Genomic DNA, 57,235 nt, shown 5'->3' on the forward strand with positions numbered 1-57,235 from the left:
CGTCAGCACCAGGTTGGTCGTCAGCGTCAGCACCAGGTTGGTCGTCAGCGTCACCATCAGGTTGGTCGTCAGCGTCAGCACCAGGTTGGTCGTCAGCGTCAGCACCAGGTTGGTCGTCAGCGTCACCATCAGGTTGGTCGTCAGCGTCACCATCAGGTTGGTCGTCAGCGTCACCATCAGCTTTCGGTTGGCCGGCAGGCTCATGATTCGGCTGTTGAGCCTTCAGGTCTTCCAAGGAATCTCTGATCGCATCAAGAACCAAATCAGCACTGTCCCAGCAATCATTGAAGTCAGCGGTTATCACTCCCATTTCTGAGATGATTTCAAGCCTCGTCAATAAAGCAACTGGGAAGCGTTGGCGTGCCAGGTCTCTCGTTTGCTCCCATACTGGGGTTAGAGGTTTGTAGTTAAGCAACTCGCAGCCAATGTAGTAAGCAAGGTAGTCTTCCAGCACATTTATGGCTGGAGTATTCGCCCCCGGAACCGGCCTCATCCCCTTGGAGATAAACAGCTGCTCAATGGCTTCATACTCACCACGAAGCCCTGGGTACTCTAGAAGAGCCATCCGATCTATCCGGCCGTCATCGAAGTAGTTCAGGAATGAACGGTGCACCTTACCTTTCGTCTTTAGTGACTTTTCATATTTTACAAAGTCACTGCCATATCGGTGGTGAGCCCCTTCGTGCATGCCAAACCCCATGGCAGCCGCGGCCTGAACGGGATCGCCCGCATCGAAGAACGGCATTAGCACCATTTCTTGAGTTGTACCTGCAGTAGGATAATTTCCCCAGGTCGTCCTCAAACCGAAGTCGTTGGCCATCATGGCTAACCGGAGCTGAATGGTCAGCATTTTACTTTGAGTAGACTGCATTGTGTGTCTCCAAAAATTAAAACCCCAGGGCGAGCCTGGGGTTGGTTGGGGTTGCCTTGGTAAGGCGGATTAGTAAAAACCGGTCACTACGGGAGGTGGGTTATTAGTTGTAGTCGATATTGCAGCCAACATTCCGGTGAGGAAGTCGTCCTTAGAAGCGGTAACAGAACTCGGTGCATCTGTTGGGTCTTCTTCCTCTTCGATCTCTAGCTTGGCAGTCCTTAGGGACGACAAGTAGCTCGGATCGCTCAACAACGTGAGCAAACCCATCATTTTACTCAGCTCAGTAGCATCCAGTTGCGCCGCCCGTCTCTTGGGAAGAGAGCTTTCGAACGCATCAATGCTGTCAATAGCCGGCTGAATAAAACTATCCAGCACCGCCATCTGTATGAGCTTTTCCTTGATGTTCGTCACATACCTCAGTGACTTGCGAGTGAACTTACTACCGTTGGACATCGAATACTGGAAGTCTCGCAAAGAGTTGCGAGCCATTTCAGAGATCGTATCAACTGCAGCATCGCCAAGTGGGTTGTTAACCACATCCTCATTCACGCGATACGAAAATGAAACCTGCTTCCTGACGTAATCCACGTCATAGAGCGAGGCTCGTATGCGAGAGGCGAAATCATGGAGAGACACTGTTGCGGCTGCCTGTTGTATCCAGGAGTCGCATTCTGCGTCGTAGTTGAGTAAGAGCTGATCAAGATTTGCGTAGAAGTTGACTCTCATCAACTCGAGGCCGTCAGTTACCTCATTCAGTAAATGGCGAGGTACAGCCCAAGCTCCAAGGACTTGGAAACCGACTTTGCTAAGCAGGGCGATACCTTCTTGGCGAGCTCGGCCTTGGAATGCGATCTTCTTCTTATCGAAGACCGATTTTGACCCCAAGCGAACCACATCGGCGGCTAACGCCTCATTCTCAAGTCCCAAATCAAGGGGCTTATTGTTCCGGGTCGCAGACCAGGTGGTGACCTTGAAATCCACCAGCACATAGCGCTGGAAGAATTCGACAAAGTTCATTGCGGTAAAGGATGACATGGGTAATTCCTTATCACTGGACAAGGAGCTCCCATAGAGGGAAGACTCCCGTCAGGGTGGTGTTGGCCGATTAGGCCGGGTTGGGGTTGCGATCCGCGGATGCGGTGTGCCTTGAATCGCTAAGCACAAAACGCCACAAAAAGTAGCGCTCTCGGAAATGTTCAACAAACACATCCGACAGCACTCTGATTTGGATTTTTTGCACGGCAAAGACGACTCGACGAGTCACAAAAGGCGAGGTTGGAAGCTACGGCCCAGAAAGGAGTCCGATTAGCCGTTCGGACATGGGCATACTATCTCAGGTGGGGACAAAAAAATCAACGCTGCCTTAGGCAGCGTTGATTTCACTCTCTTTGATTCTTGCGATTGCCATATCAAGCCAGGCACCCAACGTTGGGTGATTTCCTTGCCGGCAGTACCGGGACCAACATGGCCAAAAGTCCGGGTCGTTCTTTGGCCAGGGCGGCTCGTGGGCCTCTAGAGTCCGATTAACCAAGACCCTGGTTACGGCCTTAATGATCGCCTGAGCACCAGCACTAGCACATGGCAGTTTAGGAAGTCGTGACAAGTTATCCTTCAGCCCTTGCACTGTTCTGTACTCGGCCTCCTTCCCTTTGATACACAAAGCATAAAGGGGCCTGCAGTTCTTTGCCCAAGGCATATCAGGTAGTTCGTACCCCATTCGCAGTGGCACGATGTTGACAGTATCCCCAATGATGCCAATGAGAAATTCATTGGCCCCACCAGCTTGTTGCTTGCTCATCACATACTCAACCAGGAGATCCACATCTTTGCTGAGCGTGATACCAAGAATGTCGTGCAAGCATCCTTTCAGCGTATTCATACGAACACCTCAAAGAAAACCCGGCTCTAGGCCGGGTTGGTTGGTGTTAGAAGGTTAGTAAAATTCGAACTCAAACAGACCTTTATGTTTGCTGAGTATCTGCTTTACCGCCTCCTGGAGTTGTTGAACTGGTGCATCTGATATGCTGACAGACTGCAGATGCTCAAGCTGTTCGGATAGACACAGATCGGTAAAATTCCGACTCTGGTCATCGATCATGTCAAAAGCATTGTGCAGTGAGAGCAGCAACAACATTACGACCTGCGCAGCATCGATCCTTTTTGTCACCCCCCGAAAGGGAATGTTGCCAGTCAAGTTGCATCCGTAAAGCACTCCTTCGCCTGGTATTGTAGGTGTGATAAACACCCCCTCCTCCGCTAGTTCCGCCATGATGTTTCGCCACGTTGCGGCTACTTGCTCTGGTTCGGTAATTTTTGCTCGAAAGTACATGTACTTAGTCCTCAACCCAAGACTGGCCAAACACAGCTTTGCAAAGGTGCATCGCCGCTTCGTAAGTCGCCTCATCACCAACTAAACGATGTGCATACGACTCGTGGAAGGTTTTTTTGACCCTGTTACGGACTGATGTTGGACTGGTACGAACCATCTCTCTCACCCAACGAAGCAGGCTGCGAATGGACAAAGGTTTATCCATCGCTACCCCGTTCGTCATCGTGAAATCGTTTTGTTGAGACTTCTCTACAGCAGTATTGATATCGCGCATAACGCGAATCATTTCTGGTAGCAAAGACTCAATTGCATTGATGTGCGAGGGTGGGAATTGCTGTCCGAGTTCTGCTTCCCAATCAGTGAGCTTGAGTGCGATCTTGTTCTTGCAAATCGTTTTCATGTCATCGTCACTCAGCTCACTTGGGGAGAGTGGGATGAAGCGGTCGATAAGAGCATCACTCAACCCAGTAGTGCCTCTGAAGCCCGATAGCCCAGTGATACCACCGTTGTTGAATGTGAACACACAACGGAACAACTTGTGCGGCTCCAACCACTCACCAGTTTCAGCCAGCTCGATGCCATGGGTCATGAGCTCATAGAAAGCCACCAGCTCAGCTGGTTGCATGGCATCGGCCTCGTTAAGCAAGAATATCCCACCATTAAGCAGAGCTTCCCGCAACGGGCCAGAAACGAACTCGCCTGTGGCCGGGTTAACGCGCCCGAGCAAGTCCAGTTGGAAGCTGGTCTCCTGAGTGCCTTCGACCTGGTATATAGGCCACTGAGTTCGGGCTGCAAACTGTATGACCCCGGTTGTCTTGCCAGCACCATACCCGCCATAGGAGACGATAATATCTCCATCTGGATCGGCCATAATCCTGCGCACATCATCAAGGAAGGTTGTTGTGAAAACGTGTGGTTTTATTACCGGCACGCGGGGGTTCATCAGGTGAGTATCGCCATGGGGGCAACGAACCTTGATATTTGCATCCAGGCCAAATTCGCTGCCAGAAATGAATGTGTGCTGAGTCATAACGCTAATCTCCGAAAACCTACTTGAGCAGGTTGTGTGTGTGTTGGGCTGAATGCCCGGGTTGGGGTTGGTCGCGAGTGGCACATTGCGGACCGAGTGCCATAGAGACAGCCAGGGCTGTTTCTGCATGTACGCTGACACCGGAGAAATACCGGTGAACGGACATGCAGAACCAGCCAACGAGGGCTTGAGTGATAGATCACGGGTGAGGAAGTCGGCAGAAAACCGGGATATTGGTGTTGGCGTCAAGCAGTGCGGCTCGCCCCCTGAGATAGACGCCGGGAGCATGGACAGAATAGCCTTCGGCTGGCCTCCTGTAAAGACGGCCACCCCTTACGGGGTGGCCTGGGTTACTTAACAAAAATCAACAGCAAGCATTTCAGCAGCCCCCTGACCGTTGTACTCGATCTGGCTGACTCTGATCGTCTCAATTGATTGTCTTCTATATAACTCCGGGTTGGGTAAAGCGATGTTGGGGTTGCGCTTTTGAACATCTTCTGTCCATTTCGCATAATCGATAACCCCTTGGCGCGGAGAGGAATGCAATCGCACACCAGCATACTCGGCCTTTACATGGTTACCCATCATGGAGCGCAATGCTTTTTTCAGCTCGGCTTCCCGGGCCTTGGCCTCATCAATCTTCACCTTGACTGGAGACATGTCACGCCAGACTTGCTGCAGCTCTGCGGCAATTATGGTCCATGCTTCCTGGTCTTGTTGTGTGCTCGGCTCGAAGTAGTCAAGCTCTGTAATCGGCGGGGCTTCATCCCGTTCGTACAGATCCCACCACCATTTTTGCCTCTCGATCAGCAGTTCGATTAGCTCCTCATCACGTGTGATGCGAAACACAATGAGCTTACGATCATAGGCGCGATAGAAGGCCAAATAGCCAATCTTAGCTCCTGTCGCCAGTAGCTGGTCTTGTACCTGGGGTAGGTACCGTTGGTAGGCCTCCGAGTTCCGGCGTTCTTGCATTACTGACTCGAAGGTTTCCCATGCTGGCACTTTGAGCTCAACCGGAGAGCCATCAGACATTAACCCATCCAGCGAAACGCGAATGAAGGAATAAGTCTCGTGCTGCACACAGGTTGGTATCACCAGGTCAAATATGCCTTGCGACTCCAACCACCGCTCGAACGCCTGTCGCGCCAGCGGCTCCTGTTCATTTCCTCTTCGAACGAAGAAGTTCTTGCTCAAGTCTGTGCCGGGCTTGCGCCCAGTTTTGACCATCCAAAATGCACGCGCACTTTCATGCGCGTATGGCCACTGGATTACAGAAGCAACACTAGATGCTCCTATGCCACCAGCTCGCCATTCATGCCATTCAGGGGTTCCCTGAACTAGGTCGACGTAGATCATGGGTGTGTCCTCTATCGATCAGCCGATGTTGAGCGCCAGGGCGGTCACATCTCGATCGGACATGGATTGCTTGTGGGCTGGAGCCCGGGTTGGTGTTGGTCGCGAGTGGCACATTGCGGACCGAGTGCCATAGAGACAGCCAGGGCTGTTTCTGCATGTGCGCTGACGCCGGAGAAATACCGGTGAACGGACATGCAGAATCAGCCAACGAGAGCTTGAGTGATAGATCAAGGGTGAGAATGCCGGCGTAGGGCTGGGGGGTTGTTGTTGGTGCCAGACCTTATGGCCCGCTCTTATAAGGCACCGAGAGCACTTCGACTGTAACTGTAGTCTATCTAGGTGTTCAATAGCTGTCTAGGCCAATTGACAGTCCTCCACTGGCCGAAAAGGTCATGCTCTATGGGGCAGGCAATGCTGCAGATCTTTTCGATGAACGGCTGACACAGGCATTGACATGTATAGGGCAAAAAAAAAGCCACCGAACTACGGTGGCTTTAGGTTACGTGTTACATGGCAAGCAGAAGCTGCTCACCTGCGACATAGCGTTTCAGTGGCCTCTTTGGCAGCTTAACCACCACATCTGGCAATTGCGCCGTTACTAATCGCCGCCCTGTTTTGACCATCCGAACGAAGCTCAAATAGGTCGCGTTAGGGTATGCTACGTCACTAAAAACTGATGAGGGGGAAACCCCCGCCCCTGTCTCCAACTGACGTTGTAGCCGGGCTAGTTCGGCATCAAGATGCATGCGCACCAATGTACCGACTTTGCCGCAGAGTGGCGATAAGCTGGCAGCAATCTGCCTTTTCCATCGTTTTTCCAGTTGTAGCGATGCTGCGTTGATCGCGCAGGTTGTTAACCGGGCAACCCTCACAGCAATCACAGAGGAAAGCCTGCACTCCAGATCGAACCCAATGCGTTTGGCTTGCTCTCGTGCCTCGGTCTCCTGCTCAACAAACAGGACATGCTCAACATCGGCCCAGAAAGCTGTGTTGTTCTGACGATGGTAGTCCAGCGTGAAGCTGATCCAACATAGCCGGCGCATTTGTCTAGCTAGGGCCAGATGCCTGAGCTCGTGACGGCGGTATTCTGCCTGAACGATTTGCCGATACTCAGGGGTACTCAGAATTTCCAAGTCGCTTCGGCAGTAGATGCCCATCAACGACTGGTCACCAGATAACCCCATTTGCCGCATACGTTGGCCACGCTGAGCCATCATATGCATATCTGCAACCTTGCTTGGCGTGATCTGCACCACACCAAAGCGCAACAGATATAGTACTGCAGCAGTGTTCGTCATTTCACCAGCCTGGGCAGATTCTCTCATCCGGTCATACTCTTCCCAGATGATCCAACTAGCAACATCACCATCGATGGTAAGTTGCTTTGCAGTCTCTACCGGCCCGATAGTGCGATGTCCATCATGAGTGCGTAAATTGGTGGCGGCCCTCCGATCGTCTTGGCCATCAAAGTAGGTGGCCGACAACATCGGATCGGACAGCCCATCGGTCAGCTCATCAGACCCCCATTTAAGATCGGGGATCTTAAGCCAAAACTCTTGCGGAATCTTGGTCGCCGGTACCGGTGTTATTAACTCATCCTCCGTGAGCAGCTCGATGTTTCCATCCTCCCAGACACTGCGATAAATCTCTATCGCTTGGAATGGCGTTGAGTGAAAGCAGTGGAAATCCCACAGCCAACTCACGTGTAACAACTGCTCAGGTGACACAATGCGGAACTGGGGCTTCGACATGCGCTGGTTGTAGTCGTTGTCCTCGACTTCACCAAGAAGCAATTTCATCTCCAGATCCTCTGCCCTTTGCTGCTCCACATAGTCCGCGGAACAGCATAAACGCAGCAGTCGAGCCAAGAAGCTAGGTGAGAACACGTCAGGCTGTACCTTAATGTATCCCCCTGCGTAGATTGTCCTTCCGACAGGATGGCGATCTTCCCAAGACCATTGCTTGACACCTAAAAGCCGTTGGATGTTGTTAAGGTTCACCATGTAGGCGTAGCGGTCAACCAGGGTTCTGACCCCATTGACCTCATGATAAAGCATGTTTTCCATGCTTTTATCTGTCCCACCTCGCAGGCAAGTCCAACATCCAGTTCTTGCGCCGCAGGCATCAGAGACTTTCTTCTCGCTCGCGCTCCAGATACATTCACCTGTTGCGTCTCGATACAGCTCAGCCAATTCTTTGTTGTTGGCTTGGTAGCTTGGTAATGGCAAATGCACTGATGCTTCGTTACCGCAACTCATGAGCAGTTCCCACACATCCCCTTGCGACCAGTGCCGGATGGGGTATAGCTCCCAACCTGCACTTGTTTTGACCGGAGCTGTGGCGTGCCCCCCGCGCTTGGCGATATTGCCAGCTCGAGTTGCGCCCTCTGCATCACGAGAACCCAGCACTAGACAAACCTTCTCACGCATCTCTTTTGGCATGCGCTTGATCATCTGAGCCTTTACTCTGTTACCTGTTGTTACCTTCAGGTCACGCATTGTGGTGAGGAGCTAGTGACATACGTGGGGAGGCCTCGACCAGTCAAAACACGCCCTGTCCAGGACGATGCAAGACTTGGTTTGCCGACTACGATAGACAGTGGCAATCTCTCCTTGTCGATGAGCACTTGTATCGCGGCAAGCTGCCGGTCGGCGAGATTGCGCACTTCAGGGTTCTCAACCTGTGTATCTGTATGACTGATCCAGTGGTAGGCAGAGATCTCGTTGCCGCGACCCTCACGAACCAACCCTATCATCGCAAACAACAGTAGATGAAGAGTACTTGTCGAATCCTTCCCCCCGCTGAGTGCAAGAGAAATGGTAAACCCATCGAGTAACGTGGCTCGGATGGCAAGTACAGCTTCAGTGATCATGCTGGACAGTGGCTGCCCGGTCGTATCACTGATCGCTGCCATCAGATCGTCATTGTTCTGCAAAGTCTCCCTAAGCTGATCCCACTTGTCGCCACGGTAAATTGTGGCCTGAGGCTGCGCGAAGGAGGGTTCCGCTATGCTGATTTCACAAGCTTGCTCATCAAGAAAATCGATGTGTTCGAAGAGATCGAAGTTGTCCATGTGTTGTCCTTTTTTGTTGCCCGAGTAGGGCGGGTTGGGGTTGGTCACTGGTGGCGCGTTACAGACCAAGCGCCATGAATGACCCGAGCACAAAGCTCGGGGGATTGGTTCAACTATCGAGATAGTTAGGATTGTCGAGTAAAAACTGGTGCGGGTTTCCTTGATATCGCAATAGCAGCGAAGCCCATTTCACACCTCGGTTCCACGAAGGAAGGTCAGTTAGTTGATCAAGTCGCCCAGGAGCGTGAGTCCGATATCCTCTTTTGATGGCGTGAAGCACACATTCATCAACAGAGCTGAACACTTCATGCGTGAAGGGACCATTGACATCGTAGAAGCTCACGCGATACCCCCCCCGAGCAGAAGGCTCGGGGAAGACTACGGCTAGAGCCCCTTTCTCATCGCCTAGCTCCAGGGAGAGCCCAGAGCCACCGTTGGCTGCAATCAGGCGCTGACCGATCTGCACCCGGATCGAGTGCAAATAGTCTTGCATGACCTCCATGAGCCGGCCGAAGCAGATCTCTTGATCTTCATGTTCACTGAATTTCTCCAGAAACTCGGTCATCGAAGCGCTCGGTTCTTGGCCGAGCAGATCGTCATTAAAGTGCGGGCACTTCCGCACATGTGCTTTTGATAAGAGCATCTGGTTGTTCCTTAGAGTTGCCTAGAGGCGGATTGGTGTTGGTCGCGAGTGGCACATTGCGGACCGAGTGCCATAGAGACAGCCAGGGCTGTTTCTGCATGTGCGCTGACGCCGGAGAAATACCGGTGAACGGACATGCAGAATCAGCCAACGAGAGCTTGAGTGATAGATCACAGGTAGGGCTCAGGTGAATGATGTGTACCTGGCCGACAGTCTATCGGACGATAGGCTGTAAACGAAAAACCCCCAGCTTGGCCAGGGGTTCATCTTGAGAGTATTGCTCCCGGGTTGATTGAATCACGGTACTAGGGACAGCTGTTGGGATAACCCACCAACACCTTGGCCCTCTCTTTGAATTCGGTCAATTTCCTCCAGCATGATGTTGCGGATTTCCTTTGCCCGATTAACCTCTACCACCAAACTGAAATGGCACTGGTGAAGAGGAACGCCCAACAACGCTGCAAGCTTCGCATAGCCGCGTTTATTGTCGATGCGCCACTGTTCACACAGTTGGTCATAAGCTTGATGTAGTATGCCACGCCAGCGGCGAGCGTCACGGTCGGCCATCAATCCCAAAGGCCATCCATCACCTTTGTGATAGCCACAGCTGCGGCCACAGGTGCAACGGTACATTGGGTAGCGATGGGCTTCCTGCCCTTTTCGGCTAACCAGCCTCCCACAATCACAGGTGATCGTGAAAATAGGGCAATGCGCAGACTTGCGGCCGGCATGATAGTCACAGATGAGCTTGGCAATGTAAGTTGCCTTCACTCGTTGGTCCTCTTTAAAGCCCGATTCTGCAGCAAGCCATGTCACGGCTTCATCGGGCAGGCTCCAGTCTTCAGTCGATCCGTACCGGCGGCAAAGCCACTCACCGATCACTGCATACAGAAGCACATCGACACCATCGATACCGCTTTGCTGGCATTGTTCTGCCAATAGGCGGCGCAGTGCTTTGGGGGGGAGATAATTCACATTGGACATATCCAGTTCCTTAATGGGGGTTGCCTTGATGGGCGGGTTGGGGTTGATCGCGAGTGGCACATTGCAGATCGAGCGCCATGAGACAGCCAGGGCTGTTTCTGCATGTGCGCTGACACCGGAGAAATGCCGGTGAGCGGACATGCAGAATCAGCCAATGAGGGCTTGGGTGATAGATCACAGGTAAGGTAGTCGGCAGAAGATCGGCTGATTGGAAGTTGGTGCCAAGCCTGGCGGCTCGTCCACTACTAGGCACCGAGGACTCTGACAGATTAACCTAGGGACCCGGTAATTGGCAACTAAGTGACCTTCCGGTTAGTTCAAAAAATGTCAGCTATGCCGGCGGGGTTGAACAGTCACGATTTAAAACCTTGCATAGCATCTGCGTGCCGGGGTGACACTTATCGCCAGTGGATAAGCTGCACAGTGGCAGTTTATCCACTTGGCCATAACATCAGGAGCCAGTGGCAGCTCCGGGTAATTCATCAGCTACCAGAGGCATCGGTCTGTAAGGTTTGAGGGGTTTGAGCCGGTTGCTCCGGTTGTTGCAGCTTCTTCCGTTTCTTATACGGCCGGCGCTGGCCTGTACTTGGTCTCCCTTGCGATGCCGCGACTAGATCCTGAATATCGATCCCAGAATCGGCCATTTTCTCGAACAGTTCGGTGATTTTGGCAGCCTTTTGTTGTCGCTCCTCTTCCTGTCTCAGCAGCTCAAGCTCTTCATTCTCGATGTAAGTAGTCAGCAATGCGTGCAGATCTTTACGCTGTTCAAGCGTTCCAAGTTTCTTGGCTAGTGTCATAATGTTGCGCGGGGTATAGTCACGCTTGTTTTCTTGTTGCATCAGGCGTCCTTTAAGAAACCGTTATCCAGTCCTCAGCCCTGAGGTGACTCACGGGCCAGCAATCAAAACGCCTACATAATAGATGGACTGACCGCGGTATGCTAGCCAGCCCGCCCGACACCTATATTAGGAGATTGACCCCAAGCGCACCTCTATCATTTCGAGATGCTTTCCTAGGGGGGCCAGCAAGTCTCGATTAAAACGGAATTTTTGTTTGACTGCCGTAACAAGATTTTTCTCACTGCCCCCCAATGCCATCCCGGTGCGATCTACAACCAACACCGTCTGACTCTCGCGATCAACCAAGCACAACCAGGGGGCTGGAGGCGGACTCAAGATGTCCGATATGCTGAAATAAATCTCCTCTACGAAATCTATTTTCTGCATAACGCGGAGGCGAACCTCTGTGGCCATAATTCGCAACCATGCATCATTAAACTCCCTTACATTTTTGGCGCAAAAATATGGAAAGTCCGGTGATAATATGGTCCCATATTTTCTGAAGTCCGGGGTCCAGCTTGGCGCCTGCATTGTGCCAAGTAATGTCTGCGCATATGCAGCATGGGTTTCCGACGCGAATAATGAAACTCGGTTATCCAGCCACGTTCCAACATCTTCAGGTTGAACCTCTTGGACCATAAATAAATCGTTATTAAAGGATTTTTGAAGAAGGTACATATCTAATCTCTTAGCTTCAGAGGCCGTTACACAGGTCTCATTACGACGCAGACCCAGCCATACGCGCATTGGCCATCATAGGTGCAAAAACCACTGGGCTTGTGCGCGGCAAAAAAACATTCCTGAGACAGGCTGATATAACAGCAATCTTTATTATTAAAAATAAAATATCAGCATTTCTCTGCGCACAGTTTAAGGCGGCAGCGGATAATGCAACCCGACCTTCCTCAGCCATAGGAAATGGCTCAGGAAGGGCTGGTTAGCCCTCTGACGAAAGAAAACAATATGTTATTCCCTGGTACCGCTGACCGGAAATATTAATCTGTGAGCATGCTTGGTGTGGTTTGTAAAATAAAGGGGGCCTGAGCCCCCTGGTTTAGTACAGATAATTGTCTGGCCTGTTGAGTTGTCGCTCATAATGGGCATAGGTGGCTGTTGGGTTGAAATCCCAACCGTCATCCTCATCCGTCATGGCCATCGAAACAACCTCATCTAGCCAGCCCTGCTTTTCAAGCCACAGGAGCAGTTCATGTTCCTTGTGGCTCAGTTTTGAGCAGCGTCGTAGATAGCTCCGCCTAGTGACAACCTGCCGGAAAATCCCGGCAAGCATGCGTTCGGGGTTAACGTCTAACACGATGCAACAATGTCTAAAGCTGAAGGGAGTCAGCTCTTGTTTGAACAACCATTCGATCCCCAACTCCCTCGATTCAGTGCCGCACTTCGGTGAAATCAGCCCATAAATGGCATCATTCAGTACAACACCGCACAGAGTTGCTATACCGTCATCGGACCAAACAAGCGAGCCCTCTTCAGGCCTGTCTTGCAGACCCGGTTGGCCTTCCTGGAATAGCTCCGGGAACAGCAACGGTAACGGCATTGAGCTGTTGTTGGCCAGCGACTCAGGATCACTGACAACGACTTTTGATTTCGTTGAGCTTCTTGGCTTTATTGCCCGTTCTGAGGGGACGAATAGCACATCCTTATCAGAATCAAACATGTCTCGTTGCCAAAGTATCATGGTGCCCTCCATAGAGAAGGAGGGCAGCCCGTAGGGCAGCCTCTCCCCTACGGTTCTTGGTGATGGGCTCTTGCCCGGGTTGGTGTTGGCCGCTAGCGCGATTTGCAGGCCTATTCGCGTGATCGTCTGAGAGCCATTCGTCGATAGTCATCTATCTTCGAATTTCTCTTTCAAGAATGAGAAAGAGGGCCAATGGCCCTCATCCTGTTGTTACAAAGGTCTTAAACCGCGGCGAACCACGAGATCTTCATCCTTACCCATGAGTGACGGCCTCCATCTGATCGAGAGCGGCCAGTACCCACGTGCGATCTTCATCGCTCATTCTGGTTGACTTGAAGTACCCACGAAGAGCACCCCATTGTTTTGTCTGAACTGTCCGGCCAAAGCCGATTCGGACATCCCCACGCAACCGATCTGAAGGTAAGTAACCACCCCACGGGAATTTGATAATTTCCTCGAGCGTGGTTGGCTTTGCTTCGACCTGGGCGGCCGGCGTTTCTGCAGGATCCGCTTCAACCTGGACGACCGGCGTTTCCGCTGGCTTCGCTTCGACCTCGGCGGCCGGCGTTTCCGCTGGCTTCGCTTCGACCTCGGCGGCCGGCGTTTCCGCTGGCTTCGCTTCGACCTGGGTGGCCGGCGTTTCAGCAGGTTTCGCTTCGACTTGGGCGGCCGGCGTTTCCGCTGGCTTCGCTTCGACCTCGGCGGCCAGCGTTTCCGCTGGCTTCGCTTCGACCTCGGCGGCCGGCGTTTCCGCTGGTTTCGCTTCGACCTCGGCGGCCGGCGTTTCCGCTGGCTTCGCTTCGACCTCGGCGGCCGGTCCACTATCTACGACAACAGTAAGACCCCCATCTTTAGGGCTGATACTCGCCTGATTTTCATCAGCTACGTAAACGCCAGTGAATAACCGGATCGTTTGAGCAGTCGATTTATGGCCCAACGACCTATTTGGCATCAAGCACCAGGCTTCTGTATTGAAGAAGTTCTCAGCCAGATACTCTCGGTGCACAAACCGCCCGCCATCAGAAACTAGCAATGTGGTCTCTATCCACTCATGCCCGCGAACATCCCTAGCCATCTCAGCGAAGGTAAGGAATCCGTCGGAATAGGTATGAATGATTTCTTTGACACCAGCCTGTTTTGCCAGTTGCAGCCATCCATCTATACGGAGCCCAATCTCAATCCCTAGGTTGGTGCGACGAGCGAACATCGTTCCATCGAAAGGGTTGAGCTGGGTGCGCTGGATAAACCGAGCTGTCTTCTTGAAATCCAAATCCGTCGGTTTGTAGCCATTGCAGAACACTTCCTGGAACAACAGGTCTCGAAGCATGTCATTAACTTCTTCGGCTGGGACACCAAGGATTTGCTCTACGGTTTGAATAGCCATGTTTCTCTCCAAAAAATAAAGCCTCGTCTATGCGAGGCTGGTTGGTGTTGCCATTTCAGGCTGATTGGTTAAGTGCGGCGACTGTTGTCGTATCGCTGCTGCCGGGGTCCCTGGTGTTGCTGGTCCTGAGGTTGCTGGGGGTGCCCTCGATGTTGCGGAGGTTGCTCCTCCCAATGTTGCGAAGGTTGCTCCTCCCATTGTTGTGGAGGTTGCCCCCATTGTTGCTGTGGGTGTGGGGTTTGTTGAGGCCTTTGAGACTGCTTACTCTGCTGAGGCCGCCCTTGCGGATTATTGGCAAAGCCGGACTGCTTCAAACAAGCTATTGCCGCGGCTGGCATGTGTAAGTTGATACACGTCACCTTAACCTTGATCCCAGAACGGGACTCTCCGCCCTGTTCCCATGATTCAAAGACGAGCTTCCCTGAAATCTCAAGAAAGTCCCCCTTCTTGATTGAAGGGGTTTTTTCCCCGGAAAGCTCCACCCGAATGAACTGGACACGATCTACCCACTGTCCAGATTTGGGATCACGATAACCGTCATCAATTGCGATGGTTGCCGGGCCATACGGTCCATATTGACCATTCCGGATGTCGGCATGGCTCACGTAACCGCCAAGCCACACCTCGTTTGTCTTGTTGTTCATTCTCATAGTCGTAATCCTATGTGGTTGATGTTGGGTGGCTATACGCCTGCGACTTAAAACCCCTATCGCTCTTTGCCAGTTGGCAAATCATCTCAGGAAAACCGTGATTTCCTGAACCGATTCACATGACTAAATGTGATAAGAGGCTGCCCTAGGGCAGCCTCTTTGTCACATTGGACGTGGTTGAGGGAAATCTTGTTCCCGTGAGTATTCAGCAGGCTGGTACGCCAGCTGTTCGTCTCCATTTTCATTTGAGCTTTGCGGATGTAGGTTCATCCCAGCAGCCTGGGCACGCCAGCTAGCCTCTGCCTGAGCAGGTCTAGCGGGTCTAGCTGCGGCGGCCGCGGGATTGGCGGTTTCACCGACGCCCCCTGCTGCACGAAGACGCTCCTCAACAGCAGTCTCTACTGCTGCTTTAAAACGTACCTCTGACAACTCATGACTAAACTCTTGTTTGATGATGTTTGCAGCCATGGTGGCAGCTTCTTCCATCATGGCTTTCTTGCGATGGCCATCCAGTTCGCGCTGGTCAGCTTCAGTGCTTTTGAGTAGTTGTTCCCTCATCCCGCCGGCAAAGGCGAAAACGAGAATAGCTAAAAATCCCAAGACTATGATGGTTTCCATATTGTCTACCTTAAAATCTGGCCTGAGCCTAGTTATGAGTTAACCTGTTGGTTGGGTTTATATACGTGATGCCAAATGGCTGCTAGATGGTTACACGGACTAGCTATTCAGGCATGTTGCCCGAAATTCATCATGCCGATACGACCAAGTATTGGTATGTAAAATCAAGGGAGCCTGCTTGATGCGGGTGTGTAAGGGGCTGGAGTGTGCAAGTCCCGGGCAAGGGGACTTGCGAATCACCAAGAACGAATTTTGGGTTTCGTTGCGTGGGATAGGGTGAGGGATCGCCATACAGCAATCACAGGTTTAGAAATCTGCCACCCGGCGATGCAGCAGGCAGATAAAATGGCGATTTCGCCAGCAAAGGTTATGTCCATGAACTTTCCTATGACGTCGTGGGTACATCAAACCACTCAAAAAGCAGTTTGATGTACCCACGACAAGGAAATTGGACGCTGGGATCTGTCAACAGACAGGGCGACTTGTTTAACCCCTTGGTCGCCAACTACTGCAAGGCAGCAATTACCTTATAATCTCGCACGTTGATGGAAAATTTACAACCCCCGGCGTGCTCACTATCCACGGGCTCCTCCACCATGTTGTCCAGGTGTCGTTCGCTGCAACCTGGCTCAGTGGGGCCCTTTCCCCCCGCCAACCAGAGCTCTCTCAATAATTTACCGCGGTTCTCGAAATCTTAGATCGGGAGGAGGCAATGACACCGGGGCCATCGAACCCTTGCGCTTGCATCCATTCAGGTTGCGATAATATAGAGCGGTAAATCCTTCCGCTGATATGAGACGAGGGGAACCGGAATGAACGACAGGGATCTGGTAAGTGCCAGCAAAATCGGCAAGATGGCATGGTGTCCGCATGGGGGCAGCCTACAAGAACAAGGGGTCATCGCGAGTGTTCAGAGCCGGGCTAAAGCTGAATACGGTACAGCAAGCCACGAGCGATTGACCGCGGCTACAATAGAGCGACAAGCACAGGACCAGCGCTGCTTCGTAGCAAGTTATGCACTGGGGCCGAACCATGCTGTGACACAGCAACTGCGGGATTGGCGAGATAGCCATCTGAGCCGCTATTACGTTGGCACCATTTTCATCAAGGTCTACTATGCGTGGTCCCCCCTCGCCATCAAGCTGGTATCTCGCATCCCGGGTGCACGATCTGCAGCTAGCTCACTGGTTCTGGCGTTTGCGCGGATGGTGGCCGGAAATAAGGATACATGATGATGGCCTTTCTCATTGCCTTCGTGGTCTTTGTCGCACTGTTGTACCTGGCTCGGCGCAGGTCGCACAGGTCTAGCTCACCTCTAGGGGTTGAGGGCAAGATACTCTATGCCGACCAAGGCCGAAAATCGAAGCTGTTCATCAACAGGAAGTACGGAATTACTGCGAAACCTGACTTCATCATCACCACCCCGAACGGTGAAAACGTGATGGTTGAGTACAAGAGCCGCACGGGCCGTGTGTACCAGTCTGACATAGTTCAACTGTTGGCATCCGTACTAGCGGCTCGTTCAGAAATGCCGATCCATCGAGCCATAGTCGTAACTAGGGGTACCCGGCGTGAAGTAGAGCTGGGGAGCGACGAACATATTTTCAGGAGAATCTCAAAATTTGTTTTGTTGGCTCGACGGGCTCAAAAAGGAGAGATCATCAAGATTTTCTCCTCTCATCCAGGAGTGTGCCGAACCTGCTCGGTTGCACATAGCTGCCAACGTTGAAAGGGGGTGATGAAAGTGCTCAATCAGATATGCACCAAAACCTTGACTTGGGTTGAACGAAAATCTAGCAATTTGATGCCTGTTAATGGGCCGCTTGCAATTACCTATGTGGTCTATCAACTCGTAAAGTCCATAGAGCCTGACTACACCGGCAATCAAATTCAATTGGTCTCAGGGCTGTTCACGGTAACAAGTCGCCATGGTGGGTTATCGTTCAGTATCCTGGCCGGCTGTATAATGCTGCTTAGTGTCGTAGCTATTGCAAAAATTTGCCGTAGATTTCGTTGGCCAATGCTCGGCGGCAGGGTGTCCTTAGCTGCAGTTCTCCTACCCGCTCTGGTTGTGTGGTGGTTGTACGACTTGTTCTATTGGCAGACAAGTAGCGGGGATCAGTTCATGCTGTACCCTGCGTTGTTTGGCGTCTGCTTTACGGTTCTGTTTTTGGCATTCAAGGTGCCATTCATTACTATTGTTGTTGGAATTTTCTCGGCCATATACTTGAGAAACTCAAGCACATACTCCGCTGAACATGATGCGGGCAAGACTGAATCAGACAGGGCGGAGGCAGAGCTTGAAAACCAATATGATTGGCATAGACATGGGGTAGATGACTGAGCCACTATCCAGCTAGAATGAAAATGGGGCACTACAGAGCCCCATTTTCATATCGTGATCATTTGTGGTCTTTCAATGTGCCTTCATGAAGGAGGCCCCTACTTTTGTGGCAAGTCCTGCCCCCCCCTTTGCCATTGAAGCCAGTTTTCCGACGTTCCCTGACGTTCCACCGAAATCAGCGCCATGTGATCCAATTCCCGGCATGACAACCTGAATACCGACCAGACCCAGGATGAAGAACCAGACCAATGGCAAATACGTGTAGAGCTGAAGAGCTGCAGCACGAGCGTATGATCCATTCGTGGATACAGTCGCAAATATGACATCAACCAGACTGCCCACCCAGGTTGCCAATGCAACGATGGCAGCAGTGAACTCAATCCCAAAATAGAGACCAGCAAGCAGCAGAGTAACTTTGATGTCGAAGCCTCTGAATACCAAGATGATGGGTATAACAATCAGTAGAATCATCTGCGTAACGGCCATCTGAATCGGGATAGACTGACGAAACACGATCGCGTCTGGAGCGTTGACGGCATTAGCAACCGATGTTGTGAATACGGCGATCATCTGAGCAATCTCGCTATCCTCATTGTTGGTTCTGGTGCCCACACTATCTTCAACAACAATCTTTCCGCCTGGCAATTGGAAGGCATCTCCAATTGCTCTCTTGGTGCTACCAATCATCTCACCAGCAAGCCGATATGCGATCTCCTGCTCGGAGAGATCATGCTTTTCCGCCATCTGTTTTAGCATGACAGGAAAGCCCTCAGTATGATTTAAGCGTTGCAAGCTGCTGCTCATCAAATGAACGAAGGCTTGATTGCATCCCAGAATTGTTTGTCCACCCGAGCTTTCACCGGCCAGCCCCAGGCCGGAGGCAACCTCACTATTAACGAGAACCACACTCCCTTCCTTCTTGTACTGAGCGATGAAGTCAGGATGACCTATCCACCAGGTCCCATCAAACTTAGAGCCCTGAGATACTTTGCCGGAAGCGGGCGCGAGACAACTCTTGCCCCACTGTTGGGCTAGTTCACGATCTTGTGGGTTGGTGAAGTTTGCGGTATTCACGTTCGAATTTATTGCTGCGATATCTTCAGCACATGGTGTTGTAGAGATAACCACGTTCGTGGTGATACTGGAAAAGTCATGCACTGCAGCCCAGAACATTGGTACCTTGGTACTCGAACTATTGAAATTCCCCACCATACTGATGACAGAGTTTGTTGGACTTGGCGCACCAGGATCAATGCACGCATTTGCTGAACGTGTGGTGATATTGCTTGTCACATCAATCACTGGAATGAAGGCCAGAATAAACACAGTAAATATTCCGAGTAAGCGCTTCCTTAGAAATTTCACCGCTAGCTCACCGGCATTTCCTTCATCATCCCCCTGGGTCATGGCTTCAACTATAGATTGGACTATAGCCACAAAGAATGGGGCATATACAAGGCCGCTTACACACAGTGCCTCAACTACGACATCCATCATATGCACCCCCATCAAGAGGGTATACGGATCAACCCAATGGTTCGCAATCATGATGATTTACCGCCCGACTTCATGAATGCCTTGCCGGCAGAGTTCGCCATGCTTCCCGCTTGATGTTGGATGCGCGCGCCTGTATTGAGTCCATTGCTTACACTCTGCTCCACTCCTTGAGAAGCACTTCCTATCATCTGGCTACCACCCTTAATGCCTACGTAAGCCATGAGGGCCATCCACAACTTTGGCAGTAAGTCATAGGAGGTGTAACCAACTCTGGTCAAGATGCTCTCTTGCAGCCCAGATACAAATGTTGCAGAGCCTGCCCCTACACCACCGTTAATGCTTGAATAGAAGAATAGGTTGAGGGTGTTATCCATCCAGGTGGCCAGGTTTACAAAGACCAAGGTGAATTCAAGCCCGAAATATGTCGCGCTAATAGCAAGTGCAGTTTTTATGTTGAAACCAGAGAATACCAACAATATAGGCGTTGCCATAATAAGGGCCATCTGCATTACACAGATCTGGATCGGTGTTGTATTCTTCAGCACGATCGTTCCCGGCGCTTTTAGCAAATTTCCAACCGCAGTCCCTAACCATCCTATCATTTCTTTCATGTAACCAGATGCGCTGTCTGGTGCAGCAGAGTGGTCGGTTTCGCCTGCGAATAGGTTTGTTAATTGGGCGCTTGTTTGTGGTTGAACTTTGGCTACCTTCGACATCGCCAACTTCTTTTCTGTCTCTGAGTCCTGCGAAGCGTTAATCAGTATTTCGAGAGACCCTTGTGACTGGTTCTTTGCAGCCTTTACTGCGGCTGCCTCAATATGCTGGTATGCGACATCGCAATTTAGCCTCACTTCACCGCCTTCAGAGAGGCCCACCGGCAAGCCTGCTGCGATAGCGGACTCTCTGCTTATAAGAACCGTATTTTGCTCCTTCTTATAAAACTCACGCAGTGACTGGGACCCAGCCCAGGTAGAGTCATCAAGGCTTCCTCTACGGGTTGCATCACCAACTGCCGGACTGAGGCATGCACGTTGCCAGCTATCAGCAATGGTCTGGTCATAGCTATTCTCAAGATTAGCTGCCTGAATATTCACAGAAGCCATCTGCAAATCCGCAGCACAAGGAGTATTAGCAATAACTGTGTTAGTAAATGTTGAAGAATAGTCATGAACCGCGAGCCACCAAACCGGTACTTTGGTGTAACCGCCTTGAAAATTACCCATCATCATTTTTTGATTTGTTGTTGGGGGCGCCTGGATCCGCTGATCTCCATCACAAGTGTAGTTGCTTATGTTGACATCAAATCTCATCTGGCTGTTAGCCATTGGAACGAAAGCGAGAATAAATACAGGAAAAATGATCAATAGCTCTTTTCGGAGAAATTTCACCGCTAACTCACCGGCATTACCCTCATCAACGCCCTGAGTCATTGCCTCAACAATTGATTTAACGATAGCAACAAAAAAAGGTGCATAAACCAATCCGCTGGAACAAAGAATTTCAGTGATCACCCCCATTGAGTGCACGCCCATCATAAGCGTGTACGGTTCTATCCACTCATTCACAATCATCAGAGCGCCCCATGCATTATTTCAACAGCCGTGAATGCAACACCCATAAGGATTTGGCTTTGCAACAACAATTTCTTCCCCTCTTTTGTCAATTCCATTTTTGTCACACGCTCTATTATTTTTGGGAGTACAATTATTAAGCTTGGCACAATTATCCATTTTGCCACGGTGGCCCAACGTGAAAACTGTTGCCAAGCCTCGCTCTTGGTATCCACGAGAAGGATCAGCAATATCGAGCAAAACAGAACCGCAAGTATATAGAAGATAAAAAGGAGGTATTTTCTCATTTCAGCTCCAAGGGATTTTAGAGAAAGCAACGGATAGGCCGTTGCTTTCTACAGGGAGTTATTAATTTGCAGTTCCAACCGGTAATTCGTTTGTTGGTGTTCTGAACGAACCAGGTTTGTTCTCCAGATTGGCTCTACGCAGGATGTCTATCTGAGCGCTACCGGCGAGCTCTTTCTTGAAACGAAGTTCACGCTCAAGTAGATCCATCTCCTGGATAAGCAGCGCCCTCTTGTGGAGTGCTTCAGACCGAACAGCCTCGTTGTTCGTCACGCTTTCATCCCGTAGACCAGCGTCCATGATCCGCACAGAGTGAAGAAGTTTTTCATATGTGTTGGCCATAGAGATATCGGTCGCCAGAGCAGCCACATAGGCAGCTTGTTCTGTCGGATGAATTTGCTTAATCGCAAGCAACAGATCCCGGGTCATCTTAATGCTTGATGTTGATACACTCTCGAGATCCTTGGCGATGATGCTAGAACTAGGGCGCCTTGCAAGATCGAGTAGTTTGGTATTGGTTGCTTCGAACTCCTTGGCATATGCAGCTTTGGCACCGATACCTCTGTCCTCTTCACGAGGTGATGCATCACTGTCGGTATACATCCTGGTTTCACCCACAACATCCGAGATGAAGGTGTTTGCCTCCCTAGGTGACTTGAATGCGGCCCCCATTCCCATAGCGCTAGTGGCTGATGTAGACAATGGGGAGCTATCGGTCGCGGCTCGTCCAGCCAGTGCGTTGAACCCGGCATATGAGGTATGTTCTGTTACCTTGATCGGTTTACCAACCATTCCTCTCTTCTCAGCGCCGAACTCAACGCCCTTCTTACCGTCATCATAACTCCGTCCGGCCGAACCATCTTTGAAAACGAGATCCTTTAGCTGATAGTTTCCGTTCGCGTGCTTCTTGATGGCCTCTGCATACTCCTCGCTCACAGTGAGATTCTTGAGAGCCCCTGCCGGCAATGCATCGAAAACCCCTTGCTGCATCTCCTGGCAGGTCATTACGTTGGCATTGAAAGCATCTGTAGCCGTCATACTGCCTGACATCAACATGTCATAGACATCGGGATTTGCTCTTTGAATGGCCATCCCGATTAGGCTAGTGGGATTCACTGCAGCCATCAGTTGGCCGACCAGTGATGACTGCAACTGTTTGAAGGCGCCAGAGTTGAAGCTACCAAGCAACTCACTGTTCAAGCTCATAGCAGAACAGGACAGATCTGCATTCCAGCCGGCAGAAGCTTTGCTAAATGGTTCGGTCGACGATGGTGCATCGATGGGCCGGCCACCACCAATCCGCTGATTTATTACGGCTCGCTCATCAAACTGGGCAGCCCAACTGGCCCCACTAAACAAGGCAAGTAGACAAGCCACTGATAGAATTCGTTTTTGCATCATCATCCCCAAGTTCATGAATCAGCCTATTTTAACTTGCATGACTCAGATAAATGGGGTGCGTAAATGGACGTGGATTATCCGTCTTGCCGGAAGTTGCATTGCTTCGAGGTCGTGATACCGTGGCCCCTGCTAATTGAAGGAGTTGTTTTATGGGTCAAATCAAACTTCCAAAGGCGGTCTACTACGATGACCTGAAGCGTGCAGATACCGGGCACGAATCGTTCAGCTACCTTGTCTTGGCGGCTGATCATTACCAAGTGCCGATGGATTGGGATATGAGCTACCCAGAGATGGCGAAAGCGATCCAGGGGCAATTGCAGGCACTAGAGCTTGATTCAGCCGAAGCGTCTGCCCGGGTTGAAGGGCTTTATTGCATGATGGAGTTAATCGCGCTGATCAACCAGAAGCAGCCAGGGGATCACCAGGCTAAGCAGCGGCATGTTCAGAGAGGTGCATTTAAAAAGTGATGAACCCTGAACTCTGCTTGGACCGTGAGGCTATCATTTTCGCTATTGGCGCATACATCAAGTTGAGAGAAAGCAGTGAGGTGGTGGCGTCGAGTAATCTTGAGAGGATTGTTGCGCGTGTTACCCCATTCATTGATGAACCCGATGCGGTTGCCCTGCTCGAAAAATTCATGTCGATTCGGCACACATCATCAACCCGGATGCTGACCGACATTTACGATCTACTGTCTACGGCATGCTGGCAAGTATCGATGGGTCCCGTGATTTCAGGTTCCCGATAATAGAAAAGGCCCCTCGCTAGGGGCCTTCTTAGTTAAATACGATAGAGGAATTTTCCTCTCCTGGCACAGCACTCATACCGTCGCCAAAGTGTGTATAGGTAGTTATGGGTTGGAGAGAAGTCATCCTCGCTGTACTTGAACTCCTCGCTCGCATCTGCCGGGAACGCTTTGCACTCAGTCTTTCCGCGTGGATAGTTTCTTTGCCATTTGGCAGTTTCACCATCCCCTTCACGGGGTGGGACTGGAGCCCACACTTTGGCAGTCCCAGCTGTGTCAGGTAATTTTTGATAGATGTGGGCACTCCATGATGTGACAATATCCGCGGCCCGTTGAGCAATTACCGTTGAACCGGTATATCGATTAGGATTAACAATTGACCCGATCCTGGGGAATATATGCCCGAATCTCTCACTGGACTGAACTATATCACCATACCCACCGAGTGCACTTCCTATAGCCCCGCTCAGTGCATCGCCCCTCTTTGCAAAGATCTTGCGGTTGAAGTTGGATGGAAGCACCAGTAAAGGGGCTTCCAGAAGTCCCATCCGCCATTCCGGATCAAGAGTCGAAACGAAATATGGGTTGAACGGCATGACATCGCTATTACAGAATCCCGACAAACTCAGCATGCTTCCCACGATGTCCCTAAAACCGAGCAAGGCTGGGTTTCCATAGACATTCGTATCGAAGAAGTTCTTATTCGTTGCAGTACCGGTAGGTGAACCTCGGACACCAGTCCCAACATCAAACCCGTGATTCAAACCCCTTGCAAGTGGATCGGTAACTTGTGACATTGGTTTCGTCAACCAGGTGAGCGGGTAAGCCTCCCTGTTGGATACTGTCTCGACTATGACATCAGGGTTGTAATGGCTGACCACACTAGATGTTCTGACCCGACAGTACGGGCCAGCACAGTGAAGCCAGAAGCACACCCCTTTGATTTTGTAGTCGACACAAGCAAGGTCCATTGTGTCCGTTATTAGGTCGAAGATTTCCACCTTCATATCACCGTCAGGAATGGCACTTTTGACGTCCACGGCCATCACCTTCCCACATATGGCCATTAAACACGATATTGCTATCCGCGAGCCTAGAGATAGTTTATTCACTATTCCCCCTTGTCGAGCCGTTCAACTCTCCGCTGCTCCGAATCTTTTCAAAGACCGAGTAGGCCTGAATTGGATCGAGGCCATACACAATCCATTTTTTATTAAAAACAACTGCAGGTACCTTCTCCACATTTAGAGACCGAGCCAACGTCAAAGACTCTGCAGTAGTCGCATACTTTTCCAGGACACTTTTTTTACTCAGCTTCGCGAACCGTTTGGTGGCGATTGCAGCCGCCTCCGCTTCAGAGGCTGGCAGCCCGGCACTCAATTCCATCTCAAGTTTGTAGATTTCATCAATCTGCCGGACGTGCACTGGTACTATCAACTGTTTGGCCAATCGAGCACTTTCCACGTCATATCGAAGGCCATCCACGGTAAAAACATCTACTTGAGTAACCTGAACTTCAGTAGCCTTGGCTTGCGAGTTCAAATACGGGATCAAGAAGGTGAGAGCCATCAGGCATTGTCTTAGCATCTTCCGTTCCTCCAGGCCCTTCTAACCTTTTCTATGCACATCGATGGGCGGTCCGTTGCGCTGAGCTCACAAGCTGCAGGCTGCCCAGTAGTGTTATTAGCCCCGAGCCCTCCGTTCAGAGTGTCTGTGTGCTTCACCCTAGCTCTCTCCCAGACTGCCCAGGGCCATCTTGCCTGCGTCATCAGGAAGCCTCCTGTAGGCGTTGTAGGCGTTGAGAGCGGCTTACTGCGTCTGGATTGCGAGGCCATATCTTTAGCCCTCGCTTGCGGTTTAGCTCTTGGGCCATCATCTCTGCAGCCTGGTACTGGGATGACAGCCCATACTGTTCCATCATGGAACGCCGTTCGCTCTTTTCGTTCGGGTCTGTCATGGCCAGAGTCAAGAATATTGATGGCGGCACCTGGCGAACCAGCATCTCGCCAACGGTCTTGGGGTTCCCCATCACAACACCCTCTGTGTAGGCCCGCTGCTGCTTAGAGCAGCTCAAGATCATGACTTTCTGCTCAGGGGTTAGATTTCGGTACTTGCTAAGATCTTCCACCTCTTTGAATTCCATATTCAGCAAGAACCACCACTCGAATAGACCAAGCACCTTCTTAATGTCATCACCTTTGGAGAAATCCTCTACGTTCTGAGTGGCCAACAACATCCAAAGCCCAATCTTACGGGCAACTTTTATTGCAAATGCAATCTGGTACCCAAGAAGGGGGTTACCAGTGTAGAGGTGAGCTTCATCCACGATGTTTACGACATCACGGCGTTGGTTCTGTGTCTCTTCTGCCTTGTTAATTACTCTCTGCATGTAGCCAATGTAAGCAAGAGCAAGCTGAGCTGGATACCGGTCCGAACCGTAAACGCCAACATCAAGCACAGTTACATCGGCATCAGGCCAGGGTTCACCAACGGTGTTGAACATGCGAGCATCCAGCTCGCCAGTGCAGTACATCTCGAGAGAGGCCGCCAGCTCTTTTAACCGAGTGCGCTGGTCAGGTTCCAGCTTGGCCTCCCGTTCCGCAATGTCGTGCATTGCGTCTCGAACATCCTGAGTCAGCGTTTTCTTTCCTTCACGAAGACTCTTAATCCCTGCAGCAAGAATGGCTGCACGCATAAGTGCCTTATCCAGCTGGGTGATCCGGGCGAATGCCTCCATGTTACCGCCCGTCACCATGATGTAGAGAGACTGCTCCATTTCACCAAGGGGATCCCGTGGTGCATCATCCTCATCCTCATCCTCATCCTCAGCCGGCGTCTCATGCTGTGCTGCCATTGCTGCCGCCTTAGCTTTCGCCTTGGCTTCTTCGATTTGCTTCACAACTTCGCCGGCATCGAGGAATGGGCAGAGGGAGAACTTGGCAGACTTATTGATCCGCATGTAGTTAACCGTCAGACCGTGCTGGGCGAAATATTCACTCAACAGCTCAAACGACCCCCCCTTATCCAGGATGAATAGCCGCGGCCGGTGCACTGCCATCACCGAGGCAGCCATATAGTTCAACGAGGCTGATTTACCTGAGCCTTGGGGTCCGATAACCACGCCATGAGCAGCCCGCACCCGGTCTTTGCCAAACATATCAAAGGTAAGGGGCTCACCCCCTCGATTCCATACTACGAGCCCTGGATTCCCAGTTCCCTGCTCGCGCCCAAAGATCGGACACATGTTTGCCAAATGCTGGGAGTAGTAGAGCTGCATGTACTGGCGCTTCGTATCCAACTCAGGCTGGAAGCAACCAGGTAAGTGAAGCGGGTAAGATTCCGTGATCAAGGGGTCTGTGGAGGCGTCAAGCGCCATGACTCCATTGGAGAGGAGGTTGTTTTTGAGCGACTTGCATCGGTCCTGCAAATCAACCAAGTTTTCACCACGCACGTATACCCCCTGCGAGGCATAGAATACGTCCTGATCGTTCTGACGTTGAATTTCGACTTCATTAAGGGCCTGCTGTGCTCGTTGCGCCTCCTGAGTCTCCCCTTTTTGGGCCGAACTCAAACTCATGAGGTGAGAGTCAATTTTCGTTGGACTGACAAAAATAATAGTCTGAACAAGCATTGCACCGGCCGGGACAGAATCCATGAGGCAGCTCGAACGCTGATTCTTCCCCGTACCCTTGGAAACCTCACCTGTCAGTTGCCCCATATCCGGAGCCTGAGTTAGCCCCTTAAAACGCATGAATGTATGTGGTATATCATCAAACCACCAACACCCATTATCAGGGTCAGATATAGGCTCAGAAAATAAAACACTTTCAGCAAGATTAAATCCAAATGGCTTGTCCATTTTCCGCTTAGGGTAGCCTACCAACCGATAAAGGGCCTCACGATCACCGTTAGTAATAGGTGGGTTGGGATTAAACCAGTCCGTTAGCCACCGAAAAACAGTCTCGCCGTCTAAGCGGCGGATCTTTACGCCAGAAGATGACAACAGGTGAGAAAAACGATCCGCAACCTCGTTGATGTCATTTATTGGGTCGAAGCTTACCGACTCCATTTCTATCTTCGTGCAGCGCCGGTAGATTACGCAATAAGTGCGCCGCATTTGGCCACGCCATTGCTTGCCCGTAACCTGAACATCCTTAAATATACCTTCTGCTTGGTTAACACCACGGAAATGCTCCTCGAGCACATCAAGAAACTGTTCCGTGAATTCAGTATCACGGACTTCTTCATGGATTGATGAATAAATGTCGTCGACATATCTGTACAGGTCATCGTCCTTCCAAGAATATATCTGAAGAACCCAATCAGAACCTCCATGGGCAATCCCAAATGCTTGCTTGAATGCGGCTTGAAGAGTATTTCTAAGCTCGGCGATTTGATCTTTAGAGCGCCCCTCTGTTGCAATTGGAGATGCAGCAAATACTACTGCTTGAGAATAACAATCCTCAAGCATAAAGGTTTTACTTTCTTCTAGATACTCGGTAATTGAAAGCCTATCGGCAAAGCTATTTGGATTTCGTCGATAATGTGACTCTACCAGTTTCTGCGTGACCGGCCCAAGCTTTCGAGCATAAGATGGCTTACGGGACTCCTCAACATAAATAGACTCTTTGGTTTCGTTGTCAACTTCAGGCCGATAATTGCTGTGCTTCAGACTATCCGTATCAGATGACTTATTAGCCTGTGGAATAAAAATATCTTTAATTTCCTGAAATAAGCTCACGAGTTCACCTTAGTCTTGATATTGCTGATTATCTGTCGCAATCTTGCTCTGATCATACCGAGTATCCATTAACGGATAGAGCTCACCAGGTAGAGCGTACTCGTCACGTTCAAACATTTTTGTTTCCGTGATGTAAGCAGGAACTGGGGAGCGCCCCTTACCAGTCAGGTGAGCAGGAACAAAAATAAACAGCGTTGGGTTAGGGAGGACCTGATAACGTGGTTTTGGTGAGTTATGCAACTCATACACATCAACGTCAGGTTGGACTCCGACCATCTGAGGTGTCGTCATAATTCGATAATCCCGTGCACTAGCACCACCACCCATGGTCTGATCAAACACCATTTCTGCGGTGATGTCAGATTTTGGAATTACATTGTCCTTGCTAGCACAACCAGCAAGAGCGGCGTTAATCAAAACCACGATTGTTGCTATAGTGATTTGTTGGTTGAACATGGGATACCTTGCGTCCTTTTTTATCGTAATCGATGTCAATTTGGCTGGTCAGATGAATTTCAACTCTGGTTCCAGGAGGTACGTAAACAGCGTCATATGCCCCTTGCTGGCGTTCAGCAAGAGCATCAGAACCGGATTGGACTCCCTTTCCGATACCTTTCCCAAGCATGTAGTTTATGCTGTTACTTTCACCAACAACTGAAGAACTAGAACTTCCATCAGTATTCTTCGTAATCTCTGCTTGCCCATTCGCAAATGCCTCAGCCATCCCGGCAAATGTATTAATTCCCATTGTCTGAGCTAAATAGGACGGTAAGTTAGTAATGTACTTGCCTGTTATGCAAGGTACTCCCTGGTAATCCGCCAAATAACCAAGCCCCTCGCCTTCTTCTTTGCCTTTGCTAGAAACAGTGCGAATGGTTCCATCAATAAAGGTGTAGGTGACGCTGTTTATCTGTCCATATAGACACTTCAGGGTGTAATCACCTCTTGCCAATCCGGATACAACCATCCCTTGAAGATTTGGGATTTTGATACCGTTGGTGGCCAAGTTTTTTTGACCGACTACAACTTTGAATGGGAATGGATCAGTTACTTGATTATTCAGCGGCACTCGTCCGATTAGTGCTGTAGCACCTACAGAACCGAGAAAACTGGAGTTCTCAGGAATTGTATAAATCGGAACCAAACTATCCTTTTCCTCATCATCCGAGCGAGTCATCAGATTTGAGTTTGTATTCCTTGATGTGTGCAAATTCCGATACCCGGAACCTTTAAATTTAGGATACTTGATTACGTCTTTCCCGGTCTGTTCATCAGTTACTCGCTGAGCATCTGATGGGATAATCCACTCCACCCCCTCGTCGCCATCTGCAGGGAGTGATGCAGAACCAACAGATTGAGATCCGCTACCATTCGGGTTAAAGAGGTTTGGCACTGTAGGTAAGTCAATGGTTTTCCTTCCATTACCTGCTGGCGCTTCATCTTGTTCCAACCCGAAGTCTTTCCCTGGTTTGGCTCGTTCTGGGTAAGGGTCCACGACAGTCTCAACCGCTGGCTGATATGGTTCTGAATTCTCGCTGGGTGGCAACTTCGACTTCAGAGCGTCTAATTCTTGCTTCAGAGCGATAATAGTCGGGTTTTCGGTCTCAACAGGCGGAGCAACAGGAGGCTGTAAGTTCTTTGAAGTGGTACTCCCCTCTTCCACCTGTACTAGGCGAGAGCTCAAGTCTGTCACCGCTTTAGCTAATGCTTCAACAGATGTTTCCGGGGTATCCGCATCAGCACCAAGGCGTGTGTGCCTACGCTCAATTTTAACCTTACCCTCACCCTCACCCTGCTCTGCTTTAATAGTGTCAGCATGGTTATCCTCTGGAGCAGTGAAGGTCTTGTATCCAACTACGATTGCGCCGACTAACACCACTCCAACACCAATTTTGAGCATTGGGTTTTCCCCTACCATTACACCACTCATCTATTGCTCCCCAGGCGATCATACTGATTCACTTTAGGTTTGGATGACGCCACAGGAGCCCATGGAGCAGGGCTTTCATACCGGGAGTCGCTGAAGGGGCGATCTGAGATTACATAAAGCATGGTAGTGTCTCCAGGAACATTATTCTGATTCAGCTGGATATGTTGTGCCGCTGCATACGCATACTGCATATTCAAATGAAATGGGTTCACTTTGACCGGTGCAGACTTACGGTTAACCAATTTTATAGCGGTCAAATACTGGCCTGAAGTGCTTTGCCAAGCAGCGATTGGAGTCGCATCGAAAATACCATATGAGGTATCGATAAATAGATCTCTCATATCTTCAGCACTATTTAGTGCAGTTCGGTTCAATCTTGGGTCGTTGGTTCGTAAACGTGGAGGGGCATAAAATTCCCTTGCGGCAAACTGAATCATTTCCTCTGGAGAAATGACGCCATCGCTAGATGTATCGAATGGTGTACCAGCGAGGGGGTTTTCAACAACCGGAGCCAACTTCTGTGAGTCGGCACCAGTCCCTGAGTAGGCCTCAGTTACAGCACCTGTTCCGGCCTCAGACCCTGGTACGGAGATCAGTACTTCATCAAGCGGAGCGCCAGCCCGTGGCACTGCAACGAGCTCGAGCAACACAATGTCACCTGAGTCATTCAACTTCACCTTTACTTGTGTCGGAGCAAACTCTTCCTGGGCAGTTAAATATAGCGTTCCCTGCATACTGTCTGCATCAAGTTTACCGGCGAGCGAGCGAGGGCGTCCGAACACAACATGGTCAGGAAAATGTATCAGGCGTTGCTCCCCAACTTGCAGTGGGACCTTGATCGGCTTACTGCGCCATTCAATTGGCTCGACAGCAAAAGCGGAGCAGGACATCACGAGCGCTAGGCTAGACGCAAGGATACTTACTTTCATCACTATTCCCCCCCCTCAAACTCAATCCGCAGAGGTTGATTTATGGAGATGATTCGCATGTTGAATGGGTTGCACACAGATCCAGAATTGTCAGCGGCAACACGAACACGATATCGGAGAGCGTGATCCTTCACCTGCGTTCCCTCTAACGCTTCGATCAGTCGCAAGTCCAAATCAACATCCCAGATTCCCGCACCAACTGAAGAAACTGACCCTTCAACATCCTTTAGATTTGTAATTTCGCTTAAGCGACGAGTTCTATTTGCAGACTGGCCATCGCTAACACGGAGTGCGTGCAAAGCGAGCTGATCACTTTTTACATTCTCTGATATATAGCAAGCGTAGCGGTTAAGATTCTCTGGCATTTCCTTGTCGCCATTTTTTTTCCAATAATTTATTGACCTGACAACTTCACTAGCGAAAAGGTACACATTAGGCTTTGGTATGGTGTTGCTGTCAAACTGTGCACCAGCCGATAAATCAGGTGGGATGTGCACAGTAATTTCATTCTGACGGAGTGCACTTATGAGCATGTGAGCTATCAGGATGAAAAGTAAAACTCCTGATACGAGCTGCCAGTCCTTAACTCTGGCATCGCTTCTATCCAATGCATTTCTCGCCCTACCTTTATTACGACTAAATACATTGTTCATTATCACTTCCTTACCGGGCCAATGTAGTTAATGTTTTTTCGCTTAGACAGACGAGTGTCCCATTTGACTTTTTCTGTCATCATCCCGTCAAATTTCATCCAGCCACGTTTTTGGGTGTATCGCTTTAACTTGAGCCACATCAAGGGACCGTGCATCTTTTTGGCTGATTCAATCTTCCCTGCTATCAAGGGGATTACGCCAAGGCTTACAACCATCCCAATAACAAAGCCTATTAGCCCTATGCTAAAAAGTAGGGAAAATACAATTGCACTTGTACTGCAACAGATAGTAATTGCAGTACATGTGACAATTAGCAACTCATCAATTGTTAGCCCTTTCCATAGTGCCGGCTTTTTATCAAGTCGCTCTAAGGTAGTCTGTATTGTGTGCTCTCGCCCCATTTTAGCAGCCTTAAATAATATTAAGCGCCATAACGCCAAGTGATATCCCAAGTGCAACCAAAAGTGCACCTGCCACGATATTGCTTACCAAATCACGCCAAGTTACCTTGCTACCTTGCTCACCGATCTGGTGATACTTTTGCCATGCGTTCTTCGCAACCGTTAACAGAAGAACTACGATGAGCAGCATGACTAAAAGGTTCACTCCCAGCAGGACAAGACTGATAACAAGATCATGTGGCTGTTCGCCGGCTCCATTTCCATTAGGAGGAGTTATTGTAGGTATCCCTACAGCAACGGCAGGAAATGAAATAACTGTAAGACAACAAGCCTGCGCACTAAGCCTTCTCATTTGCATACTCCCAACTTAATAGGCAGGTAGTACCTGCCTATTATAAAATGTCTAATTAGCTGATAGCGCTCGCACCGAACACACCAACTGCATAGTTGGCCATAGCAACACCAAGACAGATCAGCAAAGCCCCGGCAACCAGGTTGCTGGCCAAATCACGCCAAGTGACCTTACTGTTTTCCTCCCCCAGTTGGTGGTATTTTTGCCAACCGTTTTTTACGACGGTAATGAACATGAGCGCAACCAGTAAAAATGAAATTATCGTAAGCCCCCATTTAAAAAGGTTTACTATCAATGCGAACGGGTCATTGCTAGCCGAACCACCAGGGGCATTTATTGTAGGCAGGCCTACCGCATTAACCTCACCAGCCATGAGAGCAGCCATAATACATACCCCCCTCAATCTATTTCTATTATTTTTCATTGACATCCCTATACTCCTCATTAAAAATTATTAATGCACTATTGCCTGAACAACTAGCAGGACCAAAGCGCTCAATATTACGGCGGTAATAACAGCCTTAAACATCCCATAATATGTTACTTTGTCCGTCCCCAACCCTTGATAACAGGCATAGGCTACGAATAGAATAAATATGAATGCAGCTGCGTACATACTGCCTTGAAGCAGAATTGATGTTTGGGTGAATGTGGAATTAGCTCCGACAGCAGCCATGCATTGAGAGACATTTCCACCTGAACAAGAAGCGCTCATTTCTTATACCCCATTGGTGATGCGCGTTCGCGAGACAAATTTGCGTCCGGCCGGGGTAACGCATGCGCTCTTTGGTAGTCCGTGTAGCCACCATCCAAGGGGACTATGGCGGCAGGATCCATGGGCGCAGCCAGGTATTGCAAGATCCCATCTTCGACGGTGTTTAGGTCAGCACGAATGCTTCGATACTCCATTCGTAACCGACTCTGGTTGTTCACGCCCGCGTTCTCAGCTTCATCAAGTAACTTGTTTACCCGGATCAACTGCTCACGGACACGGCTCAGGATCTCACGTTCTTGCCACGCATCGGCAAACGATGCTGTGGAAAAAAGCGCCAATACCCCAACGCTGATCACCGTCTTAAACAATCTCACTCAACACTCTCCATTTGCTTGGATCCGTGGCACCGTAAAGAGCTAGTTCCCGTAGGTGCGATCTCTGAGGCGTGGCATGTTTGTCAGTCAACAATCCACAATGGGATTCTACCTCGGCGCCTTGGGATAAAATGAGCGCTTAAAATTGGGGGGGTTTTCTAGCAGGGGTGGCAAGAGCTTTGGATGCTTCGCTTCATAAGGTGCTATCAATAAAAAAGGGAGGCCTGGCCTCCCTCATTGCATACTGTCATTTTGAACCAACAGATATCAGGCTGATGGCGCCTCACTTAACTGTGAGACGACGGGCCATTGCCACCAGTGCCAGCCCTATCAGGCCAACTGGACCAGTTGAACCACCGCCACCACCGCCATTTTCTGTAGGTTCCGGAGTCGGGGTCACAGGCGTTGTCTTTTTATTCACCTCAACCGGGTCGCTACCTGTAATGAACAGCTTGCCGCTTCCCTTCACAACAACGGTGCACTCCTCAAGAGGTGCAGCCGTCCCGCTTTTGCAGGTATTCGATTCAATTGAGAGATCACCTTCGGTATAGGGGGCAAAAACTTCCGGGTCCTTGTGGAAGGACTGCACCTTGATCGTAACAGCCCCCTCTCCTTTCACCTCAGCCGGATACGACCATGCAGCGATTGTTTCAAGCATCCATGCCGTGGTTTCTGCTTTATAAAATGCTTGGCACGATTGAATGAAAGTGCCATCCCCTTGACCAGCAGATCCTTGAATTACCCCCCAGACCCCAGTTTCATTATAACAAGGGCCACCGGAGTCCCCAGGCTGCGAGGTGCCGGTACCAATCCCGTTTACAGTGTCATATTTCAGTTCGTATGCATCAGGTGACCATCTTGCGTCTGCTTTGCCTACTGTCTCATTGGACGCACCTTTCAGTATTCCACCAGAGAGGCTTGACCAGCCTGCAATGGATTGACTGGAACCGACCACGGGTTCGGTGTTAATAACTTTTGCTGTCGCTGGCATTATTTTATCAAGCTCCAGCAATGAAACATCATATACACGCGGTACACTACCATCGTGCATTGGATGAATTATAGTGCGCTTAATATTTGCGACAGTAGCATCGATGTTACTTACAGTCTGGCTGGTCAAATCACCACAGTGCGCAGCTGTTATGACCCATTTCCCGGCAATTACTGTACCAGAGCAGGTCCCCCCAACCCGAACAAACTCGGGTTTTTTAATTTCAGCGCCATTATAAATTGCATGCGCAGGGGAAATGGCTGACAAAAGCAGCGCGGCAACAACAGTTTTTTTCATATCATCCCTTTTTTTAAGTTTATATTTCATTGCCAATGACGTTCTCATAATATTATCCAGATTTATTATATTCGTCTCTAATTGAGATGCATCCTGCTGAGAAGCCAGACCATACTTTTTTGCTCTTCGTTCTTGTGTAGATCCATAAAGTATACCAAGTCTGACCACGGTAGCGTAGTTACTTCTTGCAATCTGTTCCCCCCATTTACCTTGCTGATTACTCTAACCCACATGTCGATGCCGCCGAGGAAATCGTCCTAGCTGGCGCCACCATGGCAAGTTTCTTCCTACTCTGGTTAGCCCGTCTATCCAGCTGGGGACAGCATCCTATGTTGCTATTGGATAACGGCCAAACCGCTTATCTGTGCTAATTATCCCATGAGTTGCGCCAATGCAAATTTGGCCACCTTATTAACCCGCGCCACCCAGCAGTCCCAGTTCTACCCCAAGAATTCAGCCGACAACTGTCCGAGGCCAACCGCCAGTACCGAGCTGATCGGCATTCAAGCAGTCGGACAGCCTCCACACCAACTCAACCACACTAATGGTATCCCCTCGGTACAGTACAAACCAGCTGGACAGCGGCACCTAGCTCTTAGCAGGCTCGCCTGATCCCACCCCCCCGCACCGGCCTGGCTCTACACCAAAGCCAGATCCCCACGGGAGCCATCCAGTGCAGCGACCCAAGTCCCGCCAGACCGGCGGCCCGGGACATCGAGAAGATCGCCACCACCTGCAGCACTGGCACGCCCGGCTGTCCACACCAGAACCACCGGCCAGGGGCCCACTAGGTACGGATCCTCATTAATACCTAGCGAAACAAGTGGCTGAATTGGGCGCTAGCCCTTTTCCGAGGCAGGGATCTTGGGGGAAGAGATGGCGTGCACCGCCAATGAGCAACGGCATGCCCAGCAGCTGGCGCCGGTGACGATCCACATGTGTGGGGATTCCAACGGTCGCCAACTGATGGTGAGCGCATCCAGCGGCCAGCAACAACAGGCGGTGACCGGCGGGCAGAAAGAAGCAGCCCTTGCTGATGCAGGTGATCGCGCAAGGCAAGCTGCCAGCAGCAGCACGTAACGAGCAGCGATAAAAATTGGGGCCGCGATTTCCCTTTGCATTGGAGGTTAATAGCCAACGACGCCGGCATAACCAGATACCTTGTTGTGAGTTCCATTTCTCCCACCGCAGGGTTTGTTCAACGCAGTTCCAGCTAACTATTTACTTCTATGATTGCAATTTGCTCATTTGAGCTTGTGGTTAAAGCCACAAGCCCTGTTCTACAGGCTGAACCCCACAACTCGCTTTAACACAGGCGCACCAGTCCAAACCCCTTCGCCCCGCAGTGTCACTACTCCTCCAGACCGGCTCACTCTAATGAGAGCGTCATAGGGCCGGTCAGCATTTTCCCCACCTCGGTTATAGATTCGAACATCCCCTCTACTCACGGCGTCCTGGAGGTCGAACATCAACTGAGTAATTCCTCGACCATCCAGATCAAAGCTCACATAGAGCACATTGACGGTTGTAGGCACTGAGATGTTTACTGCAGTGGACGATCCGCTATACAGATCAACCCGCCCCCCCGAACCAGAAAACGAGGGATTGACAGCGGCAGCATAGGCCTGGGCCCACAGGGTATCGTAAGTCGCCGGAGAGGAAGCCCAAACCTCATCTACACCAGAGAAAGCCTTGCCACAGAAAAGCGACGCGATCGCAACGATTGCCAATTGATTTCGGGAAATGGCATTATTGACATTAGGTTTCATTTGATATTCCTTTTTGGTGTAATTCTGAACCATTTATTTGCTGCATTGTTGCTGAACCAAAACGGATGCGTTTGACGGAGCAGGAATAAACCATGCCTGGGTTCCATCCTGATCAGTCTCCCATATCCGGACGAAAGCTTTCGTCCCATCAAATCGGCCTTCAACAGCTCCCATGTTGTTAAACGGGAAGCCGTTTTTGCTGTATGACAGAGGAATCACGTTTACTTTGCGAGTTCCACGATGAATAGGACAAGAGACAAGAGATACGACTTGGTTATTTTGTTGCACAGTACCCCAGGCCAACCCGGAAAGTACGGTGCGGTTTGTAAGGCCGGAAATAGAAAGATCCTTTACGTTCTCGATGGCATAGCCGGCAGCATTCATGTCACCCTTTAGCGCCCTCGAACCATCAAGCATATAGAAGTTGTCGTGAGAAACCTCGGTTCCTGGTCGACCTATTTCAGCAACTATATTTGTGCCAGAAACGGTAGCAAAAGGCAGTGAGGATAGTAATGCAGCGGCAACTTCATTTCTTTGGTCTGCTGGAACCCTTGCAAGTGGAATCGTCAACTCAAACCGTGGAATTGTTGGGTTGCCAGCTACACCATACGTTCTGACAGAAATAGCATCACCCCAGAGGGTCTCAGTCATTGGCCGGCAGTTACCCGCACTCGCGTCACTTGCGGCACAGTTCCTAATGTATCCTTCATTAATTAGCACCTGGACAGAGGATGGGAAGTTTGTCGGCGTAATAGTATTATTACTCTTTGCCAAAACCTGATATCTTTCCGCTGCTTTTGAAAAAAGATCAGTAATACGATTTCCTTGTTGTTCCGCAGCAGATTCTATTCTTTGCTGTCTCATTTCATTGTAAATGATCATGCCAACGAAAATTAAAACTGGAAGCACCACTGAAAGTTCAATGAGTGTAAATCCACCCTGATTCCTACGCATTACTTGTCCCCAATCCCATGTGCCCAGCAATTTGTTGAACTCCTATACATTTCTCCAAACGAAGATAGTCTCGGAGACTTAATAGGAAACTGATAAGATAATGAACTACCTGACATGTAATCTGCACCAGAATCAGTATATAGCTCGCCAGCAAGAGCGGTATTTCTAACATCTATAGAAACTACGACATAAACAGGCTCTCCCCCGCGATACCCAAAAGCGAAACTTGTCACCCACGGAGCAGGATATACCGATGATTGGGGCACCCCTGTTGTAATTAAATCAGCATGTGAAATACTTATGCCAGTCAGGCAACCACCTGATACCTTAAGTCGAAGCGCTGAATTTACACCAGAATTCACATCAGAGGCTATGCCATGAACCTTTATAGATTGCTCAGCTATGTCTGAAGTATACCAAATAGCAGCCACCCCAAATGAGATAGTGGCAATGACCGCTATAGCCACCGATAACTCAATCAAAGTGTAACCACTACATTTTTTCATAAATTGACCTGTCATATACTAAAACAAGGAGGCGACTAAGCCGCCTCCTTAACAATGATGCTCTACATCGTTCCTTTAACACTGCTGCCGGTGACGGTAATAGTTGTGCACCCTGTAGCCGTCTGACAACGCCCTGTTGTCATCGGAGCTAAGGTATCAGCAAGGTCAGTTATGTAATCTGCCGGCAGGCCCGCCATAGTGATATCTACGAGGCTGGGGTTGGTCGTGTTTGCTACAACAGTGATATCACCACCAAATGCATTTGCAGCCTTACCATCTTTGGCTGTACCACAGACACTGGCATCAAGCAGCTTAGAACCCGTCGCACACAAGACGCTCATACTCACACCATTCTTATTCGGTCTTCCTTTTTTCCAACGTTCCGTCGCAGTTGTGATTTGCTGCATCTGCTTTATGAGAGCCTCTTGCTTGGTTTGATATTTTACGCCTTCAGCAACTTGCAGGACGACCACCAAGAGAACAGCTGCAATAGCCACCACAATGGAAAACTCGATCAGTGTGAAGCCGCCTTGTTTTTTGGAAGCCATGATTTTATTGTTCTGGTTATCGTATTTCATTATTCAACCCTTACAAATTAATATGCAACTCTAGCGGACTGCGCCACTACGAGATATGTACCACCGGCCAATATGGCCATACCGCAACCTGCAGCCATCATCGTCAACAAGTTTGCCAGTTTCCCCAAGCTAACAATCTGTTTTTTAAGCCTCCTTCGTTGTCTAATTGAGCTTTTCATAAGCACTGATGGAATGTCTTCACTATTACTTAATATTTTAATTCTTTGGATTTCAACTTGACTAAGTAGCCCCACATCAAACACATCACCATAATTTTTTTTCCCTGATGCAATTTTCAATTTTATTTTCTGTATTTTTGCTCGAAGCCAACGACTTGAACCATGCCCTATAATACTCAAAGAGTCATTAATCCCGACCCCTGCCCTCATAAGACTGGAGATACTGGCTAATACAGCTATCGCATTGAGATCTCTATATTGTCTAAAAACAATTGAGTTATCAAGTGACTCTCTATTCGGAAAGTTTGGCAACATCCACATCAAACTGATAAGGATAGCAATGCTTAAACACATCAAAAAAAACATCCAGTTATGACTAAACTCCGCAAGACTCCATGCTGCCTGAGATATGCCACCCCATTTGTAAAGCGGTAGTCTATTTTGCATATCCAACATATACTCATATGACGGGCCACCCGCTACGGTCAACAGAGCGACAATCATAAACGCAGGATATTTTACTGCATTCACAATATCCAAAGTCAATCCAGAAGCATCTCTGATGGTGTTTATACCAACATCAAGCCCCATGTCTATGTCACCAGTTTCTTGTCCGGCGGAAACTGTAGATATTATTATTGGTGAGAACCAACCTTGCATACCAGATGTAACCGGCCTACCATTTCTGATAGCCATCAGCATGTCACCGGCAAGCGCCCTGGCAGATGGAGAGCCGAACTCTACCAAGTTAATACAAATATCTTTCTCATCAATGCCAGAGTTGACTAATTCCCTAAAATCTTCAAGGAATTCAATTTGAGCAGTTTTAAAGAATATCAACTGGAGCCATTTTTTTGAAAGGGTATCAATGTTCACAACAACTCCTTAATTTGCTCAGCAGCGGAGTGAATATCGCAAATCCCAGCCCTAACTTTCTTAAGTGCATAGTGCTGGATATTTTTCCACCCGTTTTGCAACAAATGGATTTTCCAAGCCAACGCATCACCTTTAGCAATGAATTTTCTGTCATCATCTGTTAATACAATGACTTCCATTACCAAAGTTCTTCCCTTCTCACCTTCAACACATTTTCTGCAACCATTTATATTTTTCACACGCGCAAGGCCTAGGTCATCACCTAGGGCTAGACGCAATGTGGCCTTCTGCACTTCCGTTGCCTTTTCATGCGGAATAGAACAGTGTGGGCAAAGAACCCTGATTAACCGCTGATGAGCAAAGACTGAGAATACATCAGGGCTGCTTGCAATTACTGATGGAACGCGTAAATGCTCCACTAATTTGGTTGCTATACCGGTCGCGCTAGACGTATGTGTAGTGCCGATTAACAAGTGCCCGGATTCCGAAAGATGAGTAAACTCCGCCGCGCTTTTTTGGTCACGCACCTCACCAAAGTAAATAACATCAGGATCTTGCCTAAGCATGAACTTTCCGTAAAACGCAAAGTCACGTTCTTTACCTTTTTTAGTCAGGCCATAATCAATTCGTGTTTGAGATACCCCGTCCAGTGTCCATTCAGGAGGGTCTTCAAGCGTATTAATGTTACGGCCATCATCAATGGTTGATAACCCAGCCATAGCAACTGTGGTTTTCCCAGAACCGGTAGGCCCAGATAATAGAATGGCCCCTTGAGGCTGCTTGAAGGCAAATTCGATGATTCGAATGTGGTCATCATCCATCCCCATATCTGCGAACGAAGGAATATCGTCCCTAATGGGTGTCAGCAATCTCAGTACGGTTTTGGTACAGTCTTTATCGTCGCTGCTGCTGCTAACAGGTAGCATTGACGTCCGCCAATCCCATGCCTTCTTAACATTATTTACAGCAATAACCTTGCTAAAGCTTCCTGCGTTTGGAATTAACGCTGAATAGCTTTCCTCTGAACCACTGTGCCCATTAAATACATAAGCCGTCAGTTCAGCACCATATTCCTTTGTTTGAGGCGCGGAAATGTCAACCAAGCGACCGTCAATACGGCACTTAATTATTGTTTTTTTCCCTTTAACTAAGATGTGTATGTCAGAACCACCCATTCTAATACACCTTGACAGCAACCCCATCAATCGATCTTCAACCTGTGTTGGTGCAACATCAGTTGCATGCTTAGTGCTTTGGTGGATAGATTCGACATTTTGGGTTGAACCGACCTGCAAAGCATTAAGCACTACTTCGTTATCAGCCAGATTTATTTTAGGTTCCTTGCCATGAAGCAGAACCTTAACCTTTGTAATAATTGTATTTAAGTTGTCGCTCTTTGGATCTGACGTGTAAACAACCCAGTTCTCATCAACAAAGCAGCTTTTATCCTCTCGGCAAAGAGCCAAGATTTCATCATCATCGATTAGAGACACTGTGTTATTAATTGCCATGTTCATATAATCGCCCCATTCCTCAATAGGCCATATTTATGCAGCGAGACAACTTTCCTAGGCTTGCGCATAATTGCCTGTCATTCAGGGAGGAGATCTTGATCCCATCTATAGTCTTTCCTACCTGAGCAGGAATCATTCTTCCAGACTCACCAATAGAAACATACGCGGTGAGCCTCCCATCTACACGGGCAGCATATCGAAGAGTGAGCCGGTCAAGTTTGCTACCAGGCCGGTCCATCTCTTTGGGCTCATTAAATGAGATCCCAGTTCCAACCGGTATTGGAGTGCTTGGGGACACTGTTGCGCCTACAGGCAGTTCGTCCTGAAGCAAGAAAGCCCCTGGAGGTGGGGTGCTTTCCGCAGGCTTATTCGAAGCTACTTTTTTCTTAGCTACATTACTCTCAATCAGCTCTTCCACCGTGCTTGTTGCAAGTAAGGCTTCAGCCTTAGCCCTTCTTTCACCGAGGAGCATCAGCTCTTGGATGTTTTCCGGCAGCTTCTTCAGTTTCACTGCGGCCGGCGGTTCAATCAGGCTTTGGCTTGCGACGTGGCCCTCTCCAACGACCGCGGTTAATGCTGGCGCCCTCTGCTCTGACTGTTCGATAAGTGCATTGAGACGCTCATTCCGTTTAGCCTTTCTATTTTCTTGAGCCTGATATAAATAAACCGCACTTGCACATGCGATGGACAACAGCCCTAAATAGGTGACCAATTTTTTAGTGCTAACTTTTTTAGTTTTTTCATTCATTGTGCGCCACCTCCAAACAGAATTACCGCATTATTTAGGGTGCAATCCCCTTCCTTGCTAATGCTAAACGTTGCTGATTCCAATTTTATTGGCATTCCCTTCATGGCATTACCAAGCTCATTAATAAACCATGGATTAGCTTTAGTGATGTTCAGATTGGCCTTTCTGCTTGCCCATACACCGTTGGCTTCAATGGGTTCATAGCTAGCTTTTAAACCTGAAATCAGTGATAGCTTTGAAAACAAGTCAAACACCTTATCATCAAGTTCCTTGAAACTGGCGTAATGTGAGCTCCAATATGAACTCAGAGGTACAGCTACTCGAATAAATGGCAATGACCCGCTGAATGACATTGCTAGATTATTTTTGTCACTCCATGCATTTATCACTTTTCTATCGATCACAACTTCAGACAACACCATATTGATGCTGCCGGGTTCGATTGTTCCCGCAGGCAAATCCGTAACCACAGGGATGGTTCCAAACTTTGCACACGTCACACCTAACTCACTGATCGCATCACCAGCAAGCTGCACATCGGTCCATGCTGCGCGATAGGCATACCAGGGATCCGTTACTTCCGGTGGCGGCGGCGGTGGCGGTTCAGGCCATAGAAACCACGTAACTGCAGCAATACCTGCTACACAGACAAGCGATGGCTTAACCATTCTCGCCAATGCAGACCCACGAAACTCTATGAGTTCGAAGTCATCAGGCCTCAGATTTAAAGCCTCAATTATCGTTGTCTCTAAGCCATGAACAGGTAATTCGGTGGTAGCAAATATGCGGTCAGATGGGTGTACCTGCAACCATTCAGACAATTCCGTAGCATCGACAACTTCATCGCGACGAATATCCCCGGCCTCCCAGAGAACGCAGCGATAGGCGCGGTCTGAAGCAATAATGCACACCCACTTCCTGGGGATATCTTTCACTTCGTCAATGAGTGCTGCGGCAATGCACTCGCCCCAAGCTATATCAGCCTCATCAGAGGCGACTCGCGTGATCAGGTCACCATTCTCGAATATCCGCTCAAACTTAGCCGGGTACTCCACCCGCCACCGCTTCAGGACTTCCTTTTGCTTACTGCCATGCGGCAGTGTTGTTCTGATAGTTCCCATTGCTCTATATCCGCTTAGGGGTGATCAGAACAATTGTTTCTGTCATGCTGCTTTCGCCTGAATTTCCACCCAAGAATGAATTCTTGAATACAGATGTCTCATCAGACTTATTAGACTTCTGCTTGTATCCATTGAGTACAAGAGTTTCACCATATTTGAGACCAATATCTTGATCAAACTTTATTTCTTGTACTTGCGGTGCACGAATGGTGACGCCGCTCACCTCTGTTTCTTCCCATTTAATGACTTTTGATAGAACTCCTGAAATCTGGAGGTTCACCATATCGTCAGAAATATTTGGCATTACTGACATTGTTAGACCATCACTTACTACAGCATCCTCAACTTCAACGCTTGCGTCAGCATTCTCATTAGGCGTGACTGTTACCCTTGCAATATATGTTAGCTTCTCCGAGTTATCGATTGATGCTACTCTGTTATTTCTAGCAACAGTTCTTGGCTCATATTCGACACCAACATGTCCTTGAGTTTGCAGTGACTTCATAAGGACGGTTGTTCCATCCCATTTTGGATTTGTTGATGTAAATGAAAAGCCATAATTCCCTGTATCTCCCAGGGTTGGCAGTGATGGACCAGCAAACTGCAACTTCCCTTCTGAAACACTGCGTATAACATTCCAATCAATGCCAAACACAGAGCCTTTGCTCCCTTTAAATTGAAGTACCTTAACCTCAATCATTACCTGGCGGGCTATTGCTTGTTTTCTTGATGATATATAGCTCTCAACTAGGCTCATACGATGCGGGGTTGTTCTTACCAGAATGGATGCAGTTGAGGATGTTACAATTACATTCCCTTCTAATGGTTCCTTGTCATCCTTACTTACACCATCACGTCTCAGAATGGACTCTATGGCTGCTAAATAATCATCAAACGGATTTATATCTACCACTTCAGTGGTCGCATAAGTATCTGAATTCCCGAGAGAGCTTGTGACTGTTCGGTTTGCCAATCCCTCACCGCTGTTATTTACCGAGTTAGCCTTGCGACCAAAGAGGAATGAACTTTTTCCCAGCAGTGAATTTAACTCAAACACTTTAGTGACATAACGCTCAAAACTAATTTTGTTCCCATGAACACTAACGGAAATATCAGCTTTTGCAGCGATCTCATTCAGAGCCCCATTAATATCACCTTGATAATCTACTGATATAATTTTGTCTTGGACCACATCAGGTCCATAGTTAACTGCAATCTTCTGATTGGCAGATTGCAGCAGGTTCCTTACTGCAAAGCTAAGCGGTATATCTTGCCCCTGAATTGTCGCAGGCTTTCTGACCCACCAAGGAGCCCCCTCCCCTATTGTCGGGTTCAAGTCCAAAGGTGGCTTATCGATGTAGACACTTTTAGAGGATTCTTTCTTACCCTCATATGTCTTAATTTGGTCCATGGTGTCGTTAGCAGCATTTTTCTGCTCCAAATGATCCATGGCACCACACCCAGAAAGTGCGATAATAACTGCTGTTGCAATAGCACTGCGCGATTTCATGATCAGTTCCCCTGCACAAAATATACGTGTTGTGTTGACTTCAGTAGCTGTGGTTGCACTGGGTATGATTCGATCAACGCATTAAGTGCTGATGCTATATCACCTCTTTCCGTGACGATTGGCCAGCTTGATGCTACGTAATAATCATCCTGGAGTCGCCAGTCTTGTACTGTCGTATTCCACCCATAGGCCTTGGTAAGACGAATTGCATTCGCTTTCAAGCTGCCGGCAGTGACATTAAATGTCTGTACCAACACCCCCGGAACGTGAATTACAGCACTTTTATTCATAGCGTCATAACTAACAATGAATTTTGTATTTGTTTCATTGCCAAATGAACTTTGCGCGTCGGATATGGCCTCTTGGAAATCATAGGCAGAGAAGTGAGTTTTCTTTGGTATGGATGAAAATACAGTAGGTACTCCACCTGGGAAATAGTAGAGAACAGTTTGATACCCGTTCTCCCTGAACCATCTCGATAATGCACGTTCCCAAGTTTCGCCGGCTCGAACAACCAGTGACAGCTTTTCTACTGTGACAGCAGGTTTCATTATTTCATTTATTGGAACGAACATCATTCCACTTGTTACAACAGGTGCCTGGGGTTTCATAAACACTGGTGGCGTGCTTGTCATGGAATTAGATGCTGTTGCAAGCATCGGCTTCTTGGTACTACTTGTCGTTACAGCCGAGATCCATTCGTGCTTAGTAGTTGCCTGCTCAACTTTTTGATTAACAGCTGCAGCCAAATCATTCTGATCCGATCCAACAGGTTTTTGTGCACCGATGTTGGTCTGGGTGCGCGTCGACACGATTTGCGGGGCGCTGTGATCTTTTAGTACGTTGTTCGGCCCGCACCCTCCTACCAAGGCTGCAGCTACCGCCACCGACAGGAGCTTCAGTCGCACTTGATGATCTCCGTTGCCGTGATTGTCGCGGATCGATCCCTTTCATGTATCTGCGGAAGAAGCGGCAATCCAGCCAGGAACGCTTCGAGTGCCTTTATCGGCTCTTTCTTATCAACCTCAAAACCGGCGTCAAACTGCCAGTCGCAGTGAGCCGGGACGGTCTTAGACCAACGGATTGCCTGCAACCCCAACGCAAAGCGGAGGCTCTCCAGCTGTCCACGTAGTGATCCCGTGTGCACGCTGAAGTACCGTTGTTCTCGGTCCCTACGAATGAAATTGATCGCCTGCTTACGGTCATTGATGATGTGACGTAGGCGAGTGATCTGTCCGGTGATCCGCGCGTCATGCTTGGCATATTCGTCACGCAAAAGGGCCAGGTCGTTCTGTAGCAGCTCGATTTCAGTGTTGAGCTCTATGAGCGTTTTGTCGCCATAAGTATCTCGTGCCATCTCCGCCATTGGTGGAGTTCTTCGCTCAGGCCGAGAGTCGCCTGGTGAAGCCTGCACCTGCGATATCCCCAACAGGGCAACGACACTGAATGCCAAAACACTTTTCCTCATAGACGCCACCGTATAGAAAATCCTAGGGGGCGTTATACCGCACCCAAGCGGAAATAATTGCACAGCTAAAATGAGGGGGGTTTTCTGGACGGTCTCGAGATATGAGGAAAAAAAAACCCGCCAATTAACGGCGGGTTCTGGTTTATGTGTTATCCATCTGGCGTTGCCGCTGATGGATGCGGCTAGGCGTGAACTGACCAGACCATGCAAGTCCGGTGTCTACCGTGACCTCTTGGCGTATCCTGATCTTCATGCTCTCACCACTCATGTCTTTGATTGTCTCAAGTAATCGACTCTCAACAGAGTACAGGAACTCGAGATCCTTCATAGCAAGTTTGAGCAAGGCTTTCTGTCGCTCTTCTCGTATTTTCGCCTTGCGATTTCGCATCTCAAAAATGCAAGGGATCGCGACGGCGATTACGGCGAAGAACCCGGAAATCAAGGCCACCGTGATGCTTCCCATGGTGCCCTCCCTTAATATTCATCACTCAAGATGATTGTTGTGTTGCGGCGGTCTGCCTCAGTGATAATCCATATGCTACATCGGCTTTGCCCTGCCGGCATGCTGGATAGGACTCGCTCACAAGTCCTGATAGCATCGAGGTTCTTCAGTCTCTGTGCATGGCTCCACAACAACCCCTCTCGATGTACGTCTAGCAAATCACATGACGCTATACCCAGGCGTTCCAGAGTTTCCATCGCGGCTGGAGTTATAGTGCACGCTCCTAATTTGAACATAATGAGCTCCTGATTCTGTGCCCTGGAGGCTTGATTTGTTAAGCCGCCTTCTCTGCAAGCGCGTAAGCAAGCAGCAAGGGCCACGCAGGATCAACACTGTTTAATGCCTTAATGACTTGATCAGCGTCTAAAACGCTAGATGTGAAAGTTGAATTAAGTTGGTCTATGTCTGCGGCCGGCGCCCTTGCAACAGTTTTTATGAAGTTGCTTCCTTCGCCTGGGTTCACACTTGCATATACGTTGGAGTCCCCTAGCCTTACAAGCTGGCCAGTAGAGATGAGTTGTCCAGTTTTAGTTACTTCGAACATGATTTCGCCTCGTTTAGTTTGGGTTTTACGCCCGGGTTGGTGTTGGTCACGAGTGGCACATTGCGGACCGAGTGCCATGAGACAGCCTTGGGCTGTTTCTGCATGTACGCTGACGCCGTAGAAATACCGGTAAACGGACATGCAGAATCAGCCAACGAGGGCTTGGGTGATAAATCACGGGTAGGGATACCAGCAGAGTGCAGGGGGGATTGAAGTTGGTGCCTGGCCGGGCGGCCTGCCCTCACGTGGGCACCGAGGACTCAGACAGAATAACCTAGAGGACCAATATCTGGCAATCAGGTACAGATTCAAAAATTGGTAGCCATGCCAGAGATGGCATGGCTACCACATTTAGATGAGGAAGTCGTCCAGCGAGCGCCCTTGCGCTATCTGTTCTGCCAGGTACTTCGGGGTTCGCCCCTGCCCTGTCCAAGTTTGTTCCCTTCCATCGACGACATATCGATACTTGGGTGGTCTCGGAGTGCGCTTTTTCTTGGTGCTAGTATCCACTCCTGCAGCATCTCCAACAAGCTCTTTGGGGTCGATGCCGGCCTGGGCAAGCATCTCCTGAAACTCGGCCAGCATATTCATTCGCTCAGATTTAGCTGCCTGCTCTTTGTCAGCTTGCGCCTTACGTTCCAAGTACAGTAACTCGAACTTTTCGTAGGTTTCTTGAACTTGATCAAACGACAGCTCTCGAAGTGCTGCCCGGAGGCTTCGAATATTCAACAGTGTTTTAATAAATTCGTGCATGCAACATTCCTACTCAAAAGAACTAACTGGGAAATGCCAACTATTAGCTCATGGTTTTGATCGTGCTCTGTAAACCCAATCAAGCTGAAGCCCTGAGGATGAGCTTTGCGCTTCAGCTTTCAATCATATCGTTATCACCCCAAAAATAAACGTGCTACTTTTCACATGACGGATAATCGTCTCTGCTCTTCAACCCCATTGTCATAGCTGTCTTGCCACTCCCTACATGGTTCACCACCGAGCAATTCTGGATGGAATGGCCCTTCTCTTCGTTCTCCCATACGCTGACCATTTGCATCGTTCCATCCCTGCCTGCGCCCTTCTGTTCGGCAGTAACGGGTGATCTGCTCTTTTTGCTCGGAGGAGAGTTGTTTCACGTGGACCCCACTCCAACTCTCATCACCGAAAGCATTTGAGGATATCTGCGGCAACACCATTGGATCGCCGGAATTGATAATCAGTATTCCCATGTCACCCTCATACTTTGAAATCTGGGTCCACAATCCAAGTCACACCTTTGCTCACTACGGCTACTGGTTTAACTCGCAATGTATATATGGCACTTCGAATTGTTAATCTTCCAGTCACGAGATACCTAACAACTCTCAGTAAATATTTCATAGTACCTCCTGGTGAAAATAAAATGTTGGCCTTCAGCTGCCGTAGCTACATGTTCAGTCAGCTAGCGTTCTTGTAAGGAGCCCCTGGCCATCCTTTTCACATATCTTAAAGATTGCTGGTTCTTTATGAAGAAGCACCCTCTGCTGGCACCGGAATTATGTAGTTTTTTTCACAACAACCAAACAGTTTATCAGCGCTAGTACTCCCTTTGGTTTTTCGAATGCAAGGCGGCGGCCGCTTCAACCCCAGGTATTCAGGGCACCGGCCCGTGGGCCCGTCAGCTACGTCACGCCGGCAGGGGCCATCCAGGGGCAGCCGCGAGCTCCTGCATGGCCCTCACCATGGCCAGCACACCAGCGGGGGCCGCCCAGAGCACCGAGCGAACATTAATTCTCATTCTGGATAGTCCTACAAGGGACCTATTGCCGATGGCCATGCTACCAGCAGAGGTTGACTGCCGGTTCAGATCCAGGGATTCAGGTAGCTGACCTTGCAAATATCACTGCCACTGTCCGTCTTGTATTCACCCTGCAGTTCAACTGATCGATGCCACTGTTGCGGCCATAGCAGGTTGTAACCAGCTTGGCGCAGAGCGCTACAGTTCGGGGCCTGCCGGACACCGCATACCAGATCACCGGTACTGACGCGGGCCACCCCCTGAACATCGAACCGGCCAGCGGCCCAAACCAGATCACCAGCACTGGACCCACCCACCCGGGGCGCACCAGATATCCCGCACCGGCCCCGCCGGACGCCACACCGGATCACCGGCACTGGCCGCTCTGAGTGCCGCGCACCAGTTCAGCGTCACCAGCGCGGGCCACACTGGGCGCCGAGCCCGCAGCGTAGACCCTGAATATCGAGCCGGTCAGCGGCCCGTGGCCACCTGCAGCACCGGCCCCACCGGACACTACACCGGCTCACCGGCACCAGCGCGGGTCACACTGGACGCAGAGTCCGCAGTAGACCCTGAACATCGAGCCGGTTGGCGGTCCGGGGCCATCTGCAGCACCAGCCCCGCCGGACGCTACACCGGATCACCGGCACCAGCACTGGCCGCACTTAGCACTGCGTACCAGATCACCGGCACCAGCACTGGCCGCACTTAGCACTGCGTACCAGATCACCGACACCGGTGCGGGCCACCCTGGGCGCCGATCCCGCGGCGCCCAGGGGTTCGTCAGCCCCTGCCCTCCACGGGACCGCTGCGAACGACACCGAAACCCTGGATCTCGAACACGACATGCACACCGACACATGCCCGCCACCACCCCGGTTCCAGCACACCAGCGGGGCCGTCCGGGGGGCACCTGCAGAACCGGTCCCGCCGGAAGCCGCATCGAATCAACGTCACCAACACTGGCCACTCTGAACTTCAATCTTGTCGGCGGCCCGGCGTACGTCAGATCCAGCCCTCCACTGGGCCGCCGCTAGCGCTACTGGAGGCTTGGATCGCGAACTAGGCATGCACACCGACAAAAGCCCACCACTACCCTGGCCCCGTCTGTTCCAGCTTACCTGTAGCGCCACCCTGGGCAGCACCCCTGCGGGACCTGGCCGGAGCGCACCAGGCATCCCGTATCGGCGAAGTCGACCCTTTCTCTTGGGGGGAGAAAAAAATTTCGCATTTTCTGAAGGAATCTCGCGGGCCTTAGTAATTGGCAACGACTGGCTTATCTGGGCCAGAACGGGGCCGCAAATCTTTGCCACCCGAAACACCTAATTAAGGAAAATTTAAGATGAAAAGTAAGCGCCCTTGAATCGGCATCTGTTTTTCCCAAAATAAGCTCGTCACACTTGAAATCCATTACCTCTTCGCTGGATTTTCACTATGACCACTCAAGAACGTGCTGATTTTTGGCGACAGCAGATCACCGCCTGGCTTGACTCCGGCCTCTCCGGCCACGCCTTTTGCAAAAGCCAGGCACTGGTCTATCACCAGTTTGCTTACTGGCGCAAAAAGCTCGAACAGCCTGTAGACTCGGACTCTCTTCCTGGCTTTGTCAGAATAGCCATGCCTGTTCCTGTCACGAACGAAGTCGGCTTGACACTCACCTTACCCAACGGCATCACTCTCTCCGGGTTACATCCGGGCAATATCGATTTGCTCGGCGCTATCATGAGGCAGCTGTAATGCGCCCTCGTTACTTGCGTCCGGCACTGACCATGCCGCAGATCTACCTCTATCGGGCTCCTATCGATTTTCGTAAACAGGCCCACGGCCTGGCGGCGCTGGTCGAGCAGCAACTGGGGCACAACCCGTTCACCGGTGCCCTCTATGCCTTTACCAATCGCCGCCGCAACAAGATCAAGTGTCTGATGTGGGAGGACAACGGCTTTGTGCTCTATTACAAGGCGCTGGCCGAGGAGAAATTCAAGTGGCCATCGTCTGCCGATGAGCTACTCTCCCTCTCTTCCGAGCAGATAAACTGGTTGCTCGATGGCTACGATATCTCCTTGATGCAGGGCCATAAAACACTGCATTATGAGACGCTTTAATACCGCCAACCTCGTGCTTTACCGCCTTGTTTTTGTTATAATTTCCTCATGAAAATGACGCTGAAAAACCTCACCCCATCACCTGATCTCAGTGGCCTTAGCGCCGCTGAGTTGTTGGTGGTTATTGCGGGTTTTCAGCAACAGTTGGCGTTAAAAGACGAAGCTCTTCAATCCAAAGAAGAGGCTATCCAGCGGCGTGACGCCCATATCCTGTTACTCGAAGAGCTGCTGCGTCTGCGCAGGATCCAGCGCTTTGCCGCCAGCAGCGAGAAACTCCATCAGCTCCAGCTCTTTGATGAGGCAGAGCTGGAAGCGGACATGGACGCCCTGCTGGCCCAGTTACCCGATGACCTGCCGCAAACTGCCGAAGCAAAGGCCAAGCCGCGTCAACGTGGCTTCTCCGCCTCACTGCTGCGCGAGCGCATCGAACTCACCCTCAGCGATGAGCAGAAAGCCGGGGCCAGCAAGGTGTTCTTTACCAAGGTCAAAGAGGAGTTGCAGTTCATTCCGGCTCAACTCAAGGTGCTGGAGATCTGGCAAGAGAAGGCGGTGTTCGAGCGTGATGGCGAAGAGGTGATCCTCGCGGCCAACCGCCCCGTACACCCGCTGGGCAAATGTATCGCCACGCCGTCATTGCTGGGCTACATCATTACCTCTAAGTATGCCGATGGCCTGCCACTGTACCGTCTGGAGCAGATGTTCAAGCGCCTGGGGCAGGAGGTGAGCCGCACCAACATGGCCCACTGGATCATCCGGCTGGATGAGGTGTTCCAGCCATTGATGAACCTGCTGCGCGAGGAGCAGAACCACGCGACGTATCTGCAAGCCGACGAGACGCGGATCCAGGTGCTCAAAGAAGAGGGAAAAACTGCGCAATCGGACAAATGGATGTGGGTGACCCGCGGCGGTCCGCCGGGCCGCCCCTCTGTATTATTTGAATATGATCCGTCACGCGCCGGAAGCGTACCCGTGCGTCTGCTGGAGGGCTTTAGCGGCATACTGCAAGCTGATGGCTATTCCGGCTATAGCCAGGTGTGCAAAGAGAGCGGTCTCACCCGGATTGGCTGCTGGGATCATGCTCGGCGCAAATTCATCGAAGCGACCCGAGCCGCACCTAAGGGCAAAGGCAAGGACAAAGGCAAGAGCAAAGCCAGCACTGGCCTGGCCGATGTAGCATTGGGGTACATAGGTAAACTCTATGCCATCGAGCGGGAGCAGAAGGAGCGCAGTGATGCCGAGCGTTATCAGGCACGGCAGACGCGTAGCATGCCCCTGTTGGCGGAGCTCAAAACCTGGTTGGACAATAACGTCGGCAAGGTGATGAAAGGCTCGCTGACTCGACAGGCGATGGAATACACGCTGGGGCAATGGCCCCATCTGGTGGGTTACTGCGTGCGGGGAGATCTGCACATCAGCAATATCCTGGCGGAGAACGCAATCCGCCCGTTCGCCGTGGGGCGCAAGGCCTGGTTGTTCGCCGACAGCGCGCAAGGCGCCAAGGCCAGCGCGACCTGCTACTCGTTGCTGGAGACAGCCAAAGCCAATGACCTTGAGCCCTCAGCGTATATCAACTATGTGCTGGCGCAGATCGGCGAGGCCGATAGTCTGGAAAAACTCGAAGCCCTGCTACCCTGGAACGTCCCGCTGGAGCCCATTGCAAAAAAAGTGGCGCAATACAACGAAGGCAAGTAGGTCGATTTAGCGGCGCTTACGATGAAAAGAATCATGATTCAGGGTATCCGCTGGGCCGTCGCCGTCGCCAAGAAAGCTATCACCCGGGCAGTCGTCGAATTGCTTGGAACGGTCATCTTCGCGTTGGGCGTTAAGATGTGGCTGCTACTGACGACACCTGCTATCTGGGGGGTCTGAGGAAAATGAAAGCGGGGCCCGTGGCCTCGCTTGTTCTCACGGAAAGTATCACCAGTCACCGAAACGGATCCTAGTCATCGATTCTGCCCTATTCGCATTGCTAGGATCACCACAGTTTTTCGTGTTCAGAAGTCTGCAGCAGAAAATACCTGCAACCTGCAACCTGCAACCTGCATCAACTTGCTGACGGTATAGATTTGCCCGTCAGTGCACTCCTGGCACCGCTTGCATTGTGAAGATCTAGGGGATGATCGATGTAAGCAAAAAACGTCTACGGGTGCTAAAAATGTCTTTTTTGAACGCAACAGCTTTCCTTGATTACTTGTTCTGCCCTCCCCTTTCAGGGCACAAAACAACCATCATCGCAAAAACGGTGGTACAAAAAATCAGGAACAATCTTGAAGCGATCAAAATAGTCAAGCGGTGCTTGGCTGATGGCTCGTTGACTGTATCTGACGTCGAGCGTGATGCCCTCACTCAGTATGCAGGATGGGGTCAACTGTCAGGACTTTTTGAGCCAGTACATCCCCTGCATGCCGAATTGAAATCGCTTGTCACTCAAGCTGAATTCGCGGCGTTGGAAGCATCTGTGCTGACCTCCTATTACACCTCCGAATGGACTATCGATGCCATGTATCGTGCCGTCGCTCGGCTGGGTGTGCAGGAAGGCCCATTGCTCGATTTTGCTACAGGATCCGGCAATTTCTTAACGAGGCGCCCGGCGACCCTCGCATCGATGAAACCCTTTGCTGTTGAGCTGGATGGCCTGACGGGGACTATCGCACGCCTGCTGAACCCGGCAGCCAAGATCTATGTCAATCAGCCGTTCGAGCACGTAAAACTACCTAATAGCGGCGACTTTTCCCTAGTTATTGGAAACCCGCCATACTGCTCTGTCCCTGCCAGAGATAGAACATTCGGCACTCTTCCACTACATGCCTACTTTCTGATTCGGGGGTTGTGCGAACTGCACCACGGCGGGCTAATGGCGGTTGTCGTATCAAGCTGGGTAATGGACTCCAAAGATAGCGATGCACGGCTATCTCTCTCAGCCCGGGGTAATTTGGTTGCAGCCTGTCGTCTGCCGAATTCGGTGTTCAAGGGTGAAGGGGCCAACGTTGTTACCGATATTCTGGTCTTTCAAGCCTGCCAGCATCCGGATGAAAAACCTTCATGGATTGACACCGTAGAGGTCAACGACGAAGCAGGCTCGTCATACCGTGTGAATCGTTTGTTTGTGGATCGTCCTGAACTGGTCGCCGGCAAAATCTCAGCTCCTGGCACCTTCAATGTCTCTTGCAACGTTGCAGACCCTAGCCGTGACCTTGCGAGTGTTGTAACTGAAATCCTCGATATCCAGACTTCCAACCCCTTGTTTTTCCGGAAGTCTACGGTTCCGGTTGCAAGGAAGGGCATCGTTTCTACCCCCGCTGGTATGGGCGATGTTGGACCATATGAGTTTTGCCAAGCTCCGGCGGGCGAGCTGATGCGTCGAGTGGCGGATCATGTTGATGAAAACGGGGTTAAGGTTCCCACATTCCAACAGTGCGAGTTTAAATCAGCCAAAGATAGGCTACGTGTAACGGCCATGCTGAGAGTTAAGAGGGTGTTGGCATCACTCATCAACGCAGAGCAAAGCAATGCGTCTGACGCCAGCTTGCGAGCTCTTAGGGCTGATCTCAATGCGACCTATGACCGCTTTACTGCCGACTTCGGTCCATTCCACGCTTCCAAGAACAAATCCGTTCTTGGGGAAGATCCTTGGTATTACCGCTTGCGTGCTCTCGAGCTGGACTACATCGCGCCGATCAGTGCCACGGTTGCCGACAATGAGGGCATCGCAGAGCGTAAAGAGCAGTGGAGTAAGGGGGATTTGTTCACCCGCCGCGCAATCACTCCGTTGATCACTCCCAGCTATGCCGCAAACCTTGCCGACGCCGTTCTAATCTCCGTGAGCTATAAGGGTGAGGTCGATCTTTCATATATTCGGGACCTGGTCAGCTTTAAAGGGACAGACCAAGAACTTTTGCATCAGTTGGCCGAACAATCTCTGGCATTTGCCGAACCAGAAAGTGGCAAACTGGTCATTGCGGCAAAGTACCTTTCAGGTTACATCCCCAGCAAGATTGAGGCTGCACAAGGGGCGGCCGAATCCGACCCTCAGTTTGCTATCAATGTTGCCAACCTGCAGCTAGTCATGCCCTCCCCCATCAAGGCGGTAGACATTTTTGCACCGATGAACTCCCGTTGGCTGCCTAACCATTTCCACGCCGATTTTATCCGCCATCTGGTCGGTCAGCCCAAATTGAATGCACAAGTTACCCTTATCTACAACGAGTATCATGTTTCGCATGACTCTCTTCCTCAGACCGTCTTAACCTCTGAATGGGGTACGCAGCGCCGAGATATGACCTCCTTGGGGGCACCTCAGAAAACGGAAAATAAAGCACGCTAAGGCATAGCTGACCTTGCCAGGCCTGCTTCGCCCTGTAGTGACGCGATCAACGGGCAGGAAACATTCCCCTTTCGTGCATGGCAGGCGCACACGAGTTCAGACAGCACGGTTTCCATGCGCGCCAAGTCGGCCATCTTCTCGCGCACGTCCTTGAGCTTGTGTTCGGCCAGGCTGCTGGCCTCCTCGCAGTGGGTGCCATCGTCGAGCCGCAACAGCTCGGCAATCTCGTCCAGACTGAACCCCAGCCGCTGTGCCGATTTCACGAATTTCACCCGAACCACGTCCGCCTCCCCATAGCGGCGGATGCTGCCGTAAGGCTTGTCCGGTTCCCGCAACAGGCCCTTGCGCTGATAGAAGCGGATTGTCTCCACGTTGACCCCGGCCGCCTTGGCAAAAACGCCAATGGTCAGGTTTTCCAAATTATTTTCCATATCGCTTGACTCCGTACATGAGTACGGAAGTAAGGTTACGCTATCCAATCCAAATTCAAAAGGGCCAACGTATGTCTGAACCACAAAACGGGCGCGGTGCGCTCTTCGCCGGCGGGCTGGCCGCCATTCTTGCATCGACCTGCTGCCTGGGGCCGCTAGTACTGGTCGCCCTGGGCTTCTCCGGTGCTTGGATCGGCAACCTGACGGTGCTGGAACCCTATCGACCGTTGTTCATCGGCGCGGCGCTAGTGGCGCTGTTCTTCGCCTGGAAGCGGATTTACCGGCCCGTGCAGGCATGCAAGCCAGGTGAGGTCTGCGCGATTCCGCAGGTGCGCGCCACCTACAAGCTGATTTTCTGGATCGTGGCCGTGCTGGTCCTGGTCGCGCTTGGATTTCCCTATGTCGTTCCATTTTTCTATTAACCAGGAGTTCATCATGAAGAAACTGTTTGCCTCCCTTGCCCTCGCCGCCGCTGTTGCCCCGGTGTGGGCCGCTACCCAGACCGTCACGCTAGCGGTTCCCGGCATGACTTGCGCCGCCTGCCCGATCACAGTCAAGAAAGCGCTCTCCAAGGTCGAAGGCGTGAGCAAGGTCGATGTGGGCTTCGAGAAGCGCGAGGCCGTCGTCACTTTTGACGACACCAAGGCCAGCGTACAGAAGCTGACCAAGGCCACCGCAGACGCCGGCTATCCGTCCAGCGTCAAGCAGTGAGCCAGCAAGCCAACGACAACAGCGAGAGCCGCTTCATGGGACTGATGACACGCATTGCCGATAAAACCGGCGCGCTCGGCAGCGTCGTTTCCGCGATGGGCTGCGCCGCCTGCTTTCCAGCCCTCGCCAGCTTCGGCGCGGCCATCGGGCTGGGCTTCTTGAGCCAGTACGAGGGACTGTTCATCAGCCGCCTGCTGCCGCTGTTTGCCGCGCTGGCCTTCCTGGCGAACGCGCTGGGTTGGTTCAGTCATCGGCAATGGCTGCGCAGTCTGCTCGGCATGATCGGCCCGGCCATCGTGTTTGCGGCCACGGTCTGGCTGCTCGGCAACTGGTGGACGGCGAACCTGATGTACGTCGGCCTGGCCTTGATGATTGGGGTGTCGATCTGGGACTTCGTGTCGCCGGCGCATCGCCGTTGCGGACCGGACGGCTGCGAACTCCCCGCCAAGCGCTTGTGAAAGACGGCTGACCGTGCGACACGGCGGCCCACACGAATAAGGAACGATGGTATGAGCACTCTCAAAATCACCGGCATGACTTGCGACTCGTGCGCAGTGCATGTCAAGGACGCCCTGGAGAAAGTGCCCGGCGTGCAATCAGCGGATGTCTCCTACGCCAAGGGCAGCGCCAAGCTCGCCATTGAGGTCGGCACGTCACCCGACGCGCTGACGGCCGCTGTAGCTGGACTCGGTTATCGGGCCACGCTGGCCGATGCCCCCTCAGTTTCGACGCCGGGCGGATTGCTCGACAAGATGCGCGATCTGCTGGGCAGAAACGACAAGACGGGTAGCAGCGGCGCATTGCATATCGCCGTCATCGGCAGCGGCGGGGCCGCGATGGCAGCGGCGCTGAAGGCCGTCGAGCAAGGCGCACGTGTCACGCTGATCGAGCGCGGCACCATCGGCGGCACCTGCGTCAATGT

Annotated in this window: 62 protein-coding genes (1 of these 62 running past the window's edge); 15 read left to right on the forward strand and 47 right to left on the reverse strand. The window is 50.6% G+C overall.

What is annotated here, in order from left to right:
• A partial coding sequence (locus OKC28_RS22985; protein ID WP_442865750.1) for a bacteriophage T4 gp5 trimerisation domain-containing protein occupies positions 1–246 on the forward strand: 246 nt, incomplete at its 5' end.
• A 694-nt stretch (positions 247–940) separates the two neighbouring features.
• Here the strand turns inward: OKC28_RS22985 and OKC28_RS10360 are convergent.
• The 15 genes from OKC28_RS10360 to OKC28_RS10430 form a co-directional block, all read right to left on the reverse strand.
• Positions 941–1,909 (reverse strand): DUF3150 domain-containing protein, encoded by a 969-nt coding sequence (locus OKC28_RS10360; RefSeq protein ID WP_088813929.1) that lies wholly within the window; start codon positions 1,907–1,909, stop codon positions 941–943.
• Between the two features lie 328 nt (positions 1,910–2,237).
• On the reverse strand, positions 2,238–2,753 hold the full coding sequence (locus OKC28_RS10365) for a hypothetical protein (RefSeq protein WP_088813928.1): 516 nt from the start codon (positions 2,751–2,753) through the stop codon (positions 2,238–2,240).
• Between the two features lie 54 nt (positions 2,754–2,807).
• Complete coding sequence (locus OKC28_RS10370) at positions 2,808–3,203, reverse strand: hypothetical protein (RefSeq protein WP_088813927.1); 396 nt, start codon at positions 3,201–3,203, stop codon at positions 2,808–2,810.
• Positions 3,204–3,207: 4 nt separating this feature from the next.
• The gene (locus tag OKC28_RS10375) at positions 3,208–4,233 is read right to left on the reverse strand and encodes an AAA family ATPase (RefSeq protein WP_157669139.1); all 1,026 of its coding nucleotides are present in this window, start codon (positions 4,231–4,233) and stop codon (positions 3,208–3,210) included.
• Positions 4,234–4,587: 354 nt separating this feature from the next.
• The gene (locus tag OKC28_RS10380) at positions 4,588–5,592 is read right to left on the reverse strand and encodes a lambda-exonuclease family protein (protein ID WP_088813925.1); all 1,005 of its coding nucleotides are present in this window, start codon (positions 5,590–5,592) and stop codon (positions 4,588–4,590) included.
• Positions 5,593–6,098: 506 nt separating this feature from the next.
• A complete protein-coding gene (locus tag OKC28_RS10385; RefSeq protein ID WP_171277340.1) occupies positions 6,099–8,045 on the reverse strand; it encodes a hypothetical protein in 1,947 nt (648 codons plus the stop codon).
• Positions 8,046–8,077: 32 nt separating this feature from the next.
• Entirely contained in the window at positions 8,078–8,665 is a 588-nt protein-coding gene (locus OKC28_RS10390; RefSeq protein ID WP_088813922.1) for a hypothetical protein, read from the reverse strand.
• A gap of 109 nt (positions 8,666–8,774) precedes the next feature.
• Positions 8,775–9,308: a hypothetical protein gene (locus OKC28_RS10395; RefSeq protein WP_171277341.1), complete on the reverse strand. Its 534-nt coding sequence runs from the start codon at positions 9,306–9,308 to the stop codon at positions 8,775–8,777.
• Between the two features lie 297 nt (positions 9,309–9,605).
• A complete protein-coding gene (locus OKC28_RS10400) occupies positions 9,606–10,292 on the reverse strand; it encodes a zinc-finger-containing protein (RefSeq protein WP_171277342.1) in 687 nt (228 codons plus the stop codon).
• A 482-nt stretch (positions 10,293–10,774) separates the two neighbouring features.
• On the reverse strand, positions 10,775–11,131 hold the full coding sequence (locus OKC28_RS10405; protein WP_088813919.1) for an H-NS family histone-like protein: 357 nt from the start codon (positions 11,129–11,131) through the stop codon (positions 10,775–10,777).
• A 126-nt stretch (positions 11,132–11,257) separates the two neighbouring features.
• Positions 11,258–11,878, reverse strand: coding sequence for a hypothetical protein (locus OKC28_RS10410; protein ID WP_157669136.1), 621 nt, complete (start codon positions 11,876–11,878; stop codon positions 11,258–11,260).
• A 307-nt stretch (positions 11,879–12,185) separates the two neighbouring features.
• Positions 12,186–12,827, reverse strand: coding sequence for a hypothetical protein (locus OKC28_RS10415; RefSeq protein WP_088813917.1), 642 nt, complete (start codon positions 12,825–12,827; stop codon positions 12,186–12,188).
• 253 nt (positions 12,828–13,080) lie between these two features.
• On the reverse strand, positions 13,081–14,211 hold the full coding sequence (locus tag OKC28_RS10420; RefSeq protein ID WP_270689132.1) for a hypothetical protein: 1,131 nt from the start codon (positions 14,209–14,211) through the stop codon (positions 13,081–13,083).
• A 68-nt stretch (positions 14,212–14,279) separates the two neighbouring features.
• Positions 14,280–14,855: a single-stranded DNA-binding protein gene (locus OKC28_RS10425; protein WP_198318508.1), complete on the reverse strand. Its 576-nt coding sequence runs from the start codon at positions 14,853–14,855 to the stop codon at positions 14,280–14,282.
• A gap of 168 nt (positions 14,856–15,023) precedes the next feature.
• On the reverse strand, positions 15,024–15,479 hold the full coding sequence (locus OKC28_RS10430) for a hypothetical protein (protein ID WP_088814085.1): 456 nt from the start codon (positions 15,477–15,479) through the stop codon (positions 15,024–15,026).
• An 812-nt stretch (positions 15,480–16,291) separates the two neighbouring features.
• On the opposite strand from OKC28_RS10430, the gene OKC28_RS10435 reads away from it, so the two are divergent.
• From OKC28_RS10435 to OKC28_RS10440, 3 genes are read left to right on the forward strand one after another with little or no spacing between them, the layout of a single operon-like run.
• Complete coding sequence (locus tag OKC28_RS10435) at positions 16,292–16,711, forward strand: CFI-box-CTERM domain-containing protein (RefSeq protein ID WP_088814084.1); 420 nt, start codon at positions 16,292–16,294, stop codon at positions 16,709–16,711.
• Between the two features lie 2 nt (positions 16,712–16,713).
• Positions 16,714–17,208: a PD-(D/E)XK nuclease family protein gene (locus OKC28_RS22990; protein WP_442865752.1), complete on the forward strand. Its 495-nt coding sequence runs from the start codon at positions 16,714–16,716 to the stop codon at positions 17,206–17,208.
• Positions 17,209–17,217: 9 nt separating this feature from the next.
• The gene (locus OKC28_RS10440; protein WP_088814082.1) at positions 17,218–17,823 is read left to right on the forward strand and encodes a hypothetical protein; all 606 of its coding nucleotides are present in this window, start codon (positions 17,218–17,220) and stop codon (positions 17,821–17,823) included.
• A 72-nt stretch (positions 17,824–17,895) separates the two neighbouring features.
• On the opposite strand, the gene OKC28_RS10445 is transcribed toward OKC28_RS10440, so the two are convergent.
• From OKC28_RS10445 to OKC28_RS10460, 4 genes are all read right to left on the reverse strand, one after another.
• Entirely contained in the window at positions 17,896–19,320 is a 1,425-nt protein-coding gene (locus OKC28_RS10445) for a conjugal transfer protein TraG N-terminal domain-containing protein (protein WP_157669179.1), read from the reverse strand.
• A 47-nt stretch (positions 19,321–19,367) separates the two neighbouring features.
• Complete coding sequence (locus tag OKC28_RS10450; RefSeq protein WP_088814080.1) at positions 19,368–20,891, reverse strand: conjugal transfer protein TraG N-terminal domain-containing protein; 1,524 nt, start codon at positions 20,889–20,891, stop codon at positions 19,368–19,370.
• Positions 20,891–21,178: a hypothetical protein gene (locus OKC28_RS10455; RefSeq protein WP_088814079.1), complete on the reverse strand. Its 288-nt coding sequence runs from the start codon at positions 21,176–21,178 to the stop codon at positions 20,891–20,893. Before OKC28_RS10455 ends, OKC28_RS10450 begins: the two co-directional genes overlap by 1 nt.
• Before the next feature lie 61 nt (positions 21,179–21,239).
• A complete protein-coding gene (locus OKC28_RS10460) occupies positions 21,240–22,580 on the reverse strand; it encodes a hypothetical protein (RefSeq protein WP_088814078.1) in 1,341 nt (446 codons plus the stop codon).
• Positions 22,581–22,726: 146 nt separating this feature from the next.
• Here OKC28_RS10460 and OKC28_RS10465 point away from each other — a divergent pair, with 146 nt between their 5' ends.
• Positions 22,727–23,044 (forward strand): hypothetical protein, encoded by a 318-nt coding sequence (locus tag OKC28_RS10465; protein WP_088814077.1) that lies wholly within the window; start codon positions 22,727–22,729, stop codon positions 23,042–23,044.
• A 313-nt stretch (positions 23,045–23,357) separates the two neighbouring features.
• On the opposite strand, the gene OKC28_RS10470 is transcribed toward OKC28_RS10465, so the two are convergent.
• From OKC28_RS10470 to OKC28_RS10525, 12 genes are all read right to left on the reverse strand, one after another.
• On the reverse strand, positions 23,358–24,434 hold the full coding sequence (locus OKC28_RS10470) for a TraU family protein (protein ID WP_157669178.1): 1,077 nt from the start codon (positions 24,432–24,434) through the stop codon (positions 23,358–23,360).
• On the reverse strand, positions 24,427–24,909 hold the full coding sequence (locus OKC28_RS10475; protein WP_088814072.1) for a DUF1525 domain-containing protein: 483 nt from the start codon (positions 24,907–24,909) through the stop codon (positions 24,427–24,429). The genes OKC28_RS10470 and OKC28_RS10475 overlap by 8 nt, the downstream gene beginning before the upstream one ends.
• 181 nt (positions 24,910–25,090) lie before the next feature.
• Complete coding sequence (locus OKC28_RS10480; protein ID WP_088814070.1) at positions 25,091–28,063, reverse strand: conjugative transfer ATPase; 2,973 nt, start codon at positions 28,061–28,063, stop codon at positions 25,091–25,093.
• 9 nt (positions 28,064–28,072) lie between these two features.
• Positions 28,073–28,519, reverse strand: coding sequence for a hypothetical protein (locus OKC28_RS10485; protein WP_157669177.1), 447 nt, complete (start codon positions 28,517–28,519; stop codon positions 28,073–28,075).
• Positions 28,473–29,993 carry a TIGR03752 family integrating conjugative element protein gene (locus OKC28_RS10490; RefSeq protein ID WP_088814068.1) on the reverse strand — a complete coding sequence of 507 codons (1,521 nt, stop codon included), beginning with the start codon at positions 29,991–29,993 and terminating at the stop codon, positions 28,473–28,475. Before OKC28_RS10490 ends, OKC28_RS10485 begins: the two co-directional genes overlap by 47 nt.
• Positions 29,990–30,922 carry a TIGR03749 family integrating conjugative element protein gene (locus tag OKC28_RS10495; RefSeq protein ID WP_088814066.1) on the reverse strand — a complete coding sequence of 311 codons (933 nt, stop codon included), beginning with the start codon at positions 30,920–30,922 and terminating at the stop codon, positions 29,990–29,992. Before OKC28_RS10495 ends, OKC28_RS10490 begins: the two co-directional genes overlap by 4 nt.
• A gap of 2 nt (positions 30,923–30,924) precedes the next feature.
• A complete protein-coding gene (locus tag OKC28_RS10500; RefSeq protein WP_088814065.1) occupies positions 30,925–31,575 on the reverse strand; it encodes a DUF2895 family protein in 651 nt (216 codons plus the stop codon).
• Positions 31,576–31,577: 2 nt separating this feature from the next.
• Positions 31,578–32,015 carry a DUF3487 family protein gene (locus tag OKC28_RS10505; RefSeq protein WP_157669176.1) on the reverse strand — a complete coding sequence of 146 codons (438 nt, stop codon included), beginning with the start codon at positions 32,013–32,015 and terminating at the stop codon, positions 31,578–31,580.
• A complete protein-coding gene (locus OKC28_RS10510; RefSeq protein ID WP_157669175.1) occupies positions 31,987–32,328 on the reverse strand; it encodes a DUF2976 domain-containing protein in 342 nt (113 codons plus the stop codon). The genes OKC28_RS10505 and OKC28_RS10510 overlap by 29 nt, the downstream gene beginning before the upstream one ends.
• A 55-nt stretch (positions 32,329–32,383) precedes the next feature.
• Positions 32,384–32,758, reverse strand: coding sequence for a DUF2976 domain-containing protein (locus OKC28_RS10515; protein WP_157669174.1), 375 nt, complete (start codon positions 32,756–32,758; stop codon positions 32,384–32,386).
• Positions 32,759–33,039: 281 nt separating this feature from the next.
• On the reverse strand, positions 33,040–33,417 hold the full coding sequence (locus OKC28_RS10520) for an integrative conjugative element protein, RAQPRD family (RefSeq protein WP_088814057.1): 378 nt from the start codon (positions 33,415–33,417) through the stop codon (positions 33,040–33,042).
• A 283-nt stretch (positions 33,418–33,700) separates the two neighbouring features.
• On the reverse strand, positions 33,701–34,753 hold the full coding sequence (locus OKC28_RS10525) for a trypsin-like serine protease (RefSeq protein WP_088814055.1): 1,053 nt from the start codon (positions 34,751–34,753) through the stop codon (positions 33,701–33,703).
• An 828-nt stretch (positions 34,754–35,581) separates the two neighbouring features.
• On the opposite strand from OKC28_RS10525, the gene OKC28_RS10530 reads away from it, so the two are divergent.
• Positions 35,582–35,785, forward strand: coding sequence for a hypothetical protein (locus OKC28_RS10530; RefSeq protein ID WP_088814054.1), 204 nt, complete (start codon positions 35,582–35,584; stop codon positions 35,783–35,785).
• Between the two features lie 200 nt (positions 35,786–35,985).
• Here OKC28_RS10530 and OKC28_RS10535 read toward each other — a convergent pair whose 3' ends face one another.
• From OKC28_RS10535 to OKC28_RS10605, 15 genes are all read right to left on the reverse strand, one after another.
• A complete protein-coding gene (locus OKC28_RS10535; RefSeq protein WP_157669171.1) occupies positions 35,986–36,474 on the reverse strand; it encodes a hypothetical protein in 489 nt (162 codons plus the stop codon).
• A gap of 33 nt (positions 36,475–36,507) precedes the next feature.
• Positions 36,508–37,428 carry a prepilin-type N-terminal cleavage/methylation domain-containing protein gene (locus OKC28_RS10540; protein ID WP_157669170.1) on the reverse strand — a complete coding sequence of 307 codons (921 nt, stop codon included), beginning with the start codon at positions 37,426–37,428 and terminating at the stop codon, positions 36,508–36,510.
• On the reverse strand, positions 37,428–37,934 hold the full coding sequence (locus tag OKC28_RS10545) for a pilus assembly FimT family protein (protein WP_157669169.1): 507 nt from the start codon (positions 37,932–37,934) through the stop codon (positions 37,428–37,430). Before OKC28_RS10545 ends, OKC28_RS10540 begins: the two co-directional genes overlap by 1 nt.
• Before the next feature lie 62 nt (positions 37,935–37,996).
• A complete protein-coding gene (locus OKC28_RS10550) occupies positions 37,997–38,512 on the reverse strand; it encodes a prepilin-type N-terminal cleavage/methylation domain-containing protein (protein ID WP_088814048.1) in 516 nt (171 codons plus the stop codon).
• 17 nt (positions 38,513–38,529) lie between these two features.
• Positions 38,530–39,567, reverse strand: a complete 1,038-nt coding sequence (locus OKC28_RS10555; protein ID WP_088814046.1) for a type II secretion system F family protein — start codon at positions 39,565–39,567, stop codon at positions 38,530–38,532.
• Entirely contained in the window at positions 39,564–41,084 is a 1,521-nt protein-coding gene (locus OKC28_RS10560) for a GspE/PulE family protein (protein ID WP_088814045.1), read from the reverse strand. The genes OKC28_RS10555 and OKC28_RS10560 overlap by 4 nt, the downstream gene beginning before the upstream one ends.
• A 16-nt stretch (positions 41,085–41,100) precedes the next feature.
• The gene (locus OKC28_RS10565) at positions 41,101–41,829 is read right to left on the reverse strand and encodes a hypothetical protein (protein ID WP_088814043.1); all 729 of its coding nucleotides are present in this window, start codon (positions 41,827–41,829) and stop codon (positions 41,101–41,103) included.
• A complete protein-coding gene (locus tag OKC28_RS10570) occupies positions 41,826–42,950 on the reverse strand; it encodes a hypothetical protein (protein WP_088814041.1) in 1,125 nt (374 codons plus the stop codon). The genes OKC28_RS10565 and OKC28_RS10570 overlap by 4 nt, the downstream gene beginning before the upstream one ends.
• Before the next feature lie 4 nt (positions 42,951–42,954).
• Positions 42,955–44,460, reverse strand: a complete 1,506-nt coding sequence (locus OKC28_RS10575; RefSeq protein WP_088814040.1) for a hypothetical protein — start codon at positions 44,458–44,460, stop codon at positions 42,955–42,957.
• A gap of 2 nt (positions 44,461–44,462) precedes the next feature.
• On the reverse strand, positions 44,463–45,368 hold the full coding sequence (locus OKC28_RS10580; protein WP_088814039.1) for a hypothetical protein: 906 nt from the start codon (positions 45,366–45,368) through the stop codon (positions 44,463–44,465).
• A complete protein-coding gene (locus tag OKC28_RS10585) occupies positions 45,359–45,826 on the reverse strand; it encodes a hypothetical protein (RefSeq protein WP_088814037.1) in 468 nt (155 codons plus the stop codon). Before OKC28_RS10585 ends, OKC28_RS10580 begins: the two co-directional genes overlap by 10 nt.
• 244 nt (positions 45,827–46,070) lie before the next feature.
• Positions 46,071–46,391, reverse strand: a complete 321-nt coding sequence (locus OKC28_RS10590) for a hypothetical protein (RefSeq protein WP_088814036.1) — start codon at positions 46,389–46,391, stop codon at positions 46,071–46,073.
• Between the two features lie 313 nt (positions 46,392–46,704).
• The gene (locus OKC28_RS10595; protein ID WP_157669167.1) at positions 46,705–46,974 is read right to left on the reverse strand and encodes a hypothetical protein; all 270 of its coding nucleotides are present in this window, start codon (positions 46,972–46,974) and stop codon (positions 46,705–46,707) included.
• 351 nt (positions 46,975–47,325) lie between these two features.
• Positions 47,326–47,727 carry an H-NS family histone-like protein gene (locus OKC28_RS10600; RefSeq protein WP_088814031.1) on the reverse strand — a complete coding sequence of 134 codons (402 nt, stop codon included), beginning with the start codon at positions 47,725–47,727 and terminating at the stop codon, positions 47,326–47,328.
• Positions 47,728–47,888: 161 nt separating this feature from the next.
• On the reverse strand, positions 47,889–48,197 hold the full coding sequence (locus OKC28_RS10605; RefSeq protein WP_171277343.1) for a hypothetical protein: 309 nt from the start codon (positions 48,195–48,197) through the stop codon (positions 47,889–47,891).
• 1,982 nt (positions 48,198–50,179) lie between these two features.
• On the opposite strand from OKC28_RS10605, the gene tnpA reads away from it, so the two are divergent.
• The 5 genes from tnpA to OKC28_RS10630 all read left to right on the forward strand — a co-directional run bounded on the left by tnpA (position 50,180) and on the right by OKC28_RS10630 (position 55,171).
• A complete protein-coding gene (tnpA, locus tag OKC28_RS10610; RefSeq protein ID WP_088813953.1) occupies positions 50,180–50,482 on the forward strand; it encodes an IS66 family insertion sequence element accessory protein TnpA in 303 nt (100 codons plus the stop codon).
• Positions 50,482–50,847, forward strand: a complete 366-nt coding sequence (gene tnpB / locus OKC28_RS10615) for an IS66 family insertion sequence element accessory protein TnpB (RefSeq protein ID WP_041205730.1) — start codon at positions 50,482–50,484, stop codon at positions 50,845–50,847. The genes tnpA and tnpB overlap by 1 nt, the downstream gene beginning before the upstream one ends.
• Positions 50,848–50,895: 48 nt before the next feature.
• Positions 50,896–52,539, forward strand: coding sequence for an IS66 family transposase (gene tnpC / locus OKC28_RS10620; protein WP_088813952.1), 1,644 nt, complete (start codon positions 50,896–50,898; stop codon positions 52,537–52,539).
• 21 nt (positions 52,540–52,560) lie between these two features.
• On the forward strand, positions 52,561–52,716 hold the full coding sequence (locus tag OKC28_RS10625) for a hypothetical protein (protein ID WP_157669165.1): 156 nt from the start codon (positions 52,561–52,563) through the stop codon (positions 52,714–52,716).
• A gap of 247 nt (positions 52,717–52,963) precedes the next feature.
• Positions 52,964–55,171, forward strand: coding sequence for a hypothetical protein (locus tag OKC28_RS10630; RefSeq protein WP_270689151.1), 2,208 nt, complete (start codon positions 52,964–52,966; stop codon positions 55,169–55,171).
• Here OKC28_RS10630 and merR read toward each other — a convergent pair.
• Positions 55,168–55,602, reverse strand: a complete 435-nt coding sequence (gene merR, locus OKC28_RS10635) for an Hg(II)-responsive transcriptional regulator (protein WP_000429836.1) — start codon at positions 55,600–55,602, stop codon at positions 55,168–55,170. The genes OKC28_RS10630 and merR overlap by 4 nt on opposite strands.
• 71 nt (positions 55,603–55,673) lie before the next feature.
• Between merR and OKC28_RS10640 the strand changes: the two genes are divergently transcribed.
• The 4 genes in view from OKC28_RS10640 to merA are tightly spaced (at most 51 nt apart) and all read left to right on the forward strand, a layout consistent with a single transcriptional unit that may run on beyond the window.
• Positions 55,674–56,024 carry a mercuric transport protein MerT gene (locus OKC28_RS10640; RefSeq protein WP_001294663.1) on the forward strand — a complete coding sequence of 117 codons (351 nt, stop codon included), beginning with the start codon at positions 55,674–55,676 and terminating at the stop codon, positions 56,022–56,024.
• Between the two features lie 13 nt (positions 56,025–56,037).
• The gene (merP, locus tag OKC28_RS10645; protein WP_000732292.1) at positions 56,038–56,313 is read left to right on the forward strand and encodes a mercury resistance system periplasmic binding protein MerP; all 276 of its coding nucleotides are present in this window, start codon (positions 56,038–56,040) and stop codon (positions 56,311–56,313) included.
• A complete protein-coding gene (merC, locus tag OKC28_RS10650) occupies positions 56,310–56,771 on the forward strand; it encodes an organomercurial transporter MerC (RefSeq protein ID WP_000082530.1) in 462 nt (153 codons plus the stop codon). The genes merP and merC overlap by 4 nt, the downstream gene beginning before the upstream one ends.
• A 51-nt stretch (positions 56,772–56,822) precedes the next feature.
• A protein-coding gene (gene merA / locus OKC28_RS10655) for a mercury(II) reductase (protein WP_000105636.1) crosses the window boundary here: on the forward strand, positions 56,823–57,235 show its start. 1,282 nt of this gene lie beyond the right edge of the window; 413 of the gene's 1,695 nt are visible here — the first part of the coding sequence; it begins with the start codon at positions 56,823–56,825; its stop codon lies beyond the right edge, outside the window.

Origin of the sequence: Aeromonas sp. D3 (assembly GCF_027705025.1) — a bacterium.
GTDB classification, from domain to species: domain Bacteria; phylum Pseudomonadota; class Gammaproteobacteria; order Enterobacterales; family Aeromonadaceae; genus Aeromonas; species Aeromonas salmonicida.

Coding starts and splice junctions, on each gene's coding strand:
- OKC28_RS10370 (WP_088813927.1), bottom strand. CDS start 3,203: ATGTACTTTCGAGCAAAAATTACCGAACCAGAGCAAGTAGCCGCAACG.
- OKC28_RS10395 (WP_171277341.1), bottom strand. CDS start 9,308: ATGCTCTTATCAAAAGCACATGTGCGGAAGTGCCCGCACTTTAATGAC.
- OKC28_RS10560 (WP_088814045.1), bottom strand. CDS start 41,084: ATGAACATGGCAATTAATAACACAGTGTCTCTAATCGATGATGATGAA.
- OKC28_RS10445 (WP_157669179.1), bottom strand. CDS start 19,320: ATGATGGATGTCGTAGTTGAGGCACTGTGTGTAAGCGGCCTTGTATAT.
- OKC28_RS10435 (WP_088814084.1), top strand. CDS start 16,292: ATGAACGACAGGGATCTGGTAAGTGCCAGCAAAATCGGCAAGATGGCA.
- OKC28_RS10465 (WP_088814077.1), top strand. CDS start 22,727: ATGGGTCAAATCAAACTTCCAAAGGCGGTCTACTACGATGACCTGAAG.
- tnpC (WP_088813952.1), top strand. CDS start 50,896: ATGAAAATGACGCTGAAAAACCTCACCCCATCACCTGATCTCAGTGGC.
- OKC28_RS10410 (WP_157669136.1), bottom strand. CDS start 11,878: ATGCGCGTATGGCTGGGTCTGCGTCGTAATGAGACCTGTGTAACGGCC.
- OKC28_RS10405 (WP_088813919.1), bottom strand. CDS start 11,131: ATGCAACAAGAAAACAAGCGTGACTATACCCCGCGCAACATTATGACA.
- OKC28_RS10510 (WP_157669175.1), bottom strand. CDS start 32,328: ATGAGAAGGCTTAGTGCGCAGGCTTGTTGTCTTACAGTTATTTCATTT.
- OKC28_RS22990 (WP_442865752.1), top strand. CDS start 16,714: ATGGCCTTTCTCATTGCCTTCGTGGTCTTTGTCGCACTGTTGTACCTG.
- OKC28_RS10390 (WP_088813922.1), bottom strand. CDS start 8,665: ATGGACAACTTCGATCTCTTCGAACACATCGATTTTCTTGATGAGCAA.
- OKC28_RS10500 (WP_088814065.1), bottom strand. CDS start 31,575: ATGAACAATGTATTTAGTCGTAATAAAGGTAGGGCGAGAAATGCATTG.
- OKC28_RS10595 (WP_157669167.1), bottom strand. CDS start 46,974: ATGTTCGAAGTAACTAAAACTGGACAACTCATCTCTACTGGCCAGCTT.
- OKC28_RS10430 (WP_088814085.1), bottom strand. CDS start 15,479: ATGGAAACCATCATAGTCTTGGGATTTTTAGCTATTCTCGTTTTCGCC.
- OKC28_RS10360 (WP_088813929.1), bottom strand. CDS start 1,909: ATGTCATCCTTTACCGCAATGAACTTTGTCGAATTCTTCCAGCGCTAT.
- OKC28_RS10455 (WP_088814079.1), bottom strand. CDS start 21,178: ATGAGAAAATACCTCCTTTTTATCTTCTATATACTTGCGGTTCTGTTT.
- OKC28_RS10485 (WP_157669177.1), bottom strand. CDS start 28,519: ATGTTCAACCAACAAATCACTATAGCAACAATCGTGGTTTTGATTAAC.
- OKC28_RS10570 (WP_088814041.1), bottom strand. CDS start 42,950: ATGGGAACTATCAGAACAACACTGCCGCATGGCAGTAAGCAAAAGGAA.
- OKC28_RS10475 (WP_088814072.1), bottom strand. CDS start 24,909: ATGCTAAGACAATGCCTGATGGCTCTCACCTTCTTGATCCCGTATTTG.
- OKC28_RS10590 (WP_088814036.1), bottom strand. CDS start 46,391: ATGGGAAGCATCACGGTGGCCTTGATTTCCGGGTTCTTCGCCGTAATC.
- OKC28_RS10420 (WP_270689132.1), bottom strand. CDS start 14,211: ATGGCTATTCAAACCGTAGAGCAAATCCTTGGTGTCCCAGCCGAAGAA.
- OKC28_RS10585 (WP_088814037.1), bottom strand. CDS start 45,826: ATGGCGGAGATGGCACGAGATACTTATGGCGACAAAACGCTCATAGAG.
- merR (WP_000429836.1), bottom strand. CDS start 55,602: ATGGAAAATAATTTGGAAAACCTGACCATTGGCGTTTTTGCCAAGGCG.
- OKC28_RS10375 (WP_157669139.1), bottom strand. CDS start 4,233: ATGACTCAGCACACATTCATTTCTGGCAGCGAATTTGGCCTGGATGCA.
- OKC28_RS10525 (WP_088814055.1), bottom strand. CDS start 34,753: ATGAGAACGTCATTGGCAATGAAATATAAACTTAAAAAAAGGGATGAT.
- OKC28_RS10540 (WP_157669170.1), bottom strand. CDS start 37,428: ATGCGTAGGAATCAGGGTGGATTTACACTCATTGAACTTTCAGTGGTG.
- OKC28_RS10625 (WP_157669165.1), top strand. CDS start 52,561: ATGAAAAGAATCATGATTCAGGGTATCCGCTGGGCCGTCGCCGTCGCC.
- OKC28_RS10545 (WP_157669169.1), bottom strand. CDS start 37,934: ATGAAAAAATGTAGTGGTTACACTTTGATTGAGTTATCGGTGGCTATA.
- tnpA (WP_088813953.1), top strand. CDS start 50,180: ATGACCACTCAAGAACGTGCTGATTTTTGGCGACAGCAGATCACCGCC.
- OKC28_RS10550 (WP_088814048.1), bottom strand. CDS start 38,512: ATGAAATACGATAACCAGAACAATAAAATCATGGCTTCCAAAAAACAA.
- OKC28_RS10575 (WP_088814040.1), bottom strand. CDS start 44,460: ATGAAATCGCGCAGTGCTATTGCAACAGCAGTTATTATCGCACTTTCT.
- OKC28_RS10535 (WP_157669171.1), bottom strand. CDS start 36,474: ATGAAACCTAATGTCAATAATGCCATTTCCCGAAATCAATTGGCAATC.
- OKC28_RS10415 (WP_088813917.1), bottom strand. CDS start 12,827: ATGATACTTTGGCAACGAGACATGTTTGATTCTGATAAGGATGTGCTA.
- OKC28_RS10515 (WP_157669174.1), bottom strand. CDS start 32,758: ATGTCAATGAAAAATAATAGAAATAGATTGAGGGGGGTATGTATTATG.
- OKC28_RS10630 (WP_270689151.1), top strand. CDS start 52,964: ATGATCGATGTAAGCAAAAAACGTCTACGGGTGCTAAAAATGTCTTTT.
- OKC28_RS10450 (WP_088814080.1), bottom strand. CDS start 20,891: ATGATTGTGAATGAGTGGATAGAACCGTACACGCTTATGATGGGCGTG.
- OKC28_RS10565 (WP_088814043.1), bottom strand. CDS start 41,829: ATGAATGAAAAAACTAAAAAAGTTAGCACTAAAAAATTGGTCACCTAT.
- OKC28_RS10530 (WP_088814054.1), top strand. CDS start 35,582: ATGGCGTGCACCGCCAATGAGCAACGGCATGCCCAGCAGCTGGCGCCG.
- OKC28_RS10490 (WP_088814068.1), bottom strand. CDS start 29,993: ATGAGTGGTGTAATGGTAGGGGAAAACCCAATGCTCAAAATTGGTGTT.
- OKC28_RS10600 (WP_088814031.1), bottom strand. CDS start 47,727: ATGCACGAATTTATTAAAACACTGTTGAATATTCGAAGCCTCCGGGCA.
- OKC28_RS10425 (WP_198318508.1), bottom strand. CDS start 14,855: ATGAACAACAAGACAAACGAGGTGTGGCTTGGCGGTTACGTGAGCCAT.
- OKC28_RS10640 (WP_001294663.1), top strand. CDS start 55,674: ATGTCTGAACCACAAAACGGGCGCGGTGCGCTCTTCGCCGGCGGGCTG.
- OKC28_RS10460 (WP_088814078.1), bottom strand. CDS start 22,580: ATGATGATGCAAAAACGAATTCTATCAGTGGCTTGTCTACTTGCCTTG.
- OKC28_RS10385 (WP_171277340.1), bottom strand. CDS start 8,045: ATGATCAAGCGCATGCCAAAAGAGATGCGTGAGAAGGTTTGTCTAGTG.
- OKC28_RS10605 (WP_171277343.1), bottom strand. CDS start 48,197: ATGGGAATACTGATTATCAATTCCGGCGATCCAATGGTGTTGCCGCAG.
- OKC28_RS10380 (WP_088813925.1), bottom strand. CDS start 5,592: ATGATCTACGTCGACCTAGTTCAGGGAACCCCTGAATGGCATGAATGG.
- OKC28_RS10400 (WP_171277342.1), bottom strand. CDS start 10,292: ATGTCCAATGTGAATTATCTCCCCCCCAAAGCACTGCGCCGCCTATTG.
- tnpB (WP_041205730.1), top strand. CDS start 50,482: ATGCGCCCTCGTTACTTGCGTCCGGCACTGACCATGCCGCAGATCTAC.
- OKC28_RS10495 (WP_088814066.1), bottom strand. CDS start 30,922: ATGAAAGTAAGTATCCTTGCGTCTAGCCTAGCGCTCGTGATGTCCTGC.
- OKC28_RS10440 (WP_088814082.1), top strand. CDS start 17,218: ATGAAAGTGCTCAATCAGATATGCACCAAAACCTTGACTTGGGTTGAA.
- OKC28_RS10365 (WP_088813928.1), bottom strand. CDS start 2,753: ATGAATACGCTGAAAGGATGCTTGCACGACATTCTTGGTATCACGCTC.
- merP (WP_000732292.1), top strand. CDS start 56,038: ATGAAGAAACTGTTTGCCTCCCTTGCCCTCGCCGCCGCTGTTGCCCCG.